43 protein-coding genes and 2 tRNA genes are annotated in these 48,255 nt (G+C 53.6%); 28 read left to right on the top strand and 17 right to left on the bottom strand.

Annotated elements, in window-relative coordinates:
• Positions 1–121: 121 nt before the first annotated feature.
• The 9 genes from ABWP27_RS02045 to ABWP27_RS02085 all read left to right on the top strand — a co-directional run bounded on the left by ABWP27_RS02045 (position 122) and on the right by ABWP27_RS02085 (position 11,219).
• Entirely contained in the window at positions 122–2,281 is a 2,160-nt protein-coding gene (locus tag ABWP27_RS02045) for a sodium-translocating pyrophosphatase (protein ID WP_353152907.1), read from the top strand.
• A gap of 151 nt (positions 2,282–2,432) precedes the next feature.
• Entirely contained in the window at positions 2,433–4,226 is a 1,794-nt protein-coding gene (gene ggt / locus ABWP27_RS02050) for a gamma-glutamyltransferase (protein ID WP_353152909.1), read from the top strand.
• A 75-nt stretch (positions 4,227–4,301) separates the two neighbouring features.
• Positions 4,302–5,480 carry a patatin-like phospholipase family protein gene (locus ABWP27_RS02055; protein WP_353152910.1) on the top strand — a complete coding sequence of 393 codons (1,179 nt, stop codon included), beginning with the start codon at positions 4,302–4,304 and terminating at the stop codon, positions 5,478–5,480.
• Positions 5,481–5,627: 147 nt separating this feature from the next.
• Positions 5,628–6,002, top strand: a complete 375-nt coding sequence (locus ABWP27_RS02060) for a guanyl-specific ribonuclease (protein ID WP_353152911.1) — start codon at positions 5,628–5,630, stop codon at positions 6,000–6,002.
• Positions 6,003–6,045: 43 nt separating this feature from the next.
• Positions 6,046–6,444 (top strand): barstar family protein, encoded by a 399-nt coding sequence (locus ABWP27_RS02065; RefSeq protein ID WP_011871864.1) that lies wholly within the window; start codon positions 6,046–6,048, stop codon positions 6,442–6,444.
• Between the two features lie 168 nt (positions 6,445–6,612).
• Entirely contained in the window at positions 6,613–7,233 is a 621-nt protein-coding gene (purN, locus tag ABWP27_RS02070; RefSeq protein ID WP_353152913.1) for a phosphoribosylglycinamide formyltransferase, read from the top strand.
• Between the two features lie 63 nt (positions 7,234–7,296).
• A complete protein-coding gene (locus ABWP27_RS02075) occupies positions 7,297–8,553 on the top strand; it encodes an RsmB/NOP family class I SAM-dependent RNA methyltransferase (RefSeq protein WP_353152915.1) in 1,257 nt (418 codons plus the stop codon).
• Positions 8,554–8,561: 8 nt separating this feature from the next.
• Positions 8,562–9,917, top strand: a complete 1,356-nt coding sequence (locus tag ABWP27_RS02080; RefSeq protein ID WP_353152917.1) for a mechanosensitive ion channel family protein — start codon at positions 8,562–8,564, stop codon at positions 9,915–9,917.
• Positions 9,918–10,025: 108 nt separating this feature from the next.
• Positions 10,026–11,219, top strand: a complete 1,194-nt coding sequence (locus ABWP27_RS02085) for a DesA family fatty acid desaturase (protein ID WP_353152919.1) — start codon at positions 10,026–10,028, stop codon at positions 11,217–11,219.
• A 90-nt stretch (positions 11,220–11,309) separates the two neighbouring features.
• Here the strand turns inward: ABWP27_RS02085 and ABWP27_RS02090 are convergent, their stop codons facing one another.
• The 4 genes from ABWP27_RS02090 to radC all read right to left on the bottom strand — a co-directional run bounded on the left by ABWP27_RS02090 (position 11,310) and on the right by radC (position 13,497).
• Positions 11,310–11,963, bottom strand: a complete 654-nt coding sequence (locus ABWP27_RS02090; protein WP_353152921.1) for an FMN-binding negative transcriptional regulator — start codon at positions 11,961–11,963, stop codon at positions 11,310–11,312.
• 222 nt (positions 11,964–12,185) lie between these two features.
• Complete coding sequence (gene rpmG / locus ABWP27_RS02095) at positions 12,186–12,353, bottom strand: 50S ribosomal protein L33 (RefSeq protein WP_011871858.1); 168 nt, start codon at positions 12,351–12,353, stop codon at positions 12,186–12,188.
• Between the two features lie 25 nt (positions 12,354–12,378).
• A complete protein-coding gene (gene rpmB / locus ABWP27_RS02100) occupies positions 12,379–12,615 on the bottom strand; it encodes a 50S ribosomal protein L28 (RefSeq protein ID WP_011871857.1) in 237 nt (78 codons plus the stop codon).
• Positions 12,616–12,822: 207 nt separating this feature from the next.
• Positions 12,823–13,497: a RadC family protein gene (gene radC, locus ABWP27_RS02105; RefSeq protein WP_353152923.1), complete on the bottom strand. Its 675-nt coding sequence runs from the start codon at positions 13,495–13,497 to the stop codon at positions 12,823–12,825.
• Between the two features lie 114 nt (positions 13,498–13,611).
• On the opposite strand from radC, the gene ABWP27_RS02110 reads away from it, so the two are divergent.
• The 8 genes from ABWP27_RS02110 (at position 13,612) to ABWP27_RS02145 (ending at position 22,504) form a co-directional block, all read left to right on the top strand.
• Positions 13,612–14,067 carry an FKBP-type peptidyl-prolyl cis-trans isomerase gene (locus ABWP27_RS02110; RefSeq protein ID WP_353152924.1) on the top strand — a complete coding sequence of 152 codons (456 nt, stop codon included), beginning with the start codon at positions 13,612–13,614 and terminating at the stop codon, positions 14,065–14,067.
• Between the two features lie 63 nt (positions 14,068–14,130).
• Positions 14,131–15,075, top strand: a complete 945-nt coding sequence (ispH, locus tag ABWP27_RS02115) for a 4-hydroxy-3-methylbut-2-enyl diphosphate reductase (protein ID WP_353152926.1) — start codon at positions 14,131–14,133, stop codon at positions 15,073–15,075.
• Positions 15,076–15,356: 281 nt separating this feature from the next.
• Positions 15,357–16,286 carry a branched-chain amino acid ABC transporter permease gene (locus ABWP27_RS02120; protein WP_353152928.1) on the top strand — a complete coding sequence of 310 codons (930 nt, stop codon included), beginning with the start codon at positions 15,357–15,359 and terminating at the stop codon, positions 16,284–16,286.
• Positions 16,287–16,294: 8 nt separating this feature from the next.
• The gene (locus tag ABWP27_RS02125) at positions 16,295–17,509 is read left to right on the top strand and encodes a branched-chain amino acid ABC transporter permease (RefSeq protein WP_353152930.1); all 1,215 of its coding nucleotides are present in this window, start codon (positions 16,295–16,297) and stop codon (positions 17,507–17,509) included.
• 9 nt (positions 17,510–17,518) lie between these two features.
• Entirely contained in the window at positions 17,519–18,301 is a 783-nt protein-coding gene (locus ABWP27_RS02130; RefSeq protein ID WP_353152932.1) for an ABC transporter ATP-binding protein, read from the top strand.
• A gap of 8 nt (positions 18,302–18,309) precedes the next feature.
• Positions 18,310–19,035, top strand: a complete 726-nt coding sequence (locus ABWP27_RS02135) for an ABC transporter ATP-binding protein (RefSeq protein ID WP_353152934.1) — start codon at positions 18,310–18,312, stop codon at positions 19,033–19,035.
• Between the two features lie 446 nt (positions 19,036–19,481).
• On the top strand, positions 19,482–20,792 hold the full coding sequence (gene oxlT / locus ABWP27_RS02140) for an oxalate/formate MFS antiporter (protein ID WP_353152936.1): 1,311 nt from the start codon (positions 19,482–19,484) through the stop codon (positions 20,790–20,792).
• Between the two features lie 116 nt (positions 20,793–20,908).
• Positions 20,909–22,504, top strand: coding sequence for a gamma-glutamyltransferase family protein (locus ABWP27_RS02145; RefSeq protein ID WP_353152938.1), 1,596 nt, complete (start codon positions 20,909–20,911; stop codon positions 22,502–22,504).
• 202 nt (positions 22,505–22,706) lie between these two features.
• Here the strand turns inward: ABWP27_RS02145 and ABWP27_RS02150 are convergent, their stop codons facing one another.
• The 4 genes from ABWP27_RS02150 to ABWP27_RS02165 form a co-directional block, all read right to left on the bottom strand.
• Positions 22,707–23,405 carry a GntR family transcriptional regulator gene (locus ABWP27_RS02150; RefSeq protein ID WP_353152940.1) on the bottom strand — a complete coding sequence of 233 codons (699 nt, stop codon included), beginning with the start codon at positions 23,403–23,405 and terminating at the stop codon, positions 22,707–22,709.
• Between the two features lie 284 nt (positions 23,406–23,689).
• Positions 23,690–24,172: an outer membrane lipoprotein gene (locus tag ABWP27_RS02155; protein WP_353152942.1), complete on the bottom strand. Its 483-nt coding sequence runs from the start codon at positions 24,170–24,172 to the stop codon at positions 23,690–23,692.
• A 221-nt stretch (positions 24,173–24,393) separates the two neighbouring features.
• Positions 24,394–25,770 (bottom strand): trimethylamine monooxygenase, encoded by a 1,377-nt coding sequence (locus tag ABWP27_RS02160; protein WP_353152944.1) that lies wholly within the window; start codon positions 25,768–25,770, stop codon positions 24,394–24,396.
• A 514-nt stretch (positions 25,771–26,284) separates the two neighbouring features.
• Positions 26,285–26,359, bottom strand: a tRNA-Arg gene (locus ABWP27_RS02165).
• A 171-nt stretch (positions 26,360–26,530) separates the two neighbouring features.
• On the opposite strand from ABWP27_RS02165, the gene ABWP27_RS02170 reads away from it, so the two are divergent.
• The gene (locus tag ABWP27_RS02170) at positions 26,531–28,432 is read left to right on the top strand and encodes an ATP-binding cassette domain-containing protein (protein ID WP_353152946.1); all 1,902 of its coding nucleotides are present in this window, start codon (positions 26,531–26,533) and stop codon (positions 28,430–28,432) included.
• Between the two features lie 40 nt (positions 28,433–28,472).
• Here the strand turns inward: ABWP27_RS02170 and ABWP27_RS02175 are convergent, their stop codons facing one another.
• Complete coding sequence (locus tag ABWP27_RS02175; protein ID WP_353152948.1) at positions 28,473–29,312, bottom strand: SirB1 family protein; 840 nt, start codon at positions 29,310–29,312, stop codon at positions 28,473–28,475.
• A 59-nt stretch (positions 29,313–29,371) separates the two neighbouring features.
• Positions 29,372–30,922: a murein biosynthesis integral membrane protein MurJ gene (murJ, locus tag ABWP27_RS02180; RefSeq protein ID WP_353152950.1), complete on the bottom strand. Its 1,551-nt coding sequence runs from the start codon at positions 30,920–30,922 to the stop codon at positions 29,372–29,374.
• 338 nt (positions 30,923–31,260) lie between these two features.
• Here murJ and rpsT point away from each other — a divergent pair, with 338 nt between their 5' ends.
• Entirely contained in the window at positions 31,261–31,524 is a 264-nt protein-coding gene (rpsT, locus tag ABWP27_RS02185; RefSeq protein ID WP_011871840.1) for a 30S ribosomal protein S20, read from the top strand.
• A gap of 129 nt (positions 31,525–31,653) precedes the next feature.
• Here rpsT and ABWP27_RS02190 read toward each other — a convergent pair whose 3' ends face one another.
• The 3 genes from ABWP27_RS02190 to cspE form a co-directional block, all read right to left on the bottom strand.
• Positions 31,654–32,109: a DUF192 domain-containing protein gene (locus ABWP27_RS02190; protein ID WP_353152952.1), complete on the bottom strand. Its 456-nt coding sequence runs from the start codon at positions 32,107–32,109 to the stop codon at positions 31,654–31,656.
• 108 nt (positions 32,110–32,217) lie between these two features.
• Entirely contained in the window at positions 32,218–32,778 is a 561-nt protein-coding gene (locus ABWP27_RS02195) for a pseudouridine synthase (RefSeq protein ID WP_353152954.1), read from the bottom strand.
• A gap of 476 nt (positions 32,779–33,254) precedes the next feature.
• Complete coding sequence (gene cspE, locus ABWP27_RS02200) at positions 33,255–33,458, bottom strand: transcription antiterminator/RNA stability regulator CspE (RefSeq protein ID WP_009665919.1); 204 nt, start codon at positions 33,456–33,458, stop codon at positions 33,255–33,257.
• A 334-nt stretch (positions 33,459–33,792) separates the two neighbouring features.
• On the opposite strand from cspE, the gene clpS reads away from it, so the two are divergent.
• Both clpS and clpA read left to right on the top strand, forming a co-directional pair.
• A complete protein-coding gene (gene clpS, locus ABWP27_RS02205) occupies positions 33,793–34,101 on the top strand; it encodes an ATP-dependent Clp protease adapter ClpS (protein WP_353152957.1) in 309 nt (102 codons plus the stop codon).
• Positions 34,098–36,401: an ATP-dependent Clp protease ATP-binding subunit ClpA gene (gene clpA, locus ABWP27_RS02210; RefSeq protein WP_353152959.1), complete on the top strand. Its 2,304-nt coding sequence runs from the start codon at positions 34,098–34,100 to the stop codon at positions 36,399–36,401. Before clpS ends, clpA begins: the two co-directional genes overlap by 4 nt.
• A gap of 119 nt (positions 36,402–36,520) precedes the next feature.
• Here clpA and ABWP27_RS02215 read toward each other — a convergent pair whose 3' ends face one another.
• The 3 genes from ABWP27_RS02215 to aat all read right to left on the bottom strand — a co-directional run bounded on the left by ABWP27_RS02215 (position 36,521) and on the right by aat (position 39,188).
• Positions 36,521–37,564 carry a quinone-dependent dihydroorotate dehydrogenase gene (locus tag ABWP27_RS02215; RefSeq protein WP_353152961.1) on the bottom strand — a complete coding sequence of 348 codons (1,044 nt, stop codon included), beginning with the start codon at positions 37,562–37,564 and terminating at the stop codon, positions 36,521–36,523.
• A 98-nt stretch (positions 37,565–37,662) separates the two neighbouring features.
• Positions 37,663–38,388 carry an arginyltransferase gene (locus ABWP27_RS02220; RefSeq protein WP_353152963.1) on the bottom strand — a complete coding sequence of 242 codons (726 nt, stop codon included), beginning with the start codon at positions 38,386–38,388 and terminating at the stop codon, positions 37,663–37,665.
• 68 nt (positions 38,389–38,456) lie between these two features.
• Entirely contained in the window at positions 38,457–39,188 is a 732-nt protein-coding gene (gene aat, locus ABWP27_RS02225) for a leucyl/phenylalanyl-tRNA--protein transferase (protein WP_353152979.1), read from the bottom strand.
• Positions 39,189–39,368: 180 nt separating this feature from the next.
• On the opposite strand from aat, the gene ABWP27_RS02230 reads away from it, so the two are divergent.
• Positions 39,369–40,571, top strand: coding sequence for an ammonium transporter (locus tag ABWP27_RS02230; protein ID WP_353152965.1), 1,203 nt, complete (start codon positions 39,369–39,371; stop codon positions 40,569–40,571).
• A gap of 76 nt (positions 40,572–40,647) precedes the next feature.
• On the opposite strand, the gene ABWP27_RS02235 is transcribed toward ABWP27_RS02230, so the two are convergent.
• Positions 40,648–41,235 carry an NUDIX hydrolase gene (locus ABWP27_RS02235; protein ID WP_353152967.1) on the bottom strand — a complete coding sequence of 196 codons (588 nt, stop codon included), beginning with the start codon at positions 41,233–41,235 and terminating at the stop codon, positions 40,648–40,650.
• Positions 41,236–41,375: 140 nt separating this feature from the next.
• Here ABWP27_RS02235 and ABWP27_RS02240 point away from each other — a divergent pair.
• The 6 genes from ABWP27_RS02240 to ABWP27_RS02265 all read left to right on the top strand — a co-directional run.
• Positions 41,376–41,452 (top strand) — tRNA-Met (locus tag ABWP27_RS02240).
• Positions 41,453–41,612: 160 nt separating this feature from the next.
• Complete coding sequence (scpB, locus tag ABWP27_RS02245; protein WP_502905308.1) at positions 41,613–42,473, top strand: SMC-Scp complex subunit ScpB; 861 nt, start codon at positions 41,613–41,615, stop codon at positions 42,471–42,473.
• Complete coding sequence (gene rluB / locus ABWP27_RS02250; RefSeq protein ID WP_353152971.1) at positions 42,451–44,082, top strand: 23S rRNA pseudouridine(2605) synthase RluB; 1,632 nt, start codon at positions 42,451–42,453, stop codon at positions 44,080–44,082. The genes scpB and rluB overlap by 23 nt, the downstream gene beginning before the upstream one ends.
• A 300-nt stretch (positions 44,083–44,382) precedes the next feature.
• Positions 44,383–44,868 carry a ribosome maturation factor RimP gene (rimP, locus tag ABWP27_RS02255; RefSeq protein WP_353152973.1) on the top strand — a complete coding sequence of 162 codons (486 nt, stop codon included), beginning with the start codon at positions 44,383–44,385 and terminating at the stop codon, positions 44,866–44,868.
• Positions 44,865–46,424: a transcription termination factor NusA gene (gene nusA / locus ABWP27_RS02260; protein ID WP_353152975.1), complete on the top strand. Its 1,560-nt coding sequence runs from the start codon at positions 44,865–44,867 to the stop codon at positions 46,422–46,424. Before rimP ends, nusA begins: the two co-directional genes overlap by 4 nt.
• A 49-nt stretch (positions 46,425–46,473) precedes the next feature.
• On the top strand, positions 46,474–48,255 hold a 1,782-nt coding region (locus ABWP27_RS02265; RefSeq protein ID WP_353152977.1), incomplete at its 3' end, for a translation initiation factor IF-2.

The raw sequence follows: 48,255 nt of genomic DNA on the forward strand, positions 1-48,255 counted from the left end.
CCAATAATAAAAAGGGCGACGGAAAGTTTTGCAGTACGCAGTTCGCAGGACGTTTTTTTAAATGTCTGTCGTAAATGTCGTAGTGGTCAACTAAGTCGTTAAAAAAATTGGAGGAGTCGATATGGCATCAAGCATTTGGTTCGCCATTGCATGCGGCATCATTGCCGTCATCTATGGTTTGATCTCACGTAGCTGGATCCTGAAGCAGGATGCCGGCAATCCCCGCATGCAGGAAATCGCCAGCGCGATTCAGACCGGTGCCGCCGCTTACCTGGCGCGGCAATACCGGACGATCGCCATCGTCGGTGTCGTCCTGTTCATCATTATCGCCGTGGTGCCGGGTCTCGGCCTGACGACTGCAGTCGGGTTTCTGATCGGTGCCGTGCTGTCCGGCGCATGCGGCTTCATCGGCATGAATGTGTCGGTACGGGCCAATGTGCGGACTGCGCAGGCTGCCACCAAAGGCATGAACGAAGCATTGGATGTCGCGTTCAAGGGCGGCGCCATTACCGGCATGCTGGTAGTCGGCCTGGGTTTGCTCGGTGTGGCGATTTTTTATCTGATACTGACATCTTCTGCGCGGCATGGTCTTGGTTATACCGTCAGCCTGCATGACGTGATCACGCCGCTGATCGGCCTCGCGTTCGGTGCCTCGCTGATATCGATTTTTGCGCGACTTGGTGGTGGTATTTTTACTAAGGGTGCCGACGTCGGCGCCGATCTGGTTGGTAAAGTCGAAGCAGGTATTCCCGAAGACGATCCGCGCAATCCTGCGGTGATTGCCGATAACGTAGGCGACAACGTAGGCGATTGTGCCGGCATGGCAGCCGATCTGTTCGAGACCTATGTGGTAACGCTGATTGCCACCATGCTGCTTGGCACGCTGGTGATGCATGGCATGGAATTGCAGGCCGCAATTTATCCCTTGCTGCTGGGCGGCGTCTCCATCATTGCATCCATCATCGGTTGTTCGATGGTGAAGGCGAAGCCGGGCAAAAAAATCATGTCGGCCCTGTACACCGGATTGTGGTGGGCGGCGGGTTTGTCGCTGATCGGTTTCGCCATCGTGACCTGGATAGTCATGCCGCCGGAATTACGCGTCGCGATGATGGGTTCTGCGGTGGTCGGCATTGTGTTGACCGGCCTGATGGTTTACATCACCGAGTATTACACCGGTACCGATTTCAAACCGGTGCAGCACGTGGCGCAGGCATCCACCACCGGTCACGGCACCAACATCATTGCCGGACTCGGCGTATCGATGCGCTCGACGGCGTGGCCGGTGGTCTCGGTCTGCGCTGCGATTCTGGCTTCGTACTGGCTGGGCGGTTTGTACGGGATCGCCATTGCAGCTACCGCGATGCTGTCGATGGCCGGCATTATCGTCGCCCTCGATGCTTACGGTCCGATCACCGATAACGCCGGCGGTATTGCCGAAATGTCCGGCATGCCGGAATCGGTGCGCGCGATTACCGATCCGCTTGATGCTGTCGGCAACACAACCAAGGCCGTGACCAAAGGGTATGCAATCGGTTCGGCCGGCCTGGCGGCGCTGGTGCTGTTTGCCGATTACACGCACGCGCTGGATTCGGTCGGTAAAAGCACATCTTTCGATCTGTCGAATCCATTGGTCATTGTCGGCCTCTTCATAGGTGGTTTGATCCCGTATCTGTTCGGGGCGATGGCGATGGAGGCGGTAGGGCGTGCGGCCGGCGCGGTGGTGATGGAAGTACGTCGCCAGTTCCGTGACATCAAAGGCATCATGGATGGCAGCGGCAAGCCGGAATACGACAAGGCAGTCGACATGCTGACGACAGCGGCGATCAAGGAAATGATCATTCCTTCCCTGCTGCCGGTAGTGATTCCGATACTGGTCGGTTTGATACTCGGGCCAGCAGCATTGGGCGGCTTGCTGATGGGCGCAATCGTGACCGGTATCTTCGTGGCGATTTCAATGACGACCGGCGGCGGCGCCTGGGATAACGCGAAGAAATATATTGAAGATGGCCATCACGGCGGCAAAGGTTCCGACGCGCACAAGGCAGCAGTCACCGGTGATACGGTCGGTGATCCCTACAAGGATACGGCCGGCCCGGCCGTCAATCCCTTGATCAAGATCATCAACATCGTGGCTTTGCTGATGGTGCCCTTGCTGCCTGCGACAGGCCTGCAAGTGATCACCGGACACGGCACCGTCCTTGAGACGACGGTCATCGTACCGGCGACAACGATCGTGGTTCCTGTTAGGGAAGTTGTGGTGCCAGTACCGATCAAGCCCTAGTGCAAATTTATGGCTCATGAAAAAGGCAGCTTCGGCTGCCTTTTTTATTGCCTATCGCCAGTTGCTTGCTGCCATATTTCGGGGCGACAGCAGCGCACAGGCGGTTTACACTGGTTCACTGTTTTTCCCTTGTCTGGTTGCGAAATCCCGCATGATTAAATCGTCCCTTGTTATTTGTTTGTTTACTGCCTTGCTGGGTGGTTGCAACAGTTTGCCGACTGACCATCATTCCGCGTCCACGCATGCTGTTCCCATCGAGCCGGAAGGCAGCAGCGGCTACACTGAAAAGCATGGCTGGATCGCCAGAAAATTCATGGTGGTCGCTGCCAATCCGTTTGCTGTCAATGCCGGTTATCAAATGCTGAAGGCGGGCGGTTCGGCGGTGGATGCGGCGATTGCCACGCAAATGGTACTGGGCCTGGTCGAGCCGCAATCGTCGGGCATAGGTGGCGGCGCCTTCATGTTGCATTTCGATGGCGACAAGGTACAAGCTTTCGACGGTCGTGAAACTGCGCCGGCGCATGCGCATGAAAAATTATTTCAAACTGTCGATGGCAAGACGATGCCTTTTCATGAGGCAGTAGTGGGTGGGCGCTCGGTTGGCGTGCCGGGGGTATTGCGCATGCTGGAGCTGGCGCACAAGCAATACGGCAAGTTGCCCTGGTCCACGCTGTTTGCACCGGCGATCCGGCTGGCAAGCGATGGCTTTGCCGTCAGTCCGCGCCTGGCCACCTTGCTTGCGTCAGAAACGTATTTGAAAAACGATCCGCTTGCAGCAGCCTATTTTTACGATGCACAAGGCAAGCCGAGACCGGTTGGTTATCTATTGAAGAATCCGGCGCTGGCAGCGACGCTGCAGAAAATTGCGCGGGATGGTGCCGATACTTTTTACAAAGGGCAGATCGCACACAATATCGCGCGCAAGGTGACGCATCATCCAGGCAATCCGGGCACTTTGACGACGCAGGATATGGCCGGTTATAGGGCCAAAATGCGGGTGCCGGTTTGCAGCGACTACAAGGCGTGGACGGTGTGCGGCATGCCGCCGCCATCTTCAGGCGGAATTGCAGTGGCACAGATGCTGGGCATGCTGGAAACAAAAGACATGAGCGCGCTGGCACCGATAGCTGGTGATGTACAGGCGAATGCCGTACACCTGTTTGCGGAAGCAGGGCGTCTGGCTTATGCGGATCGCAATCGTTATATTGCTGATCCCGATTTCGTCCCGCTGCCGGATGGGGGCGTGCATGCGCTGCTGGATAAAAAATATCTGGCCCGACGCGCTGCACTGATAGGCGAACGATCGATGGGGCAGGCGCAGCCGGGTATGCCGTTCGGAAAACAGCTTGCATGGGGAAACGATGCTTCGCCCGAATTGCCTTCGACCTCGCATATTTCCATCGTCGATGGCGAGGGTAATGCATTGGCGATGACGACGACGATAGAAAACGGTTTCGGTGCGCGCCAGATGGTAGACGGTTTTCTGCTGAACAATGAGCTGACGGATTTTTCCATGGAGTCGGCCGATGCCGACGGCCCGATAGCCAACCGCGTGCAGCCGGGCAAGCGTCCGCGCAGTTCGATGGCGCCTACGCTGGTGTTTGAAAAAGGCACGAAAAAGCTGGTGCTGGCGATCGGTTCACCCGGTGGCTCTGCCATCATCAACTATGTGAGCAAGGTGCTGATAGGCACGATGGATTGGGGCTTGAATGTGCAGCAGGCGATCAACCTGCCCAATATCGGCAGCCGCAACGGTCCGACCGAACTGGAGCAGGGGCGTGTGCCGGCAAGCCTGATCGCGCAATTGCAGGCCCGAGGCCATGAGGTGCAAGTGGTGGAACAAACTTCCGGCCTGCACGGCATCATGCGTTTGTCTGTGCATGGAGAAGAAGTCTGGTTTGGCGGGGCTGACCCAAGACGCGAAGGGATCGCGCAAGGAGATTGAGTTGCGCTACGTCGGCGCCGCGGTCAATGTGTGCAGACTTGCCCGAAACTGCAAACCCCCTAATAATTGGTCTCTATGCAAAATCAAAAGAAAATCGGTCTGGTACTGACAGGAGGGGGAGCAAGGGCGGCGTATCAGGTCGGTGTGTTGCAATCCGTATCCGAAATATTGCGTGGGGCAGGTTGGGCGCCCGAGCGTAATCCTTACGACATTATTTGCGGCACTTCGGCTGGCGCGATCAATGCCACTGCGCTGGCCTGTCATGCGGACGATTTTTCTGCCGGACTCGACAAGGTCGTGTCCGTGTGGGAACACTTCACGGCCGAACAGGTATATCGGGCCGATTCACTCGGCGTCTTGCGTTCCGGTGCGAAATGGCTGTCGCTGCTGTCGTTCGGCTGGTTGATGCGGCAATGGAAAACCAATCCGCCCAACTCCCTGCTGGACAATACGCCTTTGGTCAGCCTGCTTAATCGGATGCTGAATCTGCCGCGCCTGGATGCGGCATTGATGGATGGCAAATTGCACGCCTTGGCGGTGACGGCCTCTTCCTATACTGCCGGCAAGCACATCACCTTTTATCAAAGCGAAGCCGATATCGAACCGTGGGTACGCACGCAGCGGGTGGCGATTCGCAGCCAGATCGGCGTCGAACATTTGCTGGCCTCGTCGTCGATTCCCCTGATTTTTCCGGCAACCCCGATTTACTGCGAAGGACGGCGCGAATATTTCGGTGACGGTTCGATGCGGCAGATGGCGCCGATTTCACCGGCGATTCATCTGGGGGCAGACAAGGTGCTGGTGATAGGTGCCGGCCGCTTGCTGGAACCAGCCATCGATTCAGGCGTCAACGCGCAGTATCCAAGCCTGGCGCAAATCGCCGGTCATGCGATGTCCAGCATTTTTCTGGACAGTATTGCCGGGGATATTGAACGCTTGAACCGTATCAACCAGACGCTGTCCTTGCTGACAGAGGAGCAAAAGACCAAAACAGCCTTGCGCCCGGTGGAAATGCTGACCATCGCACCATCCGAGCGGCTCGATACGATTGCCAGCCGCCATATCGGCAGTTTGCCGCGCCCCGTACGCATGTTGCTGGCGACCATAGGCGCTACCGAAGTACGTGGCGCCGCGCTGGCTTCCTATCTGTTGTTTGAAAAAAGCTACACCTGTGAATTGATCGCATTGGGTCGCCGTGATGCGCAAGCGCACAAGAGTGAAATCCTTGCTTTTTTCGCAACGCAACAGGGTTAATAGTATGCAAAATCCGTCATGAAATGCGTAGGCAATAAGCAGACATGTCACTGCATACTGGTTGATTCGGCAAACGCAACACGTTACTCTCGAGTATGGGATTCAGCCAGATTGGCTATATTTATTGCTATTTACTAAGGAATTTCGGTGAAAGTTAAATTAATCACACGGTTTTTCCTGTTTTTCGCTACATTATTACTTTCTTACAACGCTTTTGCCTTCGATTCCGGCGCATTGGGAATCGTGCAAGCGACGGATTTGCCGCCGGAGGCGCGACAAACTATTGCGTTGATACGGCAGGGTGGCCCTTTCCCGTATGAGAAAGACGGTTCCGTATTCGGTAACTATGAAAAGATTTTGCCGCAACAAAAGCGTGGGTATTATCGCGAATTCACAGTGAAAACACCGCGTACCCGCAGTCGGGGCGCCAGGCGAATTATTGCCGGCGGTGAGAAAAACAGGCCGCATGAATATTATTACACCGCCGATCACTATAGAAGTTTCAAACGGGTCGTAGAGTGAAGTTTTGGATGTTAATAATAAAATTGCGGGAGATGAGGGATAAATGAGTTTGTTTAAAACCGTGCCGTCAAATGTAGTGCAATCGATCCGGGCTTTCCGCGTGGCCGATCTGCAGGCTGAGGCCGCACAGCTCGGACAGCATTTTTTGTACGCGCATTGTGCGCATGCGACCACGAAACAACAGGTGCTTGCGATTATTGCCGAAGCCTTTCATTTTCCACGCCATTTCGGCAAGAATTTCGATGCGCTGTCGGATTGCCTGACCAGTCTGGCGCACAAGGCTGGGCCGCAACCGGGATTCCTGGTGGTGCTGGAACAGTTGCCGAATACGCCAAAATTCGACAAGGAAGCGCGCGAAACCCTGCTGGATGTATTTCGTGACGCGGCCGACTTCTGGGCCGATAAGAAAATCGCATTTCGGGTGTTTTACTCCTTCCAGTAATTTTCTTTTGATCCCGCCGCTACGTGGTGGCGGCTGATCTGCTGTCAACTCCTTCCCTGTTTTTCCTCGTTGCTTCTCTACCCGAGCCATCCTTTCAGGACATTTTTATCATCGTTAGTCGCAATCGGTCGAAATCAGGCAAGGCCGCGGTACGGTACAATGCGCGCCATGAGAAGAATCGTTATCCTGATTTCCGGACGCGGCAGCAATATGGAAGCCATTATCCGGGCTGCGCAAGATGAAAAATGGCCGGCCAGGATAGTTGCGGTAGTCAGCAACCGTGCGGATGCAAGCGGTTTGCACTACGCCGCCGAGCAGGGTATTCCAGCCATCGTGGTGCCGCACAAGGACTATGCGACGCGTGAAGCATTCGATGCGGCGCTGCAAAGCCGTATTGATGAATTTTCCCCGGACCTGTTAGTGCTGGCCGGATTCATGCGTGTGCTCACCAGCCGTTTTGTTGCGCATTACGCAGGCCGGATGCTGAATATTCATCCGTCGCTGCTGCCTAGTTTTGTCGGCCTGGCAACGCATAATCAGGCCTTGGCAGCGGGCGTCACCATCCACGGTGCAACCGTGCATTTCGTTACTGCCGATCTGGATCATGGCCCTATCGTGGCGCAAGCGACAGTGCCGGTATTGCCCGACGATACAGAAACAACACTGGCCGCGCGCGTGCTGGAGCAGGAGCACATCATTTATCCGCGTGTCATACGTGCCTTCGTTGAAGGACGCGTATCGCTGATTGATGGCATTGCGCGCATGACGCCAGACAATATCGAGTCCTAGTTTTAGCGACAGGCTCACTAATATAAACAGCAGTACCAGCAAGACATTTTATGAAGGAATCACATGAGGTTGCCTCCCGCGATCATTAACAACACGGAAGAAGTGCTGCGCGAGATATTGCGTTTTACCGGCCCGGCCGACGGCACGCTATCGCGCTATTTTCGCGATCATCCAAGACTGGGTTCGCGCGAACGCGGCGTGATTGCCGAAGCGGTGTATGGTTTGCTGCGCAACAAGGCGGTGTATACGAGTTTCGCCGAATCAGGCAATGGTCCGACCATGCGCCGCATGACGCTGCTGGGCTTGGCCGATGCCGTCGGTGTGGAAGCGCTGGGCGGATTGTCGGAAGAAGAAACCGAATGGCTGAATCACGTGATGCAGATCGACCGCACTTTGCTGCCATCCCTGTTGCGCGCGAATCTGCCTGAGTGGCTGTTCGACAAGCTGGTGGCACGTGATGGCGAAGCGACGACGCTGGAATTGGCGCATGCAATGAATCAGCCGGCCCCGCTGGATTTGCGTGTCAACGCGATCAAGGCGACGCGTGAAGATGTGGTGGCGGAATTGGCGCAGGCACCGATACTGTGCGAGTCGACGCCGTTTGCGCCGCTGGGCATACGTGTCATCAAAAAACCTGCCTTGCAAAACCTGCCATTGTTCAAGAGCGGTGCGATTGAAGTGCAGGACGAAGGCAGTCAGTTGCTGTCGCAAATCGTCGGTGCCAAACGCGGTGAAATGGTGGTCGATTTCTGTGCCGGTGCCGGCGGAAAGACGCTGGCACTGGGTGCGACGATGCGCAATACCGGTCGTTTATACGCTTTCGATATTTCCGAAAAACGTTTGGCCAAACTGAAGCCGCGCCTGGCGCGCAGCGGTTTGTCGAATGTGCATCCGGTGCAGATCGCACATGAAAATGATGCCAAGGTAAAACGCCTGGCCGGCAAGATTGATCGCGTGCTGGTTGATGCGCCATGCAGCGGACTCGGCACCTTGCGCCGCAATCCGGATGTGAAATGGCGCCAGACACCGCAATCGCTGGTGGAGTTGAATGCAAAACAGGCCTCGATTCTGGCTGGTGCGGCGCGTCTGGTAAAAGCCGGCGGTCGTCTGGTGTATGCAACCTGCAGTATTCTGGATGAAGAAAACGAAGCAATCGTCGAACAGTTCCTTGCCGCGCGTGAAGACTTTGTGCTCGTGCCCATGAGTGAAGTATTGGCTGAGCAAAAAGTCGATCTGGCGATGGACAAGTATCTGAAGCTGTCGCCGGCCAAACATCAGACCGATGGATTTTTCGCGGCGGTATTGCAACGTAAAACCTGATTGGAAAAATGGACGCTAACCCACTGACTAAACTCTGGGCCGATTTCCAGACGGATCTCGGTATCCCCGATTTGCGCTGGCAAATTCTTGCGCTGGCGCTGTGTTTTTCTCTGGGGTGGCTGCTGGCGCGCCTGGGTAGTGGTGTCCTTGCAGCGCATGATGCGCAGAGGAATATTGCCCCCAGACCGGGCGCGGAAAAGTTTGCGCGGGTGTGGTGGCCTTTCCTGACGCTGGTGCTGATAGTCGTTGCGAAGCCGGTATTGGCGCGCTGGATCAGCGTTGATCTGATGCGCCTGGCATTGCCCTTGGTCGCATCGTTTGTGTTGGTGCGTCTGGCGTTTTATATCTTGCGGCGCGTGTTTGCGCGCGACGGCAAGGGACGCAGTTTCATTCTGTTGTTCGGGCGCGGGTTTGCGGGCCTGGTGTGGACGATCGTTGCTTTGCACATCACCGGCGTGTTGCCGGATATTGCGGAATTTCTGGACGATACGCTGATTCCCTTGGGGCGCAATAAAGTCTCGCTGATGACGATGTTGCAGGCCGCATTGTCGGTCGGTGTCACGCTGCTGGTGGCGCTGTGGTTATCGGCGCTGCTGGAAGAGCGCTTGATGAAGCTGAATTCCATGCACTCTTCGATGCGAGCGGTATTGTCGCGCATGGGGCGGGCACTGCTGATCCTGATTGCTTTGCTGCTCAGCCTGTCCATGGTCGGGATTGATTTGACCGTGCTGTCTGTATTCGGCGGTGCGCTGGGCGTCGGGCTGGGTTTGGGTTTGCAAAAGCTGGCCAGTAGTTACGTCTCGGGTTTCGTGATCCTGCTGGAGCGCAGCCTGGCAATAGGCGACACGGTAATCGTGGATAAATTTACCGGACGCGTATCGCAGATCAATACGCGTTATACGGTACTGCGCGGCGGCGACGGCACCGACACGGTAGTGCCGAATGAAATGTTTGTTTCCAGCCCGGTGCAGAATCTCTCATTGACCGATACGGTGGTGCAGATGACGACCCGTATCACGGTGGATTACCGCACCGATATCGATCTCGCATTGCGTCTGCTGGAAGAAGCTGCGTTGAGCGTGGAACGGGTACGTCCAGGGCCGGATCGCGGGCCAGGCGCCACTTTGGTAGCTTTTGGGGCTGACGGTATTGATCTGCAACTGGGTTTTTGGGTGAATGATCCGGAAGGCCGCGGTGGTGTGCTTTCCAATGTCAATCGGGCAATCTGGCGTTCATTTCAGGTCCACGATATCAATGTGCCATTCCCGCAGCGCGAAATAAGGTTGATTGATGAACAATATCGTGCGGTAAAAGAGCATTTAAATACGGATGCCGGCCGTTCCAGTCCCGATTCTGCCCCTTAAAAAGGGTACAATTCTTCTCGAAATTTTCATCAGTCCCTCGTTTTTCTGCGGACTGACACCATATAGGCGATACCTTTTGTTCATGGCATTCACAATGGAGCCACAATAATGCTAGATGCAGTACTGGATTTTCTGTCCAACGGCCTGACCGGCGCAAGCGGCTGGACGGTGTTTTTTTACGCGCTTGCGGTAACGCATATCACGATTGCTGCCGTGACGATTTACCTGCATCGTTGTGCCACGCATCGCGGTCTGGATCTGCATCCGATTCCAAGTCATTTTTTCCGTTTCTGGTTGTGGCTGACCTCCGGCATGGTCACCAAGGAATGGGTGGCGATTCATCGCAAGCACCACGCCAAATGTGAAACCGAGGAAGATCCGCACAGCCCGGTCACCCGTGGCATCAAGAAAGTGTTTTTTGAAGGTGCCGAGCTGTATCGCGCCGAAGCAAAAAACATGGAAACGATGGAAAAGTACGGTTACGGTACGCCGAACGACTGGCTCGAACGCCATGTTTATACGGGCCGCAGCGCGACCGGTATCGTGTTGATGTTGATTATCAATGTGCTGCTGTTCGGCGTGATCGGCGTATCGGTGTGGGCGCTGCAAATGGCCTGGATTCCGATTACTGCGGCAGGCATCATCAACGGCATCGGTCACTACTGGGGCTATCGCAATTACGAATGCAGCGATGCAGCGACCAACATCTTCCCGATCGGCATCATCATCGGCGGTGAAGAGCTGCACAATAATCATCACACTTTCGGCACCTCGGCCAAGCTGTCGTCGAAATGGTATGAATTCGATATCGGCTGGATGTATATCCGCATACTCGAAACCGTCGGCCTGGCTACCGTTAAAAAAGTGGCGCCTGAACCGAAATTCGAGCACGGAAAAATGCATCTGGATTTCAACACGCTGCAATCAGTCATCTCGAATCGTTACGATGTGACGGCAAAGTATGCGAAATCGCTGAAGCTGGCATGGCACGACGAAGTCGAGCATCTGAAGGAAAAGGCCAACCTGGAATCCGGTTTCCTGAAATCCAGCAAAAAACTCCTGCATCGTGAACCAGCCAAGCTGGAAGCGCCGCACAAGGAGCAGTTGACGCAATTGTTCGCACACAGCAAGGCGCTCAAGACCATGCACGAAATGCGCGTGGAACTGGGTGCAATCTGGGAACGTTCACACGCCAGCCGCGAGCAACTGCTGCATCAATTGCAGGATTGGTGTGCGCGCGCCGAAGCATCAGGCATTACCGCTTTGCGTGACTTCTCCTTGCGTTTGCGCAGCTACGCATAAAACTGATAGTCAGTACACGCAATAAAAAAGCCCGGTTATCCGGGCTTTTTTATTGCGTATGCGTTGCGTCAAGTGTTGACCCGCGGTGAATCAGGAGTCGTCTGCCGCTGTTTGTCGCTGTTGCATGATTGCGGCGATGCTGCGTTCATCCTCATCTGCACTCTGCATCAGCCCGGCAATCACACCCATCCGATCGGCCTGATCTCTGTTTTGACTCATCTTCCATTTTCCTTCGATGCGCGTTATCTGTATTTCCAGGCCAACGATGTGCTTGAGGCGTTCGTCGATGTAGGAGGGTGGGGCATCGCTCATTTTCCATGGCGTTTCCTGCTGCATTTCAAATCTTTTGGTAAGCCGCCCGACCATGCCGCGCAGCCAGCGCGCATCGTCATGGACGATGATGCGTCCGTACACGTGTACTACTGCGTAGTTATAAGTAGGCACAACCTCGTGTGTCGTCTTCTTGCTTGCGTACAGGCTGGGCGAGATGTAAGCACTCGGTCCCTGAAAGATCGCCAGGCTGTCGGTGTCGGATAAGTTTGCTCGCTGCCAGACGGTATTGGCGCGCGCAACGTGGCAATACAGGCTACCGTGCGCACCTTGCTCAGCATCCAGTTCAAACGGCAGATGGTTGGCTTCGATGCCTGCATGAGTATGGGTGATCAGGATGCCCAGCGGGGATTGGGTGATGAGCTCATACAGCTTGGTGTGATCGGTCTGCGCAAAATGTTGGGGTAGGTACATCGCATCTCCATGCCGTTGCTTCACCTTAAATCATATCGGTAAAGGAAGGTATTCGGATGATTGTTCCTCAAAATCTTGAGTGCATGCTGAAGACTCTGGTACGAACGCACTGTGATGTACACAATTCAGGCAGCTGCTGCAGTGCTTGTTTGTGGGCATGGCTCGCAGGCATAAAAAAACCGCTCATGAAAGAGCGGTTTTTTCTTGAGAAAGAAAGATCGATTACTTGATCTTGGTTTCCTTGTATTCAACGTGCTTGCGGACTTTCGGGTCGAACTTGATGATCGACATTTTTTCCGGAGTCGTGCGCTTGTTTTTGGTAGTCGTGTAGAAGTGACCCGTACCGGCGGTCGATTCCAACTTGATTTTGTCGCGGCCAGATTTCGCCATGATGGTTCCTTAAATATTCTGCTAGTTAGACTTTTTCGCCACGAGCACGCATATCGACTAACACGGCATCGATGCCGATCTTGTCGATGACGCGCAGACCGGCGTTGGACAGGCGCAGGGAAACCCAGCGATTTTCCGACTCGACGAAAATGCGGCGATTTTGCAAGTTAGGCAAAAAGCGGCGTTTCGTTTTGTTGTTCGCATGGGAAACGTTGTTGCCAACCATCGGCCCTTTCCCTGTGACTTGGCAGACACGTGCCATAGATGTGCTCCTAAAAGAATTTCCGAAATTGGAAAAAAAGTGAGTATATCCAAAAAATCCAGATTATTCAACGACTTGCGCAAATTAATTGTGTCTTATTTATTTAATTAATTTAACAATTTGAGGGCTGTGGCGTAACAGTGCTTGTCGTTAGAGCTGGTGCGTTGCGGCGGACGGTGGCTTTGGCGGCGCTGTGTATGCAGAGGCTTACAGTTGACCGTGTTCGGCAAAGGAATATACCTGCTTGCCTGCCACCACAAAATGATCGAGTGTGCGCACGTCTATCAGCGTCAGTGCCTGTTTCAGTGCCTGGGTCAGGGTTTGATCGGCAACGCTCGGCTCGGGTGTGCCGGATGGATGGTTATGCGCAAGGATCACGCTGGCAGCATTGTGCGCCAGCGCGGCCTTGACGACTTCTCTTGGATACACGCTGGTATGCGTCAAGGTGCCGCGAAACATTTCGTCGCACACGATCAGGCGATTCTTTACATCGAGAAAAAGGACAGCAAACGATTCATACGCCCGGCCGCTCAACAGCAGTTGCAGATATTGCTTCACGGCTTGCGGCGAATTGAGTGCCACGCCGGCTTGCAGTTCTTCGCAGAGCGAACGTCTGGCCAGTTCGAGCACCGCCTGCAGTTGCGCATATTTTGCGGGTCCCAGCCCGTTGATTTTTGAAAAATCGTTCAGTGTGGCGGAAAACAGCCTGTTCAGCGAACCGAAGTGGGCCACCATATCGCGCCCCAGATCGACAGCGCTTTTGCCTGTCACGCCAACGCGCAGGAACACGGCCAGCAATTCGGCATCCGACAGGATCGCTGCGCCATGCCGGATCAGGCGTTCGCGAGGGCGCTGTTCTTCAGGCCAGTCTGTAATCGCCATAATTTGTCCGGGAAATGCTGCGTTAGTGGAAGGGTGCTGATCCGTTTGATGATAGGCAGGCCGGAAGGCGCAACGTGGCTTAAAATAGCGTTTATCGCGCAACCCGGAATTTTAATGTCAAATTTACCACATACTGCGGTGACCCCAACGGCTTACCTGACTCTGCATTACCGTCTGGCTGCGGCGGATGGCAACGATATCGTCAGCACGTTTGCAGACAATCCGGCCACCCTGCAATTGGGCACCGGCCAACTGGCCCCCTTTCTGGAGGAATGTTTGATTGGCTTGGAGGAGGGCACGCGTCAGACCTTTGACCTGCCGCCGGAACGTGCTTTCGGTCCGCGCAACCCTGAATTGATACGCCCGATTTCCCGTACCACGCTGGATGAAAATTCCGGGATGGGCGAACAATATGCGGTCGGCGATATGGTTGAGTTCGCTGCGCCGGGCGGCGGCAAGTTTGCCGGTGTGTTGCGCGAGATAGATAGTGATACTGCGGTGTTTGATTTCAATCATCCGCTGGCGGGGCAGGCATTGATGTTTGAAGTCGAAATCATCGGCATACTGTAATCGCATAATGAATCATGCTCTGACGCGTGCACGCATGGTGTGCGCAGGCATCAAAGGATAAAGATGGATAAGGAAATTTTACTGGCTCAGCCGCGCGGTTTTTGTGCCGGCGTGGATAGGGCGATTGAAATCGTCGAGCGCGCACTGATTGAATTCGGCGCGCCGATTTATGTTCGTCACGAGATCGTGCATAACGCGTATGTCGTTGCCGATTTGCGCGACAAGGGGGCGATTTTTATTGAAGAGCTGGAAGATGTGCCGGCCGGTAATACCGTCGTTTTTTCCGCTCATGGTGTATCCAAGGCAGTGCAGGCGGAAGCGACCATGCGTGGCTTGCGCGTATTCGATGCAACCTGCCCACTGGTCACCAAGGTGCATATCGAAGTGGAGAAAATGCGCAGGGATGGCCGCGAGATTGTCATGATAGGCCACGACGGCCATCCCGAAGTGGAAGGAACGATGGGACAGATCGAAGACGGCATGCATCTGGTTGAAACAGTGGACGATGTGGAAAAACTTCAGGTCAAGAATCCGGAGCTGGTGTCATACGTGACGCAAACGACTTTATCGATAGACGATACGGCCGATGTGATTGCCGCGCTGAAAAACAAGTATCCGCATATCTCCGAACCGAAAAAAGCCGATATCTGCTACGCCACCACCAATCGCCAGGAAGCAGTCAAGTTCATGGCGCCACAGGTCGATGTCGTGATCGTGGTCGGCAGTCCGAACAGTTCCAATTCCAATCGCCTGCGTGAAGTGGCGCGGAAAAAGAATGTGCCGTCTTACATGGTCGACAATGCTTCCGAGATCGATCCGGCGTGGTTGCAGGACAAGCAGCGCATCGGCGTGACAGCAGGTGCTTCTGCACCGGAAGTACTGGTGCAGGCGGTGATCGATAGGCTGAAAGAATGTGGTGCGAAAAGCGTGCGTACGCTGGAGGGAGTGGAAGAACACGTTGCATTTCCGCTGCCTAAGGGGCTGGTACGCAAAACTGCAGATGCCTGATTTGTGTCGCCGGGATATTCCGTCTTATGTGCGTGCCTTGTGCTGTTGGGCTGAAGCAGTGCTTCGGTATAATCCCGCCAGCGTTCTGCAAGCATGTGATTGCTGTCTTTGCCATTCATCTTGCCAAGAATGAGATGCGGCACCCCTGAGTCGGGTGCCGTTTTTATAAGCGGGAACGATTATTGCGGCGATGTTTTCTGCATGATCGCAACATGACGTGAATGTCGACGCAGCTTGCCGGCAGATACTTGATAGACATTGCTTCAGGAGACAAGTACCTCATGGATATTTTTATCCAGCAAATCATCAACGGCCTGGTTCTCGGCAGCATGTATGCATTGGTCGCCCTCGGCTATACGATGGTGTACGGTGTACTCAATCTGATCAATTTTGCACATGGCGACGTCTTGATGATAGGCGCGATGGCAGGTCTGACCATCCTCAAGATGCTCAATACGGTGGCTCCCGAATTGCCCGGCATCGTGCAGTTGATTATCGCGATACTGGGTGCAATACCGGTATGCGTGGCGGTCAACGTCCTGATAGAGCGCGTGGCCTATCGCCGCCTGCGTAACGCGCCGCGTCTGGCGCCCTTGATTACGGCCATTGGTGTTTCTATTTTGCTGCAAACCTTTGCCATGATGATCTGGGGCCGCAGTCCGCTGCCATTCCCGCAAGTGATGCCGGGCGAGCCGCTGCATATTCTGGGCGCGCTGATTTCACCGACGCAGGTGATGTTGCTGATCCTGGCAGCAGCAGCGATGCTGCTACTGGCTTTGCTGATTGAAAAAACAAAATTGGGCCGTGCGATGCGCGCCACGGCGGAAAATCCGCGTGTGGCAGGATTGATGGGTGTGGATTCCAATCGCGTGATCGTGATGACCTTCGTGATTGGTGCCACGCTGGCAGCGATCGCCGGCGTGATGTGGGCGGCCAATTATTCATCTGCACAATTTGCGATGGGCTTCGTGCCGGGGCTGAAGGCATTTTCAGCAGCAGTGCTGGGTGGCATCGGCAATATTTACGGCGCCATGCTGGGCGGCATCCTGCTGGGTCTGATTGAAAGCCTGGGGGCAGGCTATATCGGTGACCTGACCGGCGGCTTCCTCGGCAGTCACTACCAGGACATTTTTGCCTTCGTTGTCCTGATCATCGTGCTGACCTTGCGTCCGTCCGGCATCATGGGCGAGCGCGTGCCGGATCGGGCGTAAGGAACATCATGTCCAATTATTTCGACGTCAAAAACAATCCGCGCAAAGCCTGGTCGGGCTTGCTCGCGATCCTGGCGCTTGCGCTGATCTTCCCCTTTATTGCGCAACATTTCGGCAATTCGTGGGTGCGCATCATGGATGTTGCGCTGCTGTACATCATGCTGGCGCTCGGCTTGAATATCGTGGTTGGTTTTGCCGGTCTGCTCGATCTCGGCTACATCGCGTTTTATGCAATCGGCGCCTATCTGACCGCGCTGCTGGCGTCGCCGCAATTCGCCGTGGTGCTGGAATCCTTCGTCAATCAGTACCCCGCCATAGGCGCTACATTGATGTGGCTATTCGGTCCCGAGATTGCGCAGAACGGCATTCATTTGTCACTGTGGGTGATCGTGCCGCTCGCCGTACTGGTAACCGGATTTTTCGGTGCACTGCTTGGTGCGCCTACGCTGAAGTTGCGCGGTGATTATCTGGCGATAGTCACGCTGGGTTTCGGCGAAATTATCCGCATCTTCATGAACAATCTGAACGGTCCGGTGAATATCACCAACGGACCGCAGGGAATCAACATGATCGATCCGATCCGCATCTTTGGCGTCTCGCTGAATGGGGAAGAAGGATCGGCCTCCACGGTCATGCTCGGCAATTACGCGATGCCGTCGGTGAATGCCTACTACTTTCTGTTTTTGGTCTTGTGCATCGCCATCATTTTCATCTCGGTGCGTTTGCAGAATTCGCGTCTGGGTCGTGCTTTCGTCGCGATACGCGAAGATGAAATCGCCGCCAAGGCGATGGGCATCAATACGCGTAACGTCAAACTACTGGCATTTGCCATGGGCGCATCGTTCGGCGGTGTAGCCGGTGCGATGTTTGCATCGTTCCAGGGTTTCGTCTCGCCGGAATCTTTCTCGCTGACCGAATCGATTGCGGTATTGGCGATGGTGGTACTGGGCGGGATGGGGCATATTCCCGGCGTGGTATTGGGCGGCATCCTATTGGCTGCATTGCCGGAAATTTTGCGTCATGTGGTGGAGCCCTTGCAAAGAACGCTATTTGGCGAAGTCCTGATCGATGCGGAAATTCTGCGTCAACTGCTGTACGGGCTGGCGATGGTGCTGATCATGCTGATACGTCCTGCAGGTTTGTGGCCGGCGCCCAAGAATGAAGACCGGCCGACTGCGGATACCGACACGGCGACAAAGTCGACCGATGTCGTGGCCGTATAAGGGGATGTCATGACGCATATCCTCAATTCGCAAATCATTCTCAACATCGCCAATGTCAGCAAGCGCTTCGGTGGTCTGCAGGCATTGTCAGATGTGAACGTCAAAATCATGCAAGGCCAGATCTATGGCCTGATCGGCCCTAACGGTGCCGGAAAAACCACTTTTTTCAATGTGATTACCGGCTTGTATCAAGCCGACAGTGGCAGCTTCGAGCTGGCTGGAAAATCGTATTCGCCATCCGCGCCGCATCTGGTGGCCAAGGCCGGGATTGCGCGTACGTTTCAGAATATTCGCCTGTTTGGCGAAATGACTGCACTGGAAAACGTCATGGTCGGTCGTCACGTGCGCACGCATCAGGGTTTGTTCGGCGCGGTCTTTCATCACAAGGCGGCCAGGCAGGAAGAAGCCGCTATTCGCACACGTGCGATGGAGCTCCTCGATTTTGTAGGCATTGCACAATTTGCCGAACGCACGGCGCGTTACTTGTCTTATGGCGATCAACGCCGGCTGGAAATTGCCCGTGCGCTGGCGACGGATCCGCAATTGCTGGCGCTGGACGAGCCGGCAGCGGGCATGAACGCAACTGAAAAACTCGGCTTGCGCGAACTGCTGGTCAAGATCAAGGCGGAAGGTAAAACCATTTTGCTGATCGAACACGACGTCAAGCTGGTCATGGGTTTGTGCGACCGCATCACGGTACTGGATTACGGCAAACCAATTGCAGAGGGTGTTCCCGCCGATGTGCAAAAAAATCCGGCAGTGATAGAAGCCTATCTCGGAGGTGCTCATTAATGGCAGGCATGGCTGAAAATATATTGAAGATCAGCGGCCTGAAGGTTGCATACGGCGGCATTCAGGCTGTCAAGGGTATCGATCTCGAAGTCAGGCAGGGTGAATTGATCACGCTGATCGGCGCTAACGGTGCCGGTAAAACCACAACCTTGAAAGCCATCACCGGCACCTTGCCCGCGTGCCGCGTCGATGGTCATATCGAATATGCCGGCCAGTCGATCAAGGGTTTGGGCTCCTTCGAGCTGGTAAAGAAAAAGCTCGCGATGGTGCCGGAAGGTCGTGGCGTATTTACGCGCATGTCTATCCAGGAAAATCTGTTGATGGGTGCTTTCACGCGCAATGACAAACCAGGCATTGTTGACGATATCGAAAAATGGTTTGCTGTCTTCCCGCGCCTGAAGGAACGCGCCGCGCAAATGGCCGGTACGCTGTCTGGTGGCGAGCAGCAAATGCTGGCGATGGCACGCGCCTTGATGAGTCATCCGAAATTATTGCTGCTGGATGAGCCGTCCATGGGTTTGTCGCCCATCATGGTGGAAAAGATTTTTGAAGTGATACGCAGCGTTGCTGCACAAGGCATCACGATTTTGCTGGTCGAGCAAAACGCCAGGCTGGCCCTGCAGGCTGCCGATCGCGCGTACGTGATGGAATCCGGCTTGATCACGATGCAGGGCGATGCGCAGCAGATGCTCAACGATCCCAAAGTCAGGGAAGCGTATCTGGGCGAAGCCTGATCCAGAGCTGAATTTTCTCGATCAGGGTATTTTTCACTTTCCGACTATCCGCTCGCCGATGCCGGTCATGGCATGGCAAAACAAATCGTATTCACCACAGGCAGCATTGATCCGGCAGTTTTTCGTCGGTAAAAGACAACAGCATGTCGTAGCAGTCCGCGTGGCACTTTGCGGATTTCATGCTCTTTTGCTTCGCCCATGTGGCGCAGGCTCTCGTTCATTCTTCGCGGATGCTCTTCCCATCGCATGCAATGGGCCATGCTTGTTGGCATCGTGGCAATTCTGCATTGGCAAGTATTCAATTCCGGCTGTGCAAGTCCGATTTTTTTAAACTCTTGACAAAGAATTTTAGGTCGCCTAACTTATGCATAAATCTGACATGTCAGTAATCATCACTGACTAAGAATCAGATAGATAAATATTTAAAAAAACATTAGGAGACACCTATGAATCAAATCAAAACGACCGGGTCCTCGGGGTCAACAAGGTGGTGGCAACTGTTCTTCGGGGTTGTCGCCATGATGGCAATTTCCAGTCCGCAGTACGTCTGGGCATTATTTACTTCCGAACTGACGAAAGGGCTGGGCGCAACTCTGCCGCAAGTTCAGGTGACGTTTGCCATTCTGATTGTGGCGCAGACTTTTCTGTCGCCATTCCAGGGCTACCTGATCGATAAATTCGGTCCGCGTATGCTGTTGTCTTGCGGCGCGATTTTGACTGCGCTCAGCTGGATACTTGCTTCCGGCGTCACCGGTATCTGGGGTTTGTATCTGACCTACGGTTTGCTGGGTGGGGTCGGCACCGGCATCATCTACGTTGGCGTTATCGGGCTGATGGTGCAATGGTTCCCGGATAGACGCGGCTTCGCGGTGGGTATGGTGGCGGCAGGTTACGGTTTTGGCGCCATCATGACCACGTTTGCCATTTCGATGAGCATCAAATCCTCGGGTGTCGCCAGCACGCTGGTGATGTTCGGCGTGATCATTGGCGTAGTCGGTCTGGCCGCAGCGCAAGGCATGCGTCGGCCACGAGCAGATGAGGTTGCCGAGCATATCAAAAAAGTGAAGCTGGAAAACACCACACGCGAATCGTCGTATAGCTACAAGCCGACCGAGATGCTGAAAAAACCGGTGTTCTGGTTGCTGTTCGTGATGATGACGATGATGTCGACCTCGGGCTTGATGGTCATTTCGCAAATGGGCGCTTTCGCCAAGGACTTCGGCGTCGCGGATGCAATGGTCTTCGGCATGGCTGCACTGCCGCTGGCATTGACGATTGACCGCATCTGTAACGGTTTGACGCGTCCATTCTTCGGCTGGGTATCGGATCGCATCGGTCGTGAAAATACCATGCTCATTGCTTTCGGCCTGGAAGGCGTGGCCATGACATTGTGGTTGATGACGACGGATAATCCTGTGCTGTTCGTCATTCTGTCTGGCGTGGTGTTCTTCGGCTGGGGCGAAATTTTCTCGCTGTTCCCATCCATCCTGACTGATACTTTTGGCACCAAACATGCAACCACCAACTATGGTTTCCTGTACATGGCGCAAGGTGTGGGTTCCGTACTGGGCGGTCCGCTGGCAGCGTTGATGCATGACGCGACAGGTTCGTGGACGCCGGTATTTGCGACAGTCATCTGTATGGACTTCGCAACTGCTCTCCTGGCTTATTTTGTGCTCAAGCCTATGCGCAAGACATTCCTCGCAAAAAGCGAAGCGCTTACAGTCTCAGGTGGTTTGGCTCCAGCGTTCAAGTAATACTGGATCGTAGTACCGGATTTTCAGGGGATGGATATTACGTCCCCTGAAGATCTGTTTTGGGAATCGCATCTCGCTGTGCGATTCATGTTTTTATTGTTTAGTAAGGTCGAATTATGCTTAATACAACCCACGCTACTCGTGGTATGGCCGTTGCGCCGCATTCTTTGGCAGCGCAAGCTGCGCTGTCCGTTTTACGTAACGGAGGCAACGCGATTGAAGCGATGGTTGCTGCCGCATCGACTATTGCAGTGGTTTATCCTCATATGAACGGCATAGGTGGCGATGGATTCTGGGTAATCTCGGAACCTGGCAAACCTGTGCAGGCAATCGAAGCATGCGGCGTCGTGGGCGCCGGTGTGTCGAGAGAGTTTTATAGCAGCCGTCAATTGACCAGTATTCCGATGCGCGGTCCGATTGCAGGTAACACGATGGCTGGTACGGTTGGCGGCTGGCAGGAAGCCTTGAATATCAGCGCAACCTGGGGCGGTAAACTTCCATTGGCTCATCTGCTGCAAGACGCGATTCATTATGCTGAAGCAGGCATTCCGGTGACAGCATCGCAATACGCAAGCACAAGCGCCAAGTTCGATGAACTGGTCTTGCAGCCTGGCTTTAAAGACACCTTCCTGGTCGATGGCAAACCACCGCAGGCTGGCAGCCTCTTCAAGCAGCCGCGCATGGGCAAGACCTTGCGTACCCTGGTAGCTGATGGCCTGGATAGCTTCTATCGCGGTGCATTGGCGAAGGATATCGCTGCGGATCTGGCTGAAATCGGCAATCCGATCACACTGGAAGACTTCAATGCTTATCGTGCGCGTACCTGCGCACCGGTTCATTTGAATCATAGCCTGGCCGATATTTACAATACCGCACCACCAACACAGGGCGTGGTTTCACTGATCATTCTGGCGATCCTGGATAAACTGAATTTGAAGCAGTACCAGCAAGACAGCCCGGAATATATCCATCTGACCGTAGAGGCGACCAAGCAGGCTTTTGCCATTCGCGATCAGTATGTGGCCGATCCTGCCTACATGAAGGTGGATCCCCAGTCGCTGTTGGCGGAAGAATTCCTTGCACCCTATGTGGCGAAGATCAGCCTCGACAAGGCACTGCCGTGGGGCAAAGGAAAAGGACCTGGCGATACGATCTGGATGGGCGTCATTGACGGTGAAGGACGTGCGGTTTCCTTCATTCAAAGTATCTATCACGAGTTCGGCAGCGGCGTCGTATTGTCGCGTACCGGTATCAACTGGCAAAACCGCGGTTGCTCGTTCTCGCTGGATCCAGGCAATATCAATTCACTGGAACCTGGCAAGAAGCCATTTCACACACTCAATCCTGCACTCGCGCGTTTTAAAGATGGCCGCACGATGGTGTACGGCACGATGGGGGGCGACGGTCAGCCGCAAACACAGGCAGCGGTATTTACCCGTTACGCAGTCTTCAACCAGGCGGTACAACAGGCGGTTACTGCACCACGCTGGTTGCTCGGTCGTACCTGGGGTCAAAGTTCGGAATCGCTTAAAGTGGAAAGCCGTTTTACCGATGGTTTGATCCGTCGCTTGCGTTCATTGGGGCATGAAGTCGACGTACTGGGTGAGTTCGATGAAATGGTCGGTCACGCTGGTGCGATCGTGCGCGATCCATCGGGAGTGTTTGCCGGCGGCGCCGATCCGCGTAGCAACGGCACGGTTGCAGGATTTTAAGTAAGGATTGTTGAGGTAAGTCGCTCTTGAGCACGCTGTGGCGATTGACTGCCGCAGCGTGTTTTTTTTGCCGGATAATGTACTGGATATTGTGAGTGGTATCAGCCTGATCGTTCTAGCGCAGATACTGCATGCATTTGTGGTGCAACTGAAAAGTGGCAAGTCGATGATTCGGCTTGCCACTTTTTTATTGATAGATGGCTTACATGCCGCCCATGAACTGTAGCGTCTTTCTTGTATATTCTTCGACGTAATCAATCAGACGATCCGAGGCGTCACGTGCGGCGGCTTCGTCGTTGGCGGCAATGGCGCGTGCAATGTGCGCATGCAGTTTTGTCACGCGAGACAAATCACCAAAGCGCTTGAAGTGCAGATACCAGAAGCGGCGGGTTTGCGCTTCGATCGGGCCGATTGCATACGCCACGTATTTATTTTGTGCGGTAGCGATACACAGTGCGTTGAATTCCCTGTCTGTCTCGATGAAAATGGTGCCATCATTTTCTTCTGCTGCACGATCGAAATCTTCTGCCAGTTTCGCGAACACGCGTCGCTGGTCTTCCATTGCCAGACGCGCCGCGCGGCCGGCGATGATTTTTTCCAGCTCGCGTCTTACCTCTATCATGTTCAGTTGATCGGCCAGATCGATTTCCGAAACGATCACGCCCGAACGCGGCAGGATTTTTACGCTGCCTTCAATTGCCAGCCGTTGCAATGCTTCGCGCAACGGTGTGCGACCGAATCCCAGGGAACGATTCAGCGCTTTCTCCGATATCTTGCTGCCGGGCGGGAGTTTGAGTGTGACGATCATTTCTTCCAGGATGCGATAAGCCATCTGCGCCTGGTTTTCGCCGTTCCCTTCCATTTCAGACTGCAATGCCTGTATTTGTTCTTCTGTGATCATTCGGCCAACCTATTGAATAACGTTTCTACGCAATACTTCAGGGTAACAATTCCTGATTATACGATTCGTTTTTCCATCTACAAAAATTAGTGCGATTGGCGTTGTTTTATATCGTAAACAAAAAAACTCACGCTGAACTGCACTCAAGACTTGCCGGGCTACCGAAGGTTGATGTGATGGGGGCGTTGAAGCAATTGTGCAAGCCTCAGTGCAATGAATAATACGAGCCCGCTTTCCTGACGAGAGCGGGCTTTGTATATCGAATGATGTTTGCCACGCTGTACCTAGTAACGCGTAATACGGCCATTCTCTACCCGTACGCGATCGCCTGCGCGCAGATCGGCGACGTTCTCCATCGTGTAAGACTGATAGCCGCCATTGTCCAGCCTGACGTTGACTTGATAAAGTTGGCGCACTGGCTGATTGTTGCGTTGAATGCTGCTGCCTACCAATGCACCGCCGACTACGCCGGCTGCTGTCGCGGCGGTACGGCCGCTACCTTTGCCGACCTGATTGCCGAGCAGGCCGCCAACAACACCGCCGGCGACGGCACCGCCAACACCGACGCCGCGATTGTCAGGAGCCTGCTGTACGACCTGGATGGAATCGATCACGCCATAGTAGTTGTTATACGCTGGCGTGGAGGAGGATTGTGGATACGATTGCGGATAGCGATTCGCGCCCGGATCGGAATAGTTGGGTGAGGCGCAGCCGATGAGTGCGATTGCAGACAGCAATGCAATGGCTGAAGTGTGATGGATGTTCATGAGTACTCCTGCAGGCAAGATTCAATACAAGATCAATACTTCGAGCGTAATGTTCTCTTCTGGAGATATCTGTGCGGTAGCGTACGGAATTTTGGCTGTCGACAGGAGCTGCTGCAGGGAAAGGAGAAGAACGTAGCGAGATACTCATCCTGCTGGCAGTCTTACGACAATAAAAAATGGCGACCAAGCAAGCTTGTCGCCATTTTTATCCGTGCCTTGTCTTAGAGCGTAACGTTTACTTCGTTGTCCTGATCGATGTGCGGATCAAGGAAGCGCTCCAGACTGTCATCGAGCTCATCAAGCCAGGCTGTATGGTGTACCGGAGCCAGTGTGCCGGTGACGACCGATCGGAACGGCTTGTCGCGATAGGTGAGAATGCTCTCCTGCTTGTCGCGCAGCCATTGCTTCAACAGTTCGGCAACCTGTTCGGCTTCAAAGCCGGGGTAGTCGGTGCGATCCATCAAATCGCGCACATAGGCGGTTTGAAAATCCACGGCATCAAAGGAATTGTCCACCGCGTCTTCACGCTGCCCCCAACTCTGGATATCGGTTTTCATGCCTGTTGCATCGGGTAACTTGATGCGTCCGAGCATGATGTCGCGTGTATACCAGGCCTGTGCGTCAAACATATTGAAGGTGTAGTACTGGTCCTGCATGCCGAGATAGAACAGACGCGGATTGTTCTTCCACACCACGCCCTTGTACAGGCCGCGCGGGTACAAGCGATTGTGCGATTTCAGGCGTAACTCTTCCGGCAGGAATGCGTATTTGTGCTGGTATCCGGTGCACAGTACGACGGCATCCACATTTTTGTGCGTGCCATCCTGGAAGTGGGCAGTCTTGCCTTCAAAGCGCGTTACCAATGGCACTTCGCGTATACCCTGTGGCCACTTGAAGCCCAGCGGAGCGGAGCGATAGCTGATGGTGACAGAGCGCGCGCCATGTTTGTAGCATTGCACGCCGATGTCTTCAGCCGAGTAACTGCCGCCGACGAGTAATAAATCTTTTCCCTTGAACTGATCGGCGCCACGGAAATCATGCGCATGCATGACGGAGCCGCAGAAAGTATCCAAACCTTTGAAGTAGGGCACATTCGGTGTTGAGAAATGGCCGGTGGCGACCACCAGATAGTCGAAGGTTTCGGTGTAAGTATGTTGTTTGCTCAAGTCTTCGACTGCAACTTCAAAAGTCTGGCTGTTCTCATCAAACTTGACCCAGCGCGTGACGGTGTTGAAGCGAATGTACTGACGCAGATCGTTGCGTTTCATGCGGCCTTGTATGTAGTCAAACAATACGGCACGCGGTGGATAGGATGGAATGGGACGGCCGAAATGCTGGTCGAAGGAATAATCGGCAAACTCCAGCGCTTCTTTCGGACCGTTAGACCATAGATAGCGGTACATGCTGCCGTGCACGGGTTCGCCATGTTCATCAAGGCCGGTACGCCAACTGTAGTTCCACAAACCGCCCCAATTCGAGCGTTTCTCAAAACAGACGAGTTCTACGTCATGCTTGCTGTGGGATAGTGCAGACTCGAAGGCGCGCAATTGCGCCAATCCACTCGGTCCGGCGCCAATGATTCCAATGCGAATCGTCATAAATTTCCTTTATTCTCGTTTTTCAAAACCGGACGGCACGTTCTGGTAAAAAAGAAGTGCGCCGTAGCGAGTGTTCCCTCACAAACGCATCGTTGCTGAATCACAAGATGGTTGAGTTGTGCTGATAGAGCTGAGGAGAACGTAGACATCGGCCGATTGCTGACGCAACGGGATGCAAGGCGAGTAAGGTGCCGCAGGCAGTCTACTCGACTCCATGTGAAATGATTTCAATTGAAATCATTTCACATTAAAACATAATTGACCTTGAAATTGCAAGTAACTGCTGATATTTGATGTAATTCTTGCGTCAACTTTCTTTAAAGTTAATTATCTTTGCGATAAAAAATTAATTTCATTTTATTTTCTCGCTTTAAGACAATCACAGAGCGTGAGGCAAGATATGAGTTATTCGGGCAGGCGTGCCAGAGAATGTTGCGAGTCAGTTTGAATGAAAGCTGAGGAGGGACGCAAAGGCAATTGCTGTGTTTGCGTAAAAGATAATGACTTGGGTGTTTGGTCCCGCCGACAGGAATCGGACCTGTATCTAGCGCTTAGGAGGCACTCGTTCTATCCATTGAACTACGGCGAGACGCGCGAAAGCGAGGCATGTTGCTTACTTCCGCCCGGGATTATAGCTGACGAAAGTGCAAAGAATGGCAGGATAGGCGCCGCTATCGGTACAATGCGGACTTCATTCTCGATTTACTCTTTTTAATTGGTCGCCTGCAATCGCACGCAGACCTCACATCCTCAGGCATTTATGGCAGTCATCTCCCTCTCGAACGCGCAGCTCGCGTTCGGCCACGTCCCGTTGCTCGATAAAGCGGAATTTTCACTGGAAACCACCGAGCGCGTGGGCTTGATCGGTCGTAACGGCACCGGTAAATCGTCTTTGCTGAAAATTATCGCCGGCACGTCGAAGCTGGATGATGGCCTGTTTGTCATGCAGCAGGGTATCAAGATTGCCTACGTGGAGCAGGAACCGCATTTTTCGCAGGACATGTCGGTGTATGACGCAGTGGCGTCGGGCATGGGCGATATGCAGGCCTTGCTGACTGAATACGATGCGCTGACCGGCCAGTTCGGCGGCGATGACGACGATGCCCTGATGGAGCGCATGCACGACATTCAAGTCAAGCTGGATGCGGCCGATGCATGGAATCTGAATCACAAGGTTGAAGCGACGCTTGATCGCTTGAACCTGGTCAAGGATTCGCTGATGGGCACCTTGTCCGGCGGGATGCAGAAGCGTGTTGCGCTGGCACGCGCGCTGGTGAGTGCGCCTGATGTGTTGCTGCTCGATGAACCGACCAACCATCTGGATTTCACCTCGATTCTGTGGCTCGAAGGTTTGCTGCGCGATTACAAGGGTAGCGTGCTGTTCATTACCCATGATCGTAGTTTTCTGGATAACGTCGCGACGCGCATCATCGAACTGGATCGCGGTCGCTTGTTGTCATTCCCGGGTAACTTCAGCGCGTATCAAGTGCGCAAGGCCGAGCAACTGGAAATCGAAGAAGTCGAAAACGCCAAGTTCGATAAATTCCTCGCGCAGGAAGAAGTCTGGATACGCAAGGGTGTGCAGGCGCGCCGTACACGCGACGAAGGCCGTGTGCGGCGCCTGGAAGCATTGCGCCTGTCGCGTAGCGCGCGACGTGATCAGCAAGGTCAGGTCAAGCTGGATGTATCTTCAGGCGAGCGTTCCGGCAAGATCGTGGCCGAGATGGAAAACATCAACAAGGTCTATGGCGACAAAGTCATCGTCAAGGATTTTACTGCGACGATTCTGCGTGGCGACAAGGTCGGTCTGATCGGCTTGAACGGGGCCGGTAAAACCACGCTGCTGAAAATGATTCTCGGCGAAGAAGAGCCGGATTCAGGCACAGTCAAGCAAGGTACCAAATTGCAGATCGCATACTTCGATCAGATGCGTGCGCAATTGAATGAAGAGATGAGTCTCGCCGACACTATCGCGCCGGGTAGCGACTGGGTGGAGATCAATGGTCAGCGCAAGCACGTGATGACGTATTTGAACGACTTCCTGTTTGCACCGGAACGTGCGCGTTCACCCGTCAAATCATTGTCAGGCGGCGAACGCAATCGTCTGTTGCTGGCGCGTTTGTTTGCCAAGCCAGCCAACGTGCTGGTGCTGGATGAACCGACCAACGATCTGGATATCGATACGCTGGAACTGTTGGAAGAACTGCTGGAAGATTACGAAGGCACAGTGTTCCTCGTCAGCCATGACCGTACCTTCCTCGACAACGTCGTCACGCAAGTGATCGTTGCCGAAGGCAATGGCTTGTGGCGCGAATATATCGGCGGCTATACCGATTGGGAGCGTGTCCGTCCTGCTGCGATTCCAGCGGGTTCGCCTAAAGGCACAGGCAAGGTTGAAGTGAAAACCGAAGTTGCTGTCCCAGTGGCCAAACAGAAAAAGCTGAGCTACAAAGAGCAGCGCGAGATGGATGCGTTGCCTGTTCTGATTGCGCAACTGGAAGAAGAGCAAAAAGCGATTACGGAAAAACTGGCCGATGCCAGCATCTATACCAAGCAGGCAGATGAAGCAAAACGATTGAATCAGCGTTTTGCAGAAATCGACGGCTTGTTGCTGGAAGCGTTGGAGAAGTGGGAAACCATAGAGGCGCGCGCCAAGGCGTAATACGTGTAACTGCCGTTCCTGCCAGAGCAGGAGCGGCAGTTTAATTCAAACGACCGATTGCATCTCTCAAATCAGGCAATCTGGCGCGCAATTCTGCTGCATCCATCGCGTACGGACGTTGCTCCAGATACGCTTCAATATCCTGCACCGCAGCTAGCGGGCATTCCAGATTGGCATACGCCAGACCACGATCGCGCCGCTCGGTAATGTCACGCGGCAGCAAAATCAATAATCTTTCCTGTACTTCGAGCAAACGCTGCCAATGTTCCTGCTGCATGAACAGCAGTTTCAGATTGCGCAGCATGCGTACCAGAATATCGCGCGGACTAGCCGCGTCCAGATAGGTATTGAACTGAAAATCATCGGGGAAATCCTGCTGCAGGATATACGGTTCTACGCGCTCTTCCAGTTCTTCGCGCGACAGGCTGGAGCCGTTGAACGGATCGAGTACCACCTGGCCTGATTGCACCGACAGCTTCATCAGAAAATGGCCGGGGAAGGAAATGCCCTGAACCTCCAGGTCGATCTGCTGTGCCAATTCCATATATAAAATTGCGAGCGAAATCGGAATGCCGCGTCGCGTGCTGATGACGCGATGCAAATAGCTGTTATCGGGATTGTAGTAATCGTTGACGTTGCCGCTGAAGCCAAGCTCATTGTAAAAATAATGATTCAGCATGCGCAGCTTTTGCAGATGCGACGCATCGTCGGGCAGGCGCTGTTTGAGTTTGGCGGCCAGCGTGTCGACTTCTTCTTCCAGTGCCGCCAGATCGAGATCGGGGTCGGCATCCTGTGCAATCGCCAACGCAGCTTCAAATAAGGGAATGCTGTCGTCTTGCTGCACCAGCGTGGAAAAGTATTCGAGAGTATTGATCGTCATATGCCTCCATCATAGCGAGGATGCCGCGAACGTGCAGCAGCACGTTCAAGTTGTCGCGATCAGTTTGCTATCCGTTTGAAATCGCGAAAGCGAAATCCCATTGCCAGCAATGCGCCGAAATAGCTGATACCGCATGCCGCCAACACCACCAGCAATGCGCCTACGCGCAGCAACGGAGATGCACGCAATGCCATCCAGTCGAAATACCCCGAAACCCACAAGGCAACGCCGGCCATCAGGAATAGTGCACCCACCAGCCGAACGAAGAATGTACGCCAACCGGGCAAGGCCGAATAAATTCCGCGCCGCTTCAAGCCCCAATACAGGAAGCCCGCATTCAAGCATGCACCCAAACCGATCGATAGCGCTAGTCCCGCATGCGCAATCCACGGCACAAAAATCAGATTCATTAATTGTGTTGCAATCAATACACCTATCGCAATTTTGACCGGGGTTTTGATGTTTTGTTGCGCATAAAATCCGGGTGCGAGTATTTTCACCAGAATCAGGCCGATCAGGCCGACGCCGTATGCAATTAGTGCTCTTGACGTCATGGCGACCGATTGCGCATCGAATTTACCGTAATGAAACAGCGTTGCCGTCAATGGTTCGGAAATCGTTGCCAGGCCGACTGCGCAAGGCAGGGCGAGCAGGAAGGTCAGACGCAAGCCCCAATCCAGCAGCGATGAATACTCGGCCGTGTTGCCCTCGAAATTCGCCTTCGACAGGCTGGGCAGCAGGATAGTCCCTAGCGCAACACCTAACAGGGCCGTCGGGAACTCCATCAATCTATCGGCGTACGAGAGCCAGGACACGCTGCCGCTTTGCAGTCGCGAGGCAATATTTGTGTTGATCATCAAACTGATTTGCGCCGCCGAGACGGCAAATACCGCCGGCCCCATTTTGCGCAAGACCTTGCGTACACCGGCATCGCCCAGGCTGGCGAACGGATTTTTTGAAATACGCGGCAGCATGCCGATTTTCATCAGCGCGGGAATCTGGATCGCCATTTGCAGAATGCCGCCGACCACGACGCCAATTGCCATCGCATAAATGGGTGTATGCAGGTAAGGCGCGAGAAAAAGCGTGGCGATAATGAATGACAGATTCAGCAGAACGGGAGTGAAAGCGGGAATCTTGAATTCGCGCCAGGTATTCAGAATGCCGCCACTGAGCGCCACAAATGACATGAAACCGATGTAGGGGAACATCACGCGTGTCATCCAGACCGAGGTGTCGAATATGGTGGCGTCGGCCTTGAGCCCGGTTGCAATCAGATAGACGATGAAAGGAGAGGCTGTAATCCCGATCACGCATGTCAGTAGCATGGTCCAGATCAAAACAGTGGCGACATGATCGACCAGGCTTTTGGTTGCTTCTTCGCCTTTCTGGCTCTTGTATTCCGCCAGAATCGGCACGAAAGCCTGTGAAAAGGCGCCTTCGGCAAACAGGCGGCGCAGCAGATTGGGAATGCGAAAAGCAATATTGAACGCATCGGTATAGGCGGATGCGCCGAATGCACGGGCAAACAGGATCTCGCGGATCAATCCTGTCACACGAGAAACCATCGTCATGCCGGATACTGCCGCGAGCGTTTTGTGCAAGTTCATGGAGCGGGATTATAGCTGGTCGGCAGGCAACGATGGCAGCCGGATTTCGAGGAGGAGCCTTGTGACTGATGCGGATTGCATGTTTGCCTCAAGGCAATGAGACAGCGTCAGCGTACATTTTTAAATGGCAAAATAACATCTTTTTTGTAATGAAGGCATCTTGCCTTTACAATATTGCCAGTTGCATTGGTGCCACTTGTTGCAACAAGCTTTGAGGCGTGTCAGCATCTATTTGCCTGATTCGCAAAATGCCGCTATAATCCGAGGCTTCACAGAATTCTGTCTCACTAATGCGTGTTTGCGAATGCGCGTCGACCCTGTTTTAGGAAATAATATTCATGGCAAATACCGCACAAGCACGCAAACGCGCTCGTCAAGCAGTCAAACAAAACGCTCACAATTCGAGCCAGCGTTCGACCTTGCGTACCGCAGTCAAGGCAGTTCGCAAAGCAATCGAAGCTGGCGACAAAACTGCAGCAGCTCAGGTTTTCCTGGCTTCTGTTTCGACGATCGATCGTATCGCCGACAAAAAGATCATCCACAAAAACAAGGCAGCACGTCATAAAAGCCGCCTCGCAGCTGCTTTGAAAGCGCTGGCTTAAGCAAATCCTTATCGCTGCTGCAATGCAGCGATAAGTAATAAAAACCCCGCATGATGAAAATCATGCGGGGTTTTTATATTTGTGCGGCCATTCTAAAAGCATCCTGCAAGCGTTGGTGTTTCTTGCTGCTTATCTTCTTTGCGGCAAGCCATCAATCGTGCTGCCCGGCTTGATGTTCTTTTGCTTGAACCAGCCTTCGTTCATTTCCAGCGCATAACGCACCGGTTTTTTGGAGCAGTGCGACTCCAGGCTTTGCGGTTTCATATTCTCGATATTCACGATCTTGCCGTCGTCATCAATAAAGGCGACGGAGAGCGGGATCAGGGTGTTCTTCATCCACATGCAAACCCCGGCCGGCGCCCCGAAGAGAAAGATCATCCCTTCGTTTTGCGCCATGCTTTCGCGGAACATCAAACCTTGCTGGCGTTCTGCTTCGGTCGCTACTACTTCGGCCTTGATTACATGCATGCCGGTAGTGAGGGGAATAGTCGGGAATTTCTGGCCCGGCTGCGCCCATGCTGTGCTGGCAGAAAAGATCGCGACGAGTCCGATAACCGCGGCGCAAGTGGAAAGGGATTTATTCATGAGTCATGTCTGGGTAAGTGGCAAGGATGCAGCACGAGTGTAATGGAAAAAATAAAGCAGGCGTTTGTGCGTCTGAAAAATCGGCGTTCAGAAGTGTGGCATCTGACCCTAAAGACCTAATTCTGCTGCGGAAACTTCACGCCATTCGCCCGGCAACAGCGGATGCGACTGCAGGGAAATCGGGCCGATCGCAATCCGTATCAGTCGCAAGGTGGGAAGACCGACCGCACCAGTCATGCGGCGCACCTGCCGGTTTTTACCTTCTGCCAGTGTGATTGCGAGCCAGCTGGTTGGCACCTGGGCGCGCTCGCGTATTGGCGGATTACGAGGCCATAGCCAATCGGGTTCCTGTACCCGTTTTACTTCGCAACCCTGGGTAGTGAAATCACCCAGATTCAGCGGTGCGCGCAATCGCGCCAGTGCTTCGGCTTGCGGAATACCTTCCACCTGCACCAGATAGGTTTTGGTCTGTTTGTGATCGGGGTGGCTGATCGCATGCTGCAGTTTGCCGTTATCCGTCAGCAGCAATAAGCCTTCGCTATCTGCATCAAGTCGTCCTGCAGGATAAATGTCGGGAATATCCAGATAATCGGCCAGCGATGCGCGTGTCGGATGCGGTGAAAATTGGCACATTACCTGGAAGGGTTTGTTGAACAGAATCAGCGACATGGTGGATGGTTTTATTGAAAGTGCATCGTCGCCACCGGAAGTGGGTGACGAACGGCGATGAAGTGGAATCTTAAAGAGATTTTGCAAGATGCGATATCAAAACCGGCGTGTTGATCTCGGTATCAAGCTGGTTGGTCGCGCAGGTGGTACGCCTAAAATACGCCGGCAAGGATGACGTCAATTTGGATTTTATTCTCTCAGCCGAGATAGATGTTGTGTCACATAGCGTCGCTAGAGGTGGAAGATTTGATCATTAGTACGATGGAAAAATCGATTTGCGATTTCGCAGCTTGATGGATGGTGCGTCCCAGATGTCGGCGTTTACATTCGCTCAGGAAATGATCGCCAATATGCAGAAAACGTAAGCAATTCCCGGTCTGGTCCAGTCACGTTTACAGCCAGCCTTGTGTCGATTTTTGTTTTTCTTGCAATAAAAAACCCCCGCCTGAGCGGGGGTTTTTATGAAGCTCCTTGAATTAAGGAGCTTGAATGTTAGAAGCTTGCTTGCCTTTAGGGCCTTGCGTGACTTCGAACTGGACTTTTTGACCTTCTTTGAGAGTCTTGAAGCCGTTCATCTGGATTGCGGAAAAGTGCGCAAACAAATCTTCACCGCCGTCATCTGGGGTGATAAAGCCGAAGCCTTTAGAATCGTTGAACCACTTGACTGTACCTGTTGCCATAAAAAGCGTCTTTCTATATAGACTTAATCACACGAGCCGCAAAAGAAAGAAGCCTCGACTACCGTTGCCCCTCCTAAAACCTGCTCACTTCATATTGACAGCTAATGTTGTCAAGCATGTCAATAAGATTCATTCTTTACGTAAAAAATATAAAAGTCAAGATTTTTGGCGGTGGTGTTGTATGTTTATTTGAGGGGCTTAAAACATGCGCTCTTGAATTCCTGTATTTGATCGTCATCTGCGTCTTCAGAGGAAAACGCGTAAGATTAAATTTTATTTGTATCCCTGTTCTTCTGGGCATTGTGCACACGGTCGAACGTATTAGAATAGACCTATGGCAATTAAGCATGATGATGGTACGGTCCTTGTGCGGCAAGAGCAAAAACTCAAGCCGCCGTCTATGTATCAGGTGTTATTGCTGAATGATGATTACACGCCGATGGAATTCGTCGTGATGATTCTTCAGGAATACTTTAGTAAAGATCGTGAGACAGCGACGCAAATCATGCTCATGGTTCACCGCGACGGAAAGGGTATTTGTGGCGTGTATCCGAAGGATATTGCGTCTACGAAAGTTGAGCTGGTTTTGAACCACGCCCGGAAAGCAGGGCACCCCCTGCAGTGCGTGATGGAGGAAGTATGATTGCGCAGGAATTAGAAGTCAGTTTGCATATGGCGTTTGTCGAAGCAAGACAAGCGCGCCATGAATTCATTACCGTCGAGCACCTGCTCCTGGCCCTGCTGGATAATCCTTCGGCAGCCGAAGTGTTGCGTGCCTGTGCGGTCAACATCGATGATCTGCGGAAAACGCTGACTAACTTCATAGGTGACAATACCCCTACGGTACCTGGCGCGACGGAAGTCGATACCCAGCCTACACTTGGTTTTCAGCGCGTGATTCAGCGTGCGATCATGCACGTCCAATCCGCCTCTAACGGCAAGAAGGAAGTAACTGGCGCGAATGTGCTGGTTGCCATTTTCGGCGAGAAGGATTCGCATGCCGTTTATTATTTGCATCAGCAAGGTGTCACGCGTCTTGATGTGGTGAATTTCATTTCCCACGGCGTGCGCAAGGATCAGCAAATCGATGTGCAGAAAAGCTCTGAAGGTGCAGAAGACGTGTCTTCTGCAGAAGGCCAGCAAAAAGAAAGTGCACTTGATCAGTTCACACAGAACCTGAACAAGCTTGCCACCGAAGGCAAGATCGATCCTTTGATCGGCCGCGAAGGTGAAGTCGAGCGTGTGATTCAAACCTTGTGCCGTCGCCGCAAGAACAATCCATTGCTGGTGGGTGAGGCGGGCGTGGGCAAGACCGCGATTGCGGAAGGGCTCGCATGGCGCATCACGCAAGGCGATGTACCGGAAGTATTGCAAAACGCGGTTGTCTATTCGCTCGATATGGGTGCGCTGCTGGCTGGTACGAAGTATCGCGGCGACTTTGAGCAGCGCTTGAAAGCGGTGCTGAAACAGTTGAAAGACAATCCCAACGGGATACTTTTCATCGATGAAATCCACACCATCATCGGTGCCGGTTCGGCATCGGGCGGTACGCTGGACGCATCCAACTTGCTCAAGCCGGCTCTGTCAAATGGCCAGTTGAAGTGCATCGGTGCGACCACGTTTACCGAGTTCCGTGGCGTGTTCGAGAAAGATCACGCCTTGTCGCGTCGTTTCCAGAAGATCGATGTGAACGAGCCTACGGTAGAACAAACCATACAAATTCTGCGTGGCTTGAAATCCCGTTTTGAAGAGCATCATGGCGTCAAGTATTCATCTTCGGCCCTGACCTCGGCAGCCGAGTTGGCGGCACGCTTCATTAATGATCGTCATTTGCCGGACAAGGCGATTGACGTGATCGATGAAGCTGGTGCGGCACAACGCATCCTGCCGAAGTCGAAGCAGAAAAAAACCATAGGCAAAGCCGAGATCGAAGACATCATTTCGAAGATCGCACGCATTCCTGCGCAAACGGTTAATCAGGATGACCGCTCCAAGCTGCAGACGATTGATCGCGATTTGAAAAATGTCGTGTTCGGTCAGGATCCCGCACTGGAAGCATTGGGTTCGGCCATCAAGGTGGCGCGTGCCGGTCTGGGTAAAACCGACAAGCCGATTGGCTCCTTCCTGTTCTCCGGTCCTACCGGCGTCGGTAAAACCGAGGCAGCCAAACAGCTGGCGTTTATTCTCGGTATCGAACTGATTCGTTTCGATATGTCGGAATACATGGAGCGCCATGCGGTCAGCCGTTTGATCGGTGCACCACCGGGTTATGTCGGTTTCGATCAGGGCGGTTTGCTGACGGAAGCGATCACCAAAAAACCGCATGCGGTTCTGCTGCTGGATGAAATTGAAAAAGCGCATCCGGACATTTTCAATATCCTGTTGCAAGTGATGGATCATGGCACCTTGACGGATAACAATGGTCGCAAGGCGGACTTCCGCAATGTAATCATTATCATGACGACGAATGCCGGTGCCGAGAGTCTGCAAAAACGTTCGATTGGTTTTACCGACAAGAAGGAAGCGGGCGACGAGATGGCGGATATCAAGCGCATGTTTACGCCTGAGTTCCGCAATCGTCTGGATGCCATCATCAGCTTCCGTGCACTGGATGAAGAAATCATCCTGCGCGTGGTCGATAAATTCCTGATGCAGCTGGAAGAGCAATTGCACGAGAAAAAAGTGGAAGCGATCTTCACCGATAATCTTCGTACTTTCCTCGCCAGAAAAGGCTTTGATCCATTGATGGGCGCGCGTCCGATGTCACGCCTGATTCAAGACATGATACGCAAGGCGCTGGCTGACGAATTGCTGTTCGGTCGTCTGGTGACGGGCGGCAAGGTGACGGTTGATCTGGATGAGAAGGACCAGATCAAGCTGGATTTCAGCGAGGGCGATACGGCGCCACCTGCAGCAGCTCAGGAAACGATTGAAGTTGAATAAGACTTCTGCGTGACCCAATAAAAAGCCCGAACCATGATGTGGTTCGGGCTTTTTCAATTGGGCCGGAAATTATTCCGGCCATGATGGGTTAATGCATTGCAGGCTGCTATCGATGCTTCTTATGCCGGAGAACGCAGTGCGGTTGCGCATTCCCGTATCAGGGCCGGACCGCGATAAATCAAGCCGGTATATAGCTGCACCAGCGATGCGCCGGCGGCTATCTTGGCCTGTGCATCCACACCGGACAAAACCCCACCCACACCGATGATAGGCAGGGCGTCGCCCAGCTCTGCTTTCAGCGCGCGGATCACGGTATTCGACGATTCGAAAACAGGAGCGCCTGACAGGCCGCCGGTTTCTTCTGCGTGTTTCATGCCCTTTACCGCTTCGCGGCTGATCGTGGTGTTGGTGGCGATGACGCCATCCATCTTGTGCCGTAACAGCGCTTGCGCGATGGTCTGGATTTGTTCTGTATCGATATCCGGTGCAATCTTCAAGGCAATCGGGACGTAACGCTGATGTTGATCTGCAAGCCTCTGTTGCGCTTGTTTCAGTTGCGCCAGCAGCGCATCGAGTTCCGATGCGCCTTGCAGTTGTCGCAGGTTTTTAGTATTCGGCGACGAGATGTTGACGGTGACATAGCTGGCGTATGGATATACCTTTTCCAGGCAAATCAGATAATCGTCCACTGCGCGCTCGATAGGCGTGTCTGCATTCTTGCCGATATTTAATCCGAGTATGCCTTCCTTGTTCTGATAAAACTGCGATGCCTGGACGTTGGAGACAAAGGCGTCGACGCCGCCATTGTTGAATCCCATTCGATTGATGATGGCGTTTGCTTGCGGCAGACGAAACATGCGCGGCAAAGGATTGCCCGGTTGGGCGCGCGGCGTCACGGTGCCGACCTCGATAAAGCCGAAGCCCAGCGTCGCCAGGCCATCGATATAAGAGCCATCCTTGTCCAGTCCGGCTGCCAGGCCGACCGGATTAGGGAAGGTAATGCCCATTACGGTGCGTGGATCGTGTGCCGGCTTGGCGAGCGCAGATGTCCATCCCAGCGACGCAGCACGACGCAAGGCGGGCAGGGTGAGGTTGTGCGCGGCTTCCGGATCGATGGCAAATAAAAAGGGGCGGGCAAGGGCGTAGAGGAGTTTTTCGGACACGGTAGCAATCAGGTTGGTGAGTCAAAGACGGCTGGGCCGACCGCAATATGTGCGGTCGGTTTTGCATCGCGCATTTTAACGTGAGATGCGGACGCGGCCTAGGATAGTGCCTGCCATTCGCCTTGTCGCAGCGCTTCCAGTGGCTGGAAATTTTTCTTGTATGACATCTTCGGGCTTTCCTCTATCCAGTAGCCGAGATAGACGTACGGTATTTGTAATGCCCTGGCTTGCTCGATTTGCCACAGTACGTTGTAGGTGCCGTAGGAGGTGTTTGCTACGTCAGGGTCGTAAAAAGTATAGACCGACGACAGGCCGTCATCCAGCACGTCAATGATGCTGACCATGCGCAGAGTGCCATCGTCTTCACGGAATTCCACCAGCCGGGTATTTACTTTGCTCTGCAGCAGGAATTGTGCGTACTGTTCGCGACTATCCTGATCCATGCCGCCACCAGCATGGCGGGCTGCCTGATAACGCAGATAGAGATCGTAATGTTCGGCCAGATAAACGAGTTTGGTCACCGAGGTTTGCAGGTCGCTGTGCCGGGTTTGCGCCCGCCGTTGACTGCGATTGGGCATGAATTGATCGACCACGATGCGCACCGGTGTACATGCCTGGCAGCCATCGCAGTAAGGGCGATAGGTAAAAATTCCGCTACGACGAAAGCCGTTCTTGACCAGTTCGCTGTAGACGTCGGCGTTGATCAAATGCGCAGGAGTGGCAACTTGCGAGCGCGCCTGGCGGTCATCCAGATAGCTGCACGGGTAAGGGGCCGTGGCATAGAACTGCAGCGTGGAAAACGGAAGTTCTTTAGGGTGCGTCATGATTGCTGGCTTGGGCGGATTCGACGACTATATTTATATCAGACAGACGCTGCCGTGTAAGCAGATTTCTAATTGACTTCAAACATGGGAATTGGTTTCCAGTCCATGATTTGCGGCGCCTCGACGGCTTGCCGCAAAAGGGAAATAAATTCCGTGCGCGCAATCGGCCTTGCGCCAAGCGATGCCAGATGAGCTGTCTGCTGCTGACAGTCTATCATCGAAACTCCGTGACTTTCCAGGAAGCGCACGAGATAGGCCAGGGCTATTTTTGAGGCATCGGTGACGCGTGTGAACATGGATTCGCCGTAAAACATGTTGCCGATACTGACGCCGTATGCGCCGCCAACCAGCTCGTCATCCAGCCACAGTTCGGATGAATGCGCATAACCAAGACGATGCAGGCTGGTATAGCCGGCGATGATGTCGTCCGATATCCAGGTGCCAGCCTCGCCGTTGCGTGGTTCCGCACAGGCCCGCATGACGTCTGCAAACGCATGATCGAAACGAATTTGCCAGCGGCCGTTGGCAGCCATGCTGCGATCAATTTTCTTCAGGGTCTTTTTCAGGCTGGCGGAGATTTTGAAATCCTGGATGAAGAGCACCATGCGCGGATCGGTGCTCCACCACAAAATCGGCTGACCTTCGGAGAACCACGGAAATATGCCGTTTTGATAAGCCAGCAGCAGGCGTTCAGTAGAAAGATCTGCGCCAGCGGCCAGCAAACCGGCTGCCCCATCGGCCTCGGTGAGCGCGCTGGACACATCGGGGAAGGGATCGTCTGCTTCCAGCCACGGAATCATCGCATGTCCCTGTTTTGGTTCGTTATTGTGTGCATTCTTGGTGCGCAATGTCTGAGTTTTCCAGATTGCAAAAAATTACCCTTTAAAATCATGCACTTGAAAAAATCACCAAAATGGAATGATTTTTGCTCTTGTGGTGCACTTACTTTACTTGTCTGCACACTAATCGGGAGGTTTTGCATGGATGCACTTAAACATGGCACTGACGCATTATTCATCATGCTCGGTGCGATTATGGTTTTAGCCATGCACGCAGGTTTTGCCTTCCTTGAACTTGGGACGGTGCGCAAGAAAAATCAAGTCAATGCACTGGTCAAAATATTAGTCGATTTTGCAGTATCGACGATTGCCTATTTTTTCGTCGGCTACAGCGTTGCATACGGCGTCAGTTTTTTCGGTAGCGCCGAAGTGCTGACGCAGCGTAATGGCTTCGAGCTGGTCAAGTTTTTCTTCCTGCTGACATTTGCGGCAGCTATTCCTGCCATCATTTCCGGCGGTATTGCCGAGCGTGCGCGTTTTCATCCGCAACTGCTGGCGACGGCGCTGATTGTAGGACTGATTTATCCGCTGTTTGAAGGGATCGCATGGAATCAGCATTTCGGCGTGCAGGCATGGCTGCAGGCGACGTTTGGCGCAAATTTCCATGATTTTGCCGGCTCGGTTGTCGTGCACGCGGTCGGTGGATGGATCGCCTTGCCGGCAGTGCTGCTGCTGGGCGCACGGCGCGGACGTTATACGAAAGAAGGTGGAATTGCGGCGCATCCGCCTTCCAGCATTCCCTTTCTGGCATTGGGCGCATGGATACTCACGGTTGGCTGGTTCGGTTTCAATGTGATGAGTGCGCAAACGATGGAGCAGATGAATGGTCTGGTTGCCGTCAACTCATTGATGGCAATGGTGGGTGGCACGTTGGCCGCGTTTCTGGCGGGGAAAAACGATCCCGGTTATGTGCATAACGGTCCGCTTGCGGGTCTGGTTGCCGTATGCGCGGGCTCCAACATCATGCATCCGCTGGGCGCTCTTGTTACGGGGGCAATTGCCGGCTTCGTCTTTGTCGGCATGTTCAGCCTGACGCAAAACAAATGGAAAATCGATGATGTACTGGGCGTCTGGCCTTTGCATGGCTTGTGCGGCGCGTGGGGCGGTTTGGCAGCCGGGATTTTCGGCCTGAAGGCATTGGGCGGTTTGGGTGGCGTATCGTTCATGTCGCAATTGTTCGGCACGGTGCTGGGAATCGCGATTGCCTTGATAGGCGGTACGCTGATTTACGGTGTGCTGAAATTGACGATGGGCCTTCGGCTGGATGCAGAGCAGGAATTCAATGGCGCAGATTTGTCGATACACAATGTCAGTGCGACGCCGGAGCGTGAAACTTACTGGTGACGTATTGCTGATGCGGGCCAGGGTAGATGAGCAGTGGCGGCGAACCTGCCACGCTATCCTGACCTTGGTGTAACGACTAATTAATGTTCAGTGCCTCAGGATAGGGCGCAGGTTTCAGAATGTCGTGGGTATGGAGGCGATATGTGCCGCCGTTTTTTCGCGCTGCGTGGTCGGCCAGAAAGAATTTCAATGTATGGCTGACGGTCTGGAACGCGATCTCGTCCCACGGAATTTCATCTGCCGCAAACATTTTCACTTCCAGGCTTTCTATGCCTGCCTCATAGTTCAGATCCAGCAAGGTCGCGCGATAGAACATGTGGACTTGATGCACGTGCGGCACATTCAATAATGAAAACAGTTCATGCAATTGAATGTTTGCGCCGGCTTCCTCCACCGTTTCCCGGATGGCAGCTTCGGCCGTGGTTTCATTGTTTTCCATGAAGCCGGCCGGCAGCGTCCAGTAGCCGCGACGCGGTTCTATGGCGCGTTTGCATAACAGGATACGCATATCGCCGTCTTCATCCCATACGGGAATCGAACCGAGCACCATCTTCGGATTCTGGTAATGAATGGCGCCGCAATTGCCGCATACATAGCGTGGACGATTGTCACCCGCAGGGATGGATAGTGAAACGGGATGAGCGCACTCGGAGCAGAAATTCATGGAAATAAAATCGTGTGAATACGTATGGTGTCAGGGTTGTCATCGAGCATATTGCAAGTGAAGAAGTGTATCACCGAGTAAAGAATCTGCGATTAAGTTTGCTTTGCGCGCAGATACTCTATATACTTCATATCTTCAGACGCGGGGTGGAGCAGTCTGGCAGCTCGTCGGGCTCATAACCCGAAGGTCGTAGGTTCAAATCCTGCCCCCGCAACCAAAGTCTTACAAGTCTTATATAATCCCGCTCATCAGTACATCTCCTCTAAACGGGCGTCGGACAGCAATATCAACTGGTTCTCTAACCGGGCAGCATCGGTAGATGCATGTCGTTGAATAACTTCTGCACATTACAACTAAACAGTCGTAAAAAATCGTAAATGAATATTGCTGAGGCGAAGAAGATCCTCGAAACAGCGCTACTCTGCGCTCACGAGCCACTGTCGATTAACGACATGAAGAAGCTTTATGTCGAAGGCGATGCAGACGGCCAGATTGATGCCGATGCAATCAAGCAAATGCTGGGTGAATTGCGCGACGATTGGGCCGACAAGGGAATTGAAGTCGTCAGCCTTTCGACTGGCTGGCGTTTCCAGAGTCGACCGGAGATGAAGATTTATCTGGAGCGGCTGAATCCGGAAAAACCGCCCAAGTATTCGCGCGCCACACTTGAAACGCTCGCCATCATTACCTACCGTCAACCGGTTACACGCGGCGATATCGAAGAAATCCGCGGTGTAACGGTTAATTCGCAAACTATCAAGATGCTGGAAGATCGCGGCTGGATCGAAGCGATCGGCCATCGCGACGTTCCCGGACGCCCCGCCTTGTTTGCCACGACCAAGCATTTTCTGGACGATCTCGGTCTCAGCTCTCTCGACCAATTGCCGCCATTGCAGCAAGTAGAGAAGGGCGATATGCAAGGTGATGTTTTGCTGGAAATGCAAACGCTGGAAGCGGAAATACAGGCGCATCTGGATCAAACCGCAATCGATTTTGCCGACGCTGATGTAACTGAAGGTCTTGTTGCCGCCAGTGAAATCGCCGATATTGAAACAAATGAATTTCCCATCGTTGCTGACGCTGCAGATAGCGCCGACGATGCCGTAACAGATACAAGTGCCACCCCGGTTTCGGAATCTGAAACCACCCCCGCTCATGCGGCGCCCGACTTGACGGTTGTTGACGTCACAAGTCAAGACAACCAAGAAGTGAATGATGAATCGCCCAACGAAAAATAATACGTCTGATAGTAGTACGTCTGAGACATCGATCAATGACGCATCGCCAGCAGAGCATGCAGATCGTACAGAGACTGAAAAAAATGCTGTGGCTCCGGATGAAAATAATGCCGGCAAACCGGTAAAGCGCGGTTTGCGCGGCCCGCGCACTTTGCGTCGCGCCCGTAATGCGCCGCGCAGTGCTCCCGCCAATCGTGATGCTTCTGAAGAGCAAAATGCAGTAATGGAAGGCGTGGAAACGCAAGCTGCACCTGCTTCGGACGAGGTGCGCAGAGAGCGCAACCCGCGTCGCGACGAGCGTCAGCCGGGTGCAAAAAGACCGCAAAAGTCGAGCGGAAAGTCGAATGGCGCAGGCCCGAATCGCGGCAGCAAGCCGCATCCCAGAGGCGGCGATGCAGATGACGTATTTTCCTTCGTTACCTCAGAGGCGTTTGATACGCTGGCCGGCGACGACGACAAGGCCGGCGGCAAACGCCGCCAGGAACAAAAAACAGTACGTCGTGATTTGACGGCTGATGACGATGCGCCGAAATTGCATAAGGTGCTGGCAGAAGCCGGGCTCGGTTCGCGTCGCGATATGGAAGAGCTGATTATTGCCGGTCGCGTTTCTGTGAATGGTGAGCCGGCGCATATCGGACAACGCATTCTGCCAACTGATCAGGTGCGTATCAACGGCAAACTGATTCAGCGCAAGGTAAGCAACAAGCCGCCACGTGTGTTGGTGTATCACAAACCGGCAGGTGAAATTGTCAGTACTAACGATCCTGAAGGCCGTCCATCGGTATTCGAGCGTTTGCCGACGATGAAGGCGGCCAAATGGCTGGCCGTCGGTCGTCTCGATTTCAATACCGAAGGTTTGTTGCTGTTCACTACGTCCGGTGATCTGGCTAATCGCTTGATGCACCCACGCTATGGGATCGACCGTGAATACGCCGTGCGTACTCTGGGCGAACTGGAAGAAGGCATGCGGCAGAAATTGCTGGCCGGTGTCGAGCTGGAAGACGGCTTGGCGCAATTCTCCAAAATCGCCGACGGCGGTGGCGAAGGCGTCAACAAATGGTATCGCGTGACGATCGGTGAAGGCCGTAATCGCGAAGTGCGTCGCATGTTTGAGGCAATCGGTTTGACCGTTTCGCGCCTGATTCGTACACGATACGGTACGTTGACCTTGCCAAAGAACCTCAAACGCGGACGCTGGGAAGAAATGGAAGAGCACGCAGTGCGCGATTTGATGGCGTTCAGCGGGCTGGAGAAAAAATCTGCCGATGGTGGCGCGCCTAAAGGTCGCAATAGTGCGGGCGATCGCCAAAACGGTAATCGTGCACCACGCATTGATAACGGCATGGGCCTGCCGCGCAGTCCAAGTCAGTGGGGCAATCTCGGTGGACAAGGTCGTCCGCAAGGACAGAATGGAAAACCTGCAGGCGGCCGTCAAGGGCAGCCGCGCAGCCGCCAGCCTGATCCGCTGCAAACGTCGCTCGGTTTTCCGGGCATGGGACAGCCGCGCCGCAGTAATGGGCCGAATCGTGGTCCAAACAGCAATGGTCCATCGCGTGGCAATGGCCCGCAAGGTGGCCAGGGCGGACCGCGCCGTCGTTCCAAGATTTAATCTTTTGCATTGTTCGTGCGGCTGGTCGACAGACTTTGCCGGGCCGAATGGGTCGATTGTTCATTGCCTGAATTGCGTATCGCAAGGATTCCTGCATTGCGGTGCACAAGGTAATCAACTATAATTCGGCAGTTAACAAAGGTCGCCAGCCAAAAACTTATGTTTTTGGCATTGAATTTGGTGATCAGAATGATAAAAAAGATGGGCAGATGCCCATTTTTTTTTTGTTAAACAGTTTGCGTTGTTGTATTCAATTTCGGCTGCAGGATGGCCGCGATTGACGTTATTCGGAGAATTCCTTTGCAGTTGTCGGCGCTGATTGAAAAAACCGTAGTGGGCATGGGCTATGAACTGGTCAATTTTGAACAGGCGGCCCGCGGTCTGCTGCGTGTATATATAGACTTTACGCCGGAAGACGCGGATAAAGGTTCAATTACCGTAGAGGACTGCGAAAAAGTTACGCACCAGTTGTTGCACGTATTGACGGTTGAAAACGCCAATTACGAACGACTGGAAGTGTCGTCGCCGGGTTTGGACAGGCCGCTGAAGAAGCTGTCGGATTATGTGCGTTTTACTGGTGCCGAGGCGCTGGTGAAATTGCGTTTGCCGATGCCGAATGCGGCCAATCGTAAATCATTCCAGGGAATTTTGCTGGAACCGGTGGGCGAGAATCTGGCGTTGGAATTTGAAGGAAACGAGGGGCCGGCGAAGCTTGAATTTACGCTCGCTGATGTAGACAAGGCACATTTGGTGCCACAAGTGAATTTTAGGAGTCGCAAAGCATGAGTCGCGAAATTTTGCAGTTGGTTGATGCGCTGGCGCGCGAAAAAAACGTTGATCCGGACATCGTATTCGGGGCGCTGGAACACGCGCTTGCGCAAGCGACCAAGAAACGCTACGAAGGTGATGTCGACATCCGTGTCTCGATTGATCGCGAAACCGGCGAATTTGAATCATTCCGTCGCTGGCACGTGGTGCCTGACGATGCAGGTCTGCAATTGCCGGATCAGGAAATTCTGCACTTTGAAGCCAAGGAACAAATTGGCGATATCGAAGTGGATGACCATATCGAAGAGCCGATTGAATCGGTGGAATTTGGCCGTCGCTTTGCACAAGACACCAAACAAGTTGTATTGCAGCGTATTCGCGATGCAGAACGTGAGCAGATTCTGGCTGACTTCCTGGAACGCGGCGATTCGCTGGTAACCGGCACCATCAAGCGTATGGAGCGCGGCGATGCGATTGTCGAATCCGGCCGCATCGAAGCACGTTTGCCACGCGACCAGACAATTCCAAAAGAAAACCTGCGTATCGGCGATCGCGTCCGTGCTTACATTTTGCGCATCGATCGCAATGCACGCGGTCCGCAAGTCATCTTGTCGCGCACTGCACCGGAATTCATCATGAAATTGTTCGAACTCGAAGTGCCTGAGATCGAGCAAGGCTTGCTGGAAATTAAATCGGCAGCGCGTGATGCAGGTGTACGTGCCAAGATTGCTGTCTTCACAGCAGACAAGCGTATCGATCCTATCGGTACCTGTGTCGGTATGCGCGGTTCGCGCGTGCAGGCGGTGACCGGCGAACTCGGCGGCGAACGTGTCGATATCGTGTTGTGGTCGGAAGATCCGGCGCAATTCGTGATCGGCGCCTTGGCGCCAGCCAACGTTTCCTCCATCGTTGTGGATGAAGAAAAACACGCGATGGATGTCGTCGTCGATGAAGAAAACCTCGCGATTGCCATCGGTCGCGGCGGCCAGAACGTGCGCCTTGCATCGGAACTGACCGGCTGGCAAATCAACATCATGACAGCGGAAGAATCGGCTGATAAATCGCAACTGGAAACCGCTGCGATCCGTATCCTGTTCATGGAAAAACTCGACGTTGATCAGGAAGTTGCCGACATTCTGGTGGACGAAGGTTTTGCTTCGCTGGAAGAAATCGCCTACGTGCCTATCGGCGAGATGCTGGATATAGAATCGTTTGACGAAGATACCGTCAATGAATTGCGTAACCGCGCACGCGATGCGCTGGTAACGGAAGCCATTGCCTCCGAAGAAGGCATGGAAGGCATGGACGAAGCACTGGCGAATCTGGAAGGTATGGATCGCGTAGTTGCCGGCAAGCTGGGCTTGGCGGGTGTCAAGACACTCGACGCGTTTGCGGCTCTGGCTTATGACGAATTTGGCGCAATTCTGGCTTTATCTGCAGATCGCGCACGTCAATTGATTGAAACTGAATTTGCAGATGTGACAGACGAAGAGATGAAGCTCATCGATGCCAAATACGATGATCACGCCAAGGCGCTGCAAGCCAAGGTGTGGAGCCTCGCGGAAGCGAAATAATCCACGAAGGTTGTTTACATCTAACGTGTCATATAGAAAAGAGGACTGAATGGCGAGTAACAACGTAGCCCAATTTGCCACCGAGCTCAAGATGCCAGCGGATGTGCTGCTCACGCAACTGCGGGACGCTGGCGTCGAGAAGAGTTCCACGTCCGACGAGTTATCCAAGGCCGACAAGGACAAGCTCCTTGATCATCTGCGCCGTGCACATGGCGTCGCGCCCGAAGGCGAGAAAAAGAAAATCACGCTGACTCGCAAGGAAACCACCGAGATCAAGCAGGCGGATGCCACCGGCAAGTCGCGCACGATTCAGGTTGAAGTTCGCAAGAAACGCACATTCATAAAACGCGATGAACCGGCGGCTGAAGAAGCGCCGGTAGTCGCGGCTGCGCCGATTATCGATGAAGCAGAAGTTGAGCGTCGCGCCGAAGAGTCGCGCCGTCATGCAGAGTTGATGGCGCGCCAGGAAGCTGATTTGCGCGAGAAGCAGGAGCGTCTGGCTAAACTGGAAGCGGAAAAAGAAGCGCAAGCCAAAGCATTGAAAAAAGCGGAAGTCGACGCGCAAAAAGCCGAAGCTGAAAAGCCGGTTGAAGTAAAAGTCGATGAATCCGCGAGTGAAGAGAAAAAGCGCGTTGCGGCTGAAGAAAGCAAGAAAAAAGCTGCACAGTTAGCCAAGGATGCAGCCAAGGAAGCGACTGAAAAAGCTGCTGCAACGGAATCAGCACGCAAGGCAGTGGCAGATGAAGTGGCGCAGATCAAGGCCATGATGAATGCGCCGCGCCGTGCGATCAAGGCACCGGAACCGGTTGCACCAGTTGCAAAAGCTGCTGCCGAAGGTACCTTGCACAAACCTGCTGATAAAAAGCCGGGCGAGAAAAAAGACGAAAAGAAACCTGCTGTCACTGCAGACAAGAAGTCGATCAAATCGGCCAATGTCTCATCGACCTGGCAGGACGATGCGAAAAAACGCGGTGCCGGCATCAAGACCCGTGGCAATACCGGCGGTGGTCGTGATGGTTGGCGTGCTGGCCCTAAAGGCCGCCGTCCATCGCATCATGACGATCGCGAAAGCAATTTCCAGGCACCGACTGAGGCCGTTGTAAAAGACGTCTACGTGCCGGAGACGATTACCGTTGCCGAACTCGCGCACAAAATGTCGGTGAAGGCATCCGAAGTCATCAAGCAATTGATGAAGCTCGGTCAAATGTGCACGATCAACCAGGTGCTCGATCAAGAAACAGCAATGATTCTGGTCGAAGAAATGGGACATGTCGCCCATGCAGCGAAACTGGATGATCCGGAAGCGTTGCTGGAAATCGGTGCTGAACAAGCTGACGTTGAAGCCTTGCCACGCGCACCGGTTGTAACCGTCATGGGTCACGTCGATCACGGTAAAACATCGTTGCTCGATTACATACGTCGCGCCAAGGTGGCAACCGGTGAAGCCGGTGGCATTACCCAGCATATCGGTGCCTACCACGTTGAAACACCGCGTGGCATGATTACCTTCCTCGATACGCCGGGCCATGAAGCATTTACGGCGATGCGTGCACGCGGTGCACAGGCAACCGATATCGTGATTCTGGTCGTTGCCGCTGATGATGGCGTGATGCCGCAAACCAAGGAAGCGATTGCGCATGCGAAAGCTGCCGGCGTGCCTTTGGTGGTGGCGATCAACAAGATAGACAAACCAAGCGCCAACAAAGATCGCGTCACGCAAGAACTGGTGGCAGAACAAGTCGTGCCGGAAGAATACGGTGGCGATTCACCATTCGTGCCAGTATCGGCAAAAACCGGCGAAGGCATCGATGCCTTGCTCGAACAAGTATTG

Origin of the sequence: Herminiimonas fonticola, from assembly GCF_040395855.1 — a bacterium.
In the GTDB taxonomy this organism is placed as follows: Bacteria; Pseudomonadota; Gammaproteobacteria; order Burkholderiales; family Burkholderiaceae_D; genus Oxalicibacterium; species Oxalicibacterium fonticola_A.

Bases quoted from the DNA above. Each gene is read 5' to 3' on its own strand.
- ABWP27_RS02045 (WP_353152907.1), top strand. From the start codon at position 122: ATGGCATCAAGCATTTGGTTCGCCATTGCATGCGGCATCATTGCCGTC.
- ggt (WP_353152909.1), top strand. From the start codon at position 2,433: ATGATTAAATCGTCCCTTGTTATTTGTTTGTTTACTGCCTTGCTGGGT.
- ABWP27_RS02055 (WP_353152910.1), top strand. From the start codon at position 4,302: ATGCAAAATCAAAAGAAAATCGGTCTGGTACTGACAGGAGGGGGAGCA.
- ABWP27_RS02065 (WP_011871864.1), top strand. From the start codon at position 6,046: ATGAGTTTGTTTAAAACCGTGCCGTCAAATGTAGTGCAATCGATCCGG.
- purN (WP_353152913.1), top strand. From the start codon at position 6,613: ATGAGAAGAATCGTTATCCTGATTTCCGGACGCGGCAGCAATATGGAA.
- ABWP27_RS02075 (WP_353152915.1), top strand. From the start codon at position 7,297: ATGAGGTTGCCTCCCGCGATCATTAACAACACGGAAGAAGTGCTGCGC.
- ABWP27_RS02080 (WP_353152917.1), top strand. From the start codon at position 8,562: ATGGACGCTAACCCACTGACTAAACTCTGGGCCGATTTCCAGACGGAT.
- ABWP27_RS02085 (WP_353152919.1), top strand. From the start codon at position 10,026: ATGCTAGATGCAGTACTGGATTTTCTGTCCAACGGCCTGACCGGCGCA.
- ABWP27_RS02090 (WP_353152921.1), bottom strand. From the start codon at position 11,963: ATGTACCTACCCCAACATTTTGCGCAGACCGATCACACCAAGCTGTAT.
- rpmG (WP_011871858.1), bottom strand. From the start codon at position 12,353: ATGGCGAAATCTGGCCGCGACAAAATCAAGTTGGAATCGACCGCCGGT.
- rpmB (WP_011871857.1), bottom strand. From the start codon at position 12,615: ATGGCACGTGTCTGCCAAGTCACAGGGAAAGGGCCGATGGTTGGCAAC.
- radC (WP_353152923.1), bottom strand. From the start codon at position 13,497: ATGGCGATTACAGACTGGCCTGAAGAACAGCGCCCTCGCGAACGCCTG.
- ABWP27_RS02110 (WP_353152924.1), top strand. From the start codon at position 13,612: ATGTCAAATTTACCACATACTGCGGTGACCCCAACGGCTTACCTGACT.
- ispH (WP_353152926.1), top strand. From the start codon at position 14,131: ATGGATAAGGAAATTTTACTGGCTCAGCCGCGCGGTTTTTGTGCCGGC.
- ABWP27_RS02120 (WP_353152928.1), top strand. From the start codon at position 15,357: ATGGATATTTTTATCCAGCAAATCATCAACGGCCTGGTTCTCGGCAGC.
- ABWP27_RS02125 (WP_353152930.1), top strand. From the start codon at position 16,295: ATGTCCAATTATTTCGACGTCAAAAACAATCCGCGCAAAGCCTGGTCG.
- ABWP27_RS02130 (WP_353152932.1), top strand. From the start codon at position 17,519: ATGACGCATATCCTCAATTCGCAAATCATTCTCAACATCGCCAATGTC.
- ABWP27_RS02135 (WP_353152934.1), top strand. From the start codon at position 18,310: ATGGCTGAAAATATATTGAAGATCAGCGGCCTGAAGGTTGCATACGGC.
- oxlT (WP_353152936.1), top strand. From the start codon at position 19,482: ATGAATCAAATCAAAACGACCGGGTCCTCGGGGTCAACAAGGTGGTGG.
- ABWP27_RS02145 (WP_353152938.1), top strand. From the start codon at position 20,909: ATGCTTAATACAACCCACGCTACTCGTGGTATGGCCGTTGCGCCGCAT.
- ABWP27_RS02150 (WP_353152940.1), bottom strand. From the start codon at position 23,405: ATGATCACAGAAGAACAAATACAGGCATTGCAGTCTGAAATGGAAGGG.
- ABWP27_RS02155 (WP_353152942.1), bottom strand. From the start codon at position 24,172: ATGAACATCCATCACACTTCAGCCATTGCATTGCTGTCTGCAATCGCA.
- ABWP27_RS02160 (WP_353152944.1), bottom strand. From the start codon at position 25,770: ATGACGATTCGCATTGGAATCATTGGCGCCGGACCGAGTGGATTGGCG.
- ABWP27_RS02170 (WP_353152946.1), top strand. From the start codon at position 26,531: ATGGCAGTCATCTCCCTCTCGAACGCGCAGCTCGCGTTCGGCCACGTC.
- ABWP27_RS02175 (WP_353152948.1), bottom strand. From the start codon at position 29,312: ATGACGATCAATACTCTCGAATACTTTTCCACGCTGGTGCAGCAAGAC.
- murJ (WP_353152950.1), bottom strand. From the start codon at position 30,922: ATGAACTTGCACAAAACGCTCGCGGCAGTATCCGGCATGACGATGGTT.
- rpsT (WP_011871840.1), top strand. From the start codon at position 31,261: ATGGCAAATACCGCACAAGCACGCAAACGCGCTCGTCAAGCAGTCAAA.
- ABWP27_RS02190 (WP_353152952.1), bottom strand. From the start codon at position 32,109: ATGAATAAATCCCTTTCCACTTGCGCCGCGGTTATCGGACTCGTCGCG.
- ABWP27_RS02195 (WP_353152954.1), bottom strand. From the start codon at position 32,778: ATGTCGCTGATTCTGTTCAACAAACCCTTCCAGGTAATGTGCCAATTT.
- cspE (WP_009665919.1), bottom strand. From the start codon at position 33,458: ATGGCAACAGGTACAGTCAAGTGGTTCAACGATTCTAAAGGCTTCGGC.
- clpS (WP_353152957.1), top strand. From the start codon at position 33,793: ATGGCAATTAAGCATGATGATGGTACGGTCCTTGTGCGGCAAGAGCAA.
- clpA (WP_353152959.1), top strand. From the start codon at position 34,098: ATGATTGCGCAGGAATTAGAAGTCAGTTTGCATATGGCGTTTGTCGAA.
- ABWP27_RS02220 (WP_353152963.1), bottom strand. From the start codon at position 38,388: ATGACGCACCCTAAAGAACTTCCGTTTTCCACGCTGCAGTTCTATGCC.
- aat (WP_353152979.1), bottom strand. From the start codon at position 39,188: ATGATTCCGTGGCTGGAAGCAGACGATCCCTTCCCCGATGTGTCCAGC.
- ABWP27_RS02230 (WP_353152965.1), top strand. From the start codon at position 39,369: ATGGATGCACTTAAACATGGCACTGACGCATTATTCATCATGCTCGGT.
- ABWP27_RS02235 (WP_353152967.1), bottom strand. From the start codon at position 41,235: ATGAATTTCTGCTCCGAGTGCGCTCATCCCGTTTCACTATCCATCCCT.
- scpB (WP_502905308.1), top strand. From the start codon at position 41,613: ATGAATATTGCTGAGGCGAAGAAGATCCTCGAAACAGCGCTACTCTGC.
- rluB (WP_353152971.1), top strand. From the start codon at position 42,451: ATGAATCGCCCAACGAAAAATAATACGTCTGATAGTAGTACGTCTGAG.
- nusA (WP_353152975.1), top strand. From the start codon at position 44,865: ATGAGTCGCGAAATTTTGCAGTTGGTTGATGCGCTGGCGCGCGAAAAA.